The following is a 42,629-nucleotide window of genomic DNA, read 5'->3' as shown; positions in this document are numbered from 1 at the left end:
TCGTGCTGGGACTGCTCCAGGTGGTCCTCGGCGGCTCGGTCGTCCTCGCGGCGGCGACCGCGCTGGGCGACCCGGTCCGCGCGGGTGCGTCGCTCGTCACCGACGCGACGGCGATCGCCGGCGAGCAGTCCGTCGCGGCACTGGTCGCCTCGTCCTCGTCGACGGCATGGCCGGTCGTCGCTCTGCTCTGCGGGGTGTCGACGGCCGTGCTCGGTATCGGCGTGCTGGTCACCGTGCGCCGCTGGCCCGGCACTGCGGCGAAGCGGGCTTCGCGGTTCGAGCCGGCCGACGGCTACGGCCAGGGCGCCTCCCGCGTGCAGACGGAGGACGGCGACATCGATCCGGTCCTCTCGTGGGACGAGCTCTCCCGCGGTGATGATCCGACGTCCGCCCGCTGAGGCGTCGGCGTCCCGCCGCCGCGCCACACCCCGGACCGGGTCCGCTGAGCCCGCACGCTAGACTGCTCTGGTCCCGATGCCCCCCAGGAGGAGACCCATGAGCACCGAGCACGACGACGACAATCACGGCCACTCGCCCGCAGCGTGGACGGCCGTCGTCATCATGCTGGCCGGGTTCACTATCGGCACGATCGCGTTCTGGTTCGACGTGCCGCTGGTGGTCTGGCTCTCGGCCGGATTGGTCGTGGTGGGCCTGCTCGTGGGGATCGGCATGGCCAAGGCGGGCTACGGCGTCGACGGCGCGAAGGCCAACCCGAAGGCGCGCGCCTAGGTGCTCGCCGATCTGACCGCCGGAGCCCTCGCCGACGCAGCCCGCCGCCGCGAGAGCGTCCCGCTCGCGACCGTCGAGCGTCGGGCTCTCGCCCAGTCGCCCGCCCTCAACGGGCTGGCGGCCCTGGCCTCGGCCGAACGGGTCAAGATCATCGCCGAGGTTAAGCGCGCCAGCCCGTCGCGCGGGGCACTCGCCGACATCCCCGTCCCCGCCGAGCTGGCCGGGAAATACGAGCTCGGGGGAGCGAGCGCGATCAGCGTCCTCACCGAGGAGCGCCGCTTCAAGGGGTCCCTCGCCGACCTCGAGGCGGTCAGGGGGCGCGTGGCGATCCCTGTGTTGCGCAAGGACTTCATCGCCGAGCCCTATCAGGTGCTCGAAGCCCGAGCCGCAGGCGCCGACCTGGTCCTGCTCATCGTCGCGGCGCTCGAGCAGCCCCTGCTCGCCGAGCTGCACGCGCTGGTGCTCGAGCTGGGGATGACCCCCCTCGTCGAGACCCACTCGGCCGACGAGCTCGAGCGCGCTGCCGATCTCGGTGCGCGCCTCATCGGCGTCAACGCCCGCGACCTCTCCACCTTCCAGCTCGACCGCGACCTCTTCGGTCGCCTCTCCGAGCGCTTCCCCGGCGACGCGGTGAAGGTGGCGGAGTCGGCCGTCCTCTCGGCCGACGACGTCGCCCACTACCGCCGCTCCGGCGCCGATGTCGTCCTCGTGGGCGAGGCGCTCGTCACCGGGGGCGATCCCGTCTCCACCCTCGCCAGTTTCCTGGCCTCCTGATCACCGTTAGGCGGTACCCCATGGCACTCCGGGACGAACTCGGACCCTACTTCGGCGAGTTCGGCGGGCGCTACGTCCCCGAGTCGCTCGTGGAGGCGCTCGACGAACTGAGCGCCGAGTACGAGCGCACGAAGGCGGACCCGGCGTTCGCGGCCGAGCTCGCTGAGCTGCACCGCAGCTACACCGGACGCCCGTCGATCATCACCGAGGTGCCGCGTTTCGCCGAGCACGCGGGCGGAGCCCGGATCATCCTCAAGCGCGAGGACCTCAACCACACCGGCTCGCACAAGATCAACAACGTGCTCGGCCAGGCGCTCCTCACGAAGCGCATCGGCAAGACCCGGGTGATCGCCGAGACCGGCGCGGGCCAGCACGGTGTCGCCACCGCGACGGCCGCCGCGCTCTTCGGGCTCGACTGCGTCGTCTACATGGGCGAGGTCGACACCGAGCGGCAGGCGCTGAACGTAGCCCGGATGCGCCTGCTCGGTGCCGAGGTCATCCCCGTCACCACCGGTTCGCGAACCCTGAAGGACGCGATCAACGACGCGATGCGCGACTGGGTCACCAATGTCGGCACCACCAACTACATCTTCGGCACCGTCGCGGGCCCGCACCCTTTCCCGGCGCTCGTGCGCGACTTCCAGAAGATCATCGGCGAGGAGGCGCGCGAGCAGGTCCTCGAGCTGACCGGATCGCTGCCCACCGCGGTGACGGCCTGTGTCGGCGGCGGCTCGAACGCGATGGGCATCTTCCACGCGTTCCTCGACGACCCGGAGGTGCGCCTCGTCGGGTTCGAGGCCGGCGGAGACGGGATCGAGACCCCGCGCCACGCCGCGACCATCAGCAAGGGCCGACCCGGCGTCCTGCACGGGGCCCGCAGCTCCTGCTCCAGGACGAGGACGGTCAGACCGTCGAGTCGCACTCGATCTCGGCCGGCCTCGACTACCCGGGGATCGGCCCCGAGCACGCCTGGCTGGCCAGCATCGGCCGCGCCGACTACCGCGCGGTCACCGACTCCGCGGCGATGGACGCGCTGATGCTGCTCAGCCGGACCGAGGGGATCATCCCCGCAATCGAGTCCGCTCACGCTCTGGCCGGCACGCTCGAGCTCGGTCGAGAGCTCGGTCCGGAGGCGACCATCCTGGTGAACCTGTCCGGTCGCGGCGATAAGGACATGACGACGGCCGCCCACTACTTCGGCCTGATGGACCAGGGCGCGGTGCAGTCGTGAGCGGCCGCGGACCGAGCGTCGCCGAGACCGTCCGACGGCGCAACGCCGAGGCGGCGGGAGCGCTGATCGGCTACCTGCCCGTCGGGTTCCCGGACCTGCCCACCAGCATCGACGCCGCGGTGGCGATGGCCGAGAACGGCGTCGACGCGATCGAGCTGGGCCTGCCGTACTCCGATCCGGTGATGGACGGCCCCGTGATCCAGGAGGCGACCCAGGCGGCGATCGCGAACGGCTTCCGTCTGCGCCACGGCTTCGAGGCGGTTCGCGAGATCCGGGCGCGCGTCGACGTGCCGGTTCTGGTGATGACCTACTACAACCCGGTCCTCCAGTACGGCGTCGAGCGTTTCGCGACCGACCTCGCCGAGGCCGGCGGATCCGGACTGATCACTCCCGACCTCATCCCGGACGAGGGCGCCGAGTGGCTCGCCGTCTCGGAGCGGCTCGGGCTCGATCGCGTGTTCCTCGCCGCCCCCTCCTCGACCGATGCGCGCCTGCGCCAGGCCGTCGACTCGAGTCGCGGCTTCGTCTACGCGGTGTCCACCATGGGCATCACCGGCGCCCGTACCGACGTCGACTCGGCCGCGCGCACGCTCGTCGACCGCCTCCGGGCCGCCGGTTCCGAGAGCGCCTGCGTCGGCCTCGGCATCTCGACGGGGGAGCAGGTCGCCGAGATCCTCGCGTACGCCGACGGCGCGATCGTCGGCTCCGCTCTCGTGCGCGCCCTCGCGTCCGGAGCGTCGCCGCCGTCGCCGACACCTCCCGCGGCCTCGCCGAGGGCACGCGCCTGCGCTCCGGGCGCTGACCCCTCCCGCTACAATCGGGATGCCCACCGGGGCAGCGGCCCAGCCGTGCCCGGGGGACCCCCTCCTTCGAAAGGTCGAGTACCGGTGTCCGTACCGCTGAGCATCCCGAGCCCCCCCGAAGCGTGGAGTCAGTACGACCTCACGATCGGCAACTGGACGCTCGCGATCCACACCTACGCGCTGTGCATCCTCGCGGGGATCATCGTGGCGACGATCATGACCAACCAGCGCCTGAAGCGTCGCGGTGCCGAGCCCTGGGTCGTGCTCGACATCATCATCTGGGCCGTCCCGCTCGGCATCGTCGGCGCGCGCGTCTACCACGTGCTCACGCACCCGGGCGACTACTTCTTCGACGGTGCCGACCCGTGGGAGGTCATCCGCATCTGGAACGGTGGCAATGCGATCTTCGGCGGTCTGATCGGAGGCGCTGTCGGCGCGTTCATCGGCTGCCGCTGGACCGGTGTCCGCTTCTGGACCTTCGCCGACGCTCTCGCGCCAGGCCTGCTCGCCGCTCAGGCGCTCGGCCGGATCGGAAACTGGTTCAACCACGAGCTCTTCGGCCTGCCGACGACCCTGCCGTGGGGTCTCGAGATCGAGACCACCAACCCGGCGTTCCCGGTCGGCCTCCCCGCGGGCACGCTCTTCCACCCCACGTTCCTCTACGAGGTCGTCTGGAACGTCGTCGGGATCGCCGTGATCCTGCTGCTCGAACGCCGCCTCAGGCTGCAGTGGGGCACCGTCTTCGCCGCGTACCTGATCTGGTACGGCGTGGGCCGTGTCTGGTTCGAGTCGATCCGGATCGACCCCAGCGAGTTCTTCTGGGGCATCCGCACGAATGTCTGGGCCGCCCTGCTCGCCGTCGTCATCGGACTCGTGCTGGTCGTCATCCAGAAGCGCGAGCACCCGGGAGCCGAACCCTCGGCGTACCGGCCGGGTCGGGAGTGGACGCCGGCTCCCGCTGGGATAGAATTCGAGGACGTCGAGTCAGACTCCGACGGCACCACCACCCCTGCTTCCGGCACCGACGCCGAGAAGCCGACGGTCTCCCGCACCTGACGGAGGTCGCGGAGACTCCGCGATCGCCCGCCTGGTGCCGGACACCCTCACGACCGCCCCACCGCGGCGCAGCCACGAGCGCTGCCGCGGATCAGCGGACGTGCAGGCACCGCCGGCGGCGCGCGACGCTCGCACCGCGGCAGAACCCCGCGGCCCTCCTGATCGGGGAGCCGTCCCTCCTCCACCTCCGCGGGCCAGCGACGTCCCGATCAGCCATCACCCCCGTGAGGACGGTTCCCATGGCCTCCGCCCAGCCCTCGCCCCAGGTCCCCGTCGTGCCTTTCCTCGGCGCGCCGTCGGCCCGGGGGATGTATGACCCGGCCGCAGAGAAGGACGCGTGCGGTCTCGCGATGGTCGCCACCATGCGCGGCACCGCAGGCCACGACATCATCGACTCCGCGCTCAACGCGCTGCGCAACCTCGAGCACCGCGGTGCCGTCGGCTCCGACGCGGGGACCGGCGACGGTGCCGGCATCGTCACGCAGATCCCCGACGAGTTCCTCCGCGCGGTCGCTCCGGCGGAGCTGCCTCCCGTGGGGCAGTACGCGGTCGGCAACGCCTTCCTGCCCGTCGACCTCTTCGCCCGCGAGCGGGTGAAGACGACGATCGCCGAGATCGCCCGCGAGGAGAGCCTCACGGTGCTCGGCTGGCGGTCCGTGCCTGTGCAGCCCGACGAGATCGGCACCCTCGCCCGGGCCGCGATGCCGGCGATCGAGCAGCTCTACGTCACGAGCGAGCTGACGGACGAGAACGGGGTGCCGCTGGCCGCCGTCCGCCTGGACCGCCTGACCTTCCGCCTCCGCAAGCGCGTCGAGCGCGAGCTCGAGGTGTACTTCATGTCGCTGTCGAGCCGCACGCTCGTCTACAAGGGCATGGTGACGACGCTGCAGCTGGAGCCGTTCTACCCCGATCTCTCCGACGAGCGCTTCGCCTCGAAGCTCGCGGTCGTGCACTCGCGCTACTCGACCAACACCTTCCCGTCCTGGCCGCTCGCCCAGCCGTTCCGGATGATCGCCCACAACGGCGAGATCAACACCGTGCAGGGCAACCGCAACTGGATGCGCGCCCGCCAATCGCAGTTGAAGAGCCGTGAGCTGGGCGACCTCGCGCCGCTGCTCCCGATCGTCTCGCCCGGCCGCAGCGACTCCGCGTCGTTCGACGAGACCGTCGAGCTGCTCAACCTGGCCGGCCGCTCGCTCCCGCACGCGGTGATGATGATGGTTCCCGAGGCCTGGGAGAACCAGGGCGGAGCGCTCGACGCCAAGCGCCGCGCGTTCTACGAGTACCACTCGATGCTCATGGAGCCGTGGGACGGTCCTGCTGCGATCGGATTCACCGACGGCGTGCTCGTGGGTGCCACGCTCGACCGCAACGGGCTCCGCCCGGGCCGCTACGTCGTCACCGACGACGGACTCGTCGTCCTCGCGAGCGAGATCGGCGTGCTCGACATCGACCCGGCGAAGGTGGTCCGCAAGGGACGCCTCCAGCCCGGCCGCATGTTCCTGGTCGACACCGAGCAGGGTCGCATCGTCGAGGACGAGGAGATCAAGGGGCAGCTCGCCGAGTCCGGTCCGTTCGAGGAGTGGCTCGAGAACGGCCGCATCAACCTCAAGGACCTGCCGGAGCGCGAGCACATCGTGCACACGCCCGCCTCGGTCAACCGCCGCCAGCGCACCTTCGGCTACACGGAGGAGGAGGTCCGCGTCCTGCTGCTGCCGATGGCCCGCGCGGGCGCAGAGCCGCTCGGCGCCATGGGGTCGGACACCCCGGTGGCGGTGCTCTCCCAGCGCCCCCGCCTCCTGTTCGACTATTTCACCCAGGCGTTCGCGCAGGTCACCAACCCGCCGCTCGACTCGATCCGCGAGGAGGTCGTCACATCGCTCCGCCTCGGTCTCGGCCCGGAGCGCAACCTGCTCTCGGCCGGAGCCGAGCACGCGCGCCAGGTGGTGCTCGACTTCCCGGTGATCGACAACGACGAGCTGGCGAAGATCCAGCACATCGCTCCGCGCCCGCTGAGCCACATCACCACGACGATCCGCGGCCTCTACCGCGTCGACGCGGGCCCCCGCGCGATGCAGGAGCGGATCGACGCGATGTGCGACGAGGCCGACGAGGCGATCGCCGCCGGAGCACAGTTCCTCGTGCTGTCGGACCGCGACTCGACCAAGGACCTCGCGCCCATCCCCTCGCTGCTGATGCTCGCGGCCGTGCACCACCACCTCATCCGCACCGAGAACCGGATGCGCGTGGGGCTCGTGGTGGAGGCCGGCGACGTCCGCGAGGTGCACCACGTCGCCACCCTGATCGGCTACGGCGCCTCCGCGGTGAACCCCTACCTCGCGATGGAGACGTGCGAGCAGTTGGTGCGCAGTGGCATGATCTCGGACCTCTCTCCCGAGAAGGCCGTCAAGAATGTGATCAAGGCACTCGGCAAGGGCGTGCTCAAGATCATGTCGAAGATGGGCATCTCGACCGTGTCGAGCTACGCCGGAGCGCAGACGTTCGAGGCCGTGGGTCTCAGCCAGGAGTTCGTCGACCAGTACTTCACCGGGACGGTCTCGAAGCTCGGCGGCATCGGGATGGACGTCGTCGCCGAGGAGAACGCCGCGCGCCATCGCGCTGCCTACCCGGAGGATGGCGCCGTGGTCGCGCACGAGCGTCTCGCGGTCGGCGGCGAGTACCAGTGGCGCCGCGACGGCGCACCGCACCTGTTCAACCCGGACACGGTGTTCCGTCTGCAGCACTCCACGCGGAACCGTCGTTACGACATCTTCCGTGAGTACACCTCGATGATCGACGACCAGTCCAGCGCGCTGATGACCCTCCGCGGCATGTTCGCGCTCGACACCGCTGGACGCACGCCGATCCCGATCGACGAGGTCGAGCCGGTCGAGGCGATCGTCAAGCGCTTCTCCACGGGAGCGATGAGCTACGGCTCCATCTCGCCCGAGGCCCACGAGACTCTTGCGATCGCGATGAACCGCCTCGGCGCCAAGTCGAACACCGGCGAGGGCGGAGAGGACACGGAGCGGCTGCTCGACCCCGAGCGCCGGTCCGCGATCAAGCAGGTCGCCTCGGGGCGCTTCGGAGTCACGAGCATGTACCTGACCCACGCCGACGACATCCAGATCAAGCTCGCCCAGGGCGCCAAACCCGGCGAGGGCGGTCAGCTGCCGCCGACGAAGGTGTACCCGTGGATCGCCCGCACCCGCCATGCGACTGCGGGAGTCGGACTGATCTCGCCGCCCCCGCACCACGACATCTACTCGATCGAGGACCTCAAGCAGCTGATCTTCGACCTCAAGCGCGCGAACCCCTCGGCCCGCATCCACGCCAAGCTGGTCAGCCAGTCGGGTATCGGAGCGGTCGCCGCGGGCACCGCGAAGGCTCTGGCCGACGTCATCCTCGTCTCGGGTCACGACGGCGGAACGGGCGCGAGCCCCGTCAACTCTCTCAAGCACGCGGGCACGCCGTGGGAGCTCGGGCTGGCCGAGACCCAGCAGACCCTCATGCTCAACGGCATGCGCGACCGCGTGGTCGTGCAGGTCGACGGCCAGATGAAGACCGGCCGCGACGTCGTCATCGGGGCGCTGCTGGGTGCGGAGGAGTTCGGCTTCGCCACCGCTCCGCTGATCGTCGAGGGCTGCATCATGATGCGGGTCTGCCACCTCGACACCTGCCCGGTCGGAGTCGCGACGCAGAACCCGGAGCTGCGCAAGCGCTTCACCGGCAAGCCCGAGTTCGTCGTCAACTTCTTCGAGTTCATCGCCCAGGAGGTGCGCGAGTACCTCGCTCAGCTCGGCTACCGCAGCCTCGACGAGATCGTCGGCCGCCGCGAGCTGCTCGACGTGAACCGCGCCGTCGAGCACTGGAAGGCGAGTGGACTCGACCTGACACCGATCCTCGTCGGCCCCGATTTCTCCGAGGAGGAGCCCCGCCGCAACGCCCGGCAGCAGAAGCACGAGCTCGAGCACCACTTCGACAACGAGCTCATCCGTCTCGCCGCGAACGTCCTCGACCACCGCGGCACCGTCTCCATCGAGCGCGAGATCAAGAACACCGAGCGCGCGGTCGGCACGATGCTCGGCCACGAGGTCACCGTCCGCTATGGCGAGAACGGCCTGCCGGCCGACTCCATCGTCGTCTCGCTGCACGGGTCGGCTGGGCAGTCGTTCGGAGCTTCCTGCCGGCCGGCATCACGCTGCGCCTCGAGGGGGACTCCAACGACTACGTGGGCAAGGGGCTCTCGGGCGGCCAGATCGTGGTGCGGCCCGACCGTCGCAGCACGTTCGACGCCTCCGCGAACGTCATCGCCGGCAATGTCATCGGCTACGGCGCGACGCAGGGCACGATGTTCCTGCGCGGCATGGTCGGCGAGCGCTTCCTGGTCCGTAACTCCGGCGCGACGGCCGTCGTGGAGGGTGTGGGCGACCATGCGCTCGAGTACATGACCGGCGGCCTCGCGGTGATCCTCGGCGAGACGGGGCGCAACCTCGGCGCGGGGATGTCGGGTGGGACCGCTTACATCCACGGCCTGCGTCGTGAGCTCGTCAACCGCGAGGCGCTCGCGTCCGGCGAGCTCACGCTCTCCGAGCTCGGCAGCGCCGACGTGGAGATCCTGCGCGACCTGCTCGAGCGGCACGTGGTCGAGACCGGGTCGCTCCTGGCTCAGGGGATGCTCGACGACATCGACGGAACCGTCTCGCGTTTCGTCAAGGTACTGCCCCGCGACTTCGCTGCGGTGCTCGCGACGCGTGCATCGGCGGCGAAGGAGGGGCTCGATCCTGACGGCGACGTCGTCTGGGGACGGATTCTGGAGGTGACCGGTGGCTGATCCCAAGGGGTTCCTGAAGGTGCAGGACCGGGAGCTGCCCCAGCGGCGTCCCGTGTCCGTTCGCCTGATGGACTGGAAAGAGGTCTACGAGCAGGGCGACTCCGCTGTGCTGCGCCGGCAGGCGGGACGCTGCATGGACTGCGGCATCCCGTTTTGCCACAAGGGCTGCCCGCTCGGGAACCTGATTCCCGAGTGGAACGACCTGATGTGGCGCGGCGAGGGCCGCCAGGCCATCGAGCGCCTGCACGCGACGAACAACTTCCCGGAGTTCACGGGTCGGCTCTGCCCGGCTCCGTGCGAGTCGTCGTGCGTGCTCGGCATCAATCAGCCGGCCGTCACGATCAAGCAGATCGAGGTCTCGATCATCGATCAGGCCTTCGGCAACGATTGGGTCCAGCCGCACCCGCCCGAACGCCTCACCGGGAAGACCGTGGCCGTCGTCGGCTCCGGCCCCGCAGGGCTTGCGGCCGCGCAGCAGTTGACCCGCGCCGGGCACACCGTCGCCGTCTACGAGCGTGACGACCGCATCGGCGGGCTCCTGCGCTACGGCATCCCGGACTTCAAGATGGAGAAGAAGCACCTCGAGTTGCGTCTGAACCAGATGAAGGCGGAGGGGACCCGGTTCCGCGCCGGTGTCGACATCGGCAAGGACATCACCTGGGACGACCTGCGTGCGCGCTACGACGCCGTCGTGATCGCTACGGGCGCCCTGGTGCCGCGCGATCTGCCCATCCCGGGCCGCGACCTCGCGGGGGTGCACTTCGCCATGGAGTACCTCGTGCAGTCCAACCATGCGATCGCGGGCGACCGCGTCTTCGAGCAGATCTCGGCCGAGGGCAAGCACGTCGTTGTCCTGGGCGGAGGCGACACCGGTGCCGACTGCATCGGCACCGCGCACCGCCAGAAGGCCGCCTCGGTCACGAACCTCGCGATCGGTCAGCAGCCCCCCTCGCGCCGTCCCGACAGCCAGCCCTGGCCGATGGATCCGACGGTCTTCGAGGTCTCGAGCGCGCACGAGGAGGGCGGGGAGCGAGTCTTCCTGGCCTCCACGGTGGAGTTCCTCGCGAACGAGGTCGGCGAGGTCCGCGCCGTTCGCGTGGCCGAGACCGAGTATCTCGATGGACGCCGCGTCCCCAAGGCGGGAACCGAGCGCGAGATCCCGGCCGACCTGGTGCTCCTGGCGCTGGGCTTCACCGGACCGGAGTCGGACCACCTCGGCAGCCAGCTCGAGGTGCCCTTCACCGAGCGCGGCAACGTCGCGCGCGGCGAGGCCTTCGAGACGAGCGTTCCCGGCGTGTTCGTGGCCGGCGACGCCGGTCGAGGGCAGTCCCTGATCGTCTGGGCGATCGCGGAGGGCCGCTCCGTGGCCGCCGAGGTCGACCGCTACCTGGAGGGCACCACTCAGCTGCCCGCGCCGGTGCGCCCTGGCGACCGCGGCTTCACGCTCTAGCCACGCGGACGCGGTAGTCTCGCCCCGCCAGCAATCAGCTCACCCTCCCCGCTAACGACGCGCCCCCGAGCGCAGAACAACGGAGCACCCCCTCAATGAGACGAGCGAAAATCGTCGCCACCCTCGGCCCGGCAACGTCGTCGTACGAGACCATTCGTGCGATCATCGACGCCGGTGTGGACGTGGCCCGCATGAACCTCAGCCACGGCAGTTACGACGTCCACGAGGGCGTCTACCGCACGGTGCGCAAGGCGGCGGACGACGCCGGTCGCGCGGTCGCTGTCCTGGTCGACCTGCAGGGTCCCAAGATCCGCCTCGGCAAGTTCGAGGGCGGGCCGTACGCCCTCGCCGAGGGCGACGTCTTCACCATCACCACCGAGGACGTCCTCGGCACCAAGGAGCTGTCGGGCACCACGTTCAAGGGCCTCCCGGACGACGTGAACCCGGGCGACATGCTGCTCATCGACGACGGCAAGGTCGCTGTCCGCGTCACCTCCGTCGAGGGCCAGCGCGTGGTCACCGAGGTCGTCGTGCCCGGCAACGTCTCGAACAACAAGGGCATCAACCTGCCCGGAGTCGCGGTCAACGTCCCCGCCCTCTCGCAGAAGGACGAGGACGACCTCCGCTGGGCGATCCGCCTCGGCGCCGACATCATCGCGCTCTCGTTCGTGCGCAACGCGAGCGACATCACGCGCGTGCACGAGATCATGGCGGAGGAGGGCCGCAAGGCTCCGGTCATCGCCAAGATCGAGAAGCCGCAGGCGGTCGACAACCTGCAGGAGATCATCGACGTCTTCGACGGCATCATGGTCGCCCGCGGCGACCTCGGTGTCGAACTGCCCCTCGAGGCGGTGCCGATCGTGCAGAAGCACGCGGTGGAGCTCGCCCGTCGCTGGGCGAAGCCGGTCATCGTCGCGACGCAGATGCTCGAGTCGATGATCGAGAGCCCGCGCCCCACGCGCGCCGAGGCCTCCGACGTCGCGAACGCCATCCTCGACGGCGCCGATGCCGTGATGCTCTCGGGCGAGACCAGCGTCGGGGCCTGGCCGGTCGTCACCGTCCAGACCATGGCCCGCATCGTCGAGTCCACCGAGGAGCACGGCCTCGAGCGCATCCCTCCGCTCGGCAGCAAGCCTCGCACCCAGGGCGGATCGGTCACGCTGGCCGCCGCCGAGGTCGCCGAGTTCGTCGAGGCCAAATTCCTCTGCGTCTTCACGGAGTCCGGCGATTCCGTGCGCCGCATGACGCGCCTGCGCCACGGCATCCCGATCATCGGTTTCACTCCGGAGCCGGCTGTCCGTCGCCGGATGGCTCTGAACTGGGGAGTGCAATCGTTCGTCACCCCGCGGGTGAACCACACCGACGCGATGTTCGCCCAGGTCGACGCGGTCCTGCTCCGCGAGGGCCTCGCCGAACCCGGCGAGACCGTCGTCGTCGTCTCCGGATCGCCCCCCGGGCGCGCAGGCACCACCAACGACATGCGGGTGCACATCGTCGGCTCTTCGAGCTCAGCCGACAAGGTCGAGAACTGGGACCACTGAGTCCAACACCCCGGAGGGTCCGGTCGCCTCGGCGGCCGGGCCCTCCGTCGTCCGCGGGAGCGCGGTGACGAGCCGGCCCTCCTCAGCCGGATACGGTGGTCGGATGCGACTCGGCGTACTCGACATCGGCTCCAACACGGTCCACCTGCTCCTCGTCGACGCGCATCCCGGAGCCCGCCCGGTGCCCTACCGCTCGCACAAGCGCAGCCTCGCGCTCGTCGCCCACCTGGATACGGCCGGCGACATCACCGAGCAGGGCCAGCGCGAGCTGATCTCGTTCGTCGCCGAGGCCGCCGAGGTCGCCCGCGAGCACCGCGCGGAGGACCTGCTCGCCTTCGCCACCTCCGCGGTCCGGGAGGCCGGGAACGGCGCGGCGGTCCTCGAGCGGGTGCGCGCCGAGACCGGGGTTCACCTGCAGGAGCTCGGCGGGGAGGCGGAGGCGTCGGCCACGTTCCTCGCCGTGCGCCGCTGGTTCGGCTGGGGGCGGGCTCGATACTCGGGCTCGACATCGGCGGGGGTTCGTTCGAGCTGGCGAGGGGGTCGACGAAGTGCCCGAGCTCGCAGTCTCGGTGCCGCTGGGTGCTGGGCGCGTGACCCGCGACCTGCTGGTCGGCGATCCCGCCTCCGCCACCAGCGTCAAGGCAGCTCGCCGTCACGCCCGCGAGCTGCTCGCGGAGCCGGTGCGCGCCTTCCTCTCCCTCGGCCGTCCCGACCTCGTCGCGGGCACCTCCAAGACCTTCCGCTCGCTCGCGCGGATCACAGGTGCTGCACCGAGTGCAGCGGGACCGCTGGTGCGCCGGGAGCTGCACCTGGTCGACCTGCGCCTGTGGTCCTCGCGGCTCGCCGCCATCAGCGCCGCCGACCGGTCGGCCCTACCGGGCGTCTCGGCCCTGCGGGCGCCACAGCTGCTCGCCGGTGCGCTGGTGGCCGAGGCGGCGATGGACGCCCTCGGCGTCGAGACGCTGGTGATCTGCCCGTGGGCGACCCGCGAGGGGCTGATCATCCGGCGCTTCGAACTGCTCGACGCGCAGATCCAGCGCGAGGAGCGTCAGACCAGCGCGATGCTGTAGGAGAGGGAACGCTGCTCGCCGGCGCCCAGGACGAGCTGCCGCGGCTTGTCGACGATGTCGCCGTCCCAGCCCTCCGGCGTCGGCACGCCGCGCCAGGGCTCGAGGCAGACGAAGGGGGCGCCGACCGGCTTCCACACGCCCACCACATCGAAGTCGCCCGTGTCGACCTCGACCGAGCGAGCGGCTCCCTCGGCCTCGAGACGGAGCGAGCGGCGGCGCGACTCGTCGAAGATCATGACGCCCTGCTCGAAGTGCGTGTCGTCGACCCTCAGCGCACCGTTCTCGAGCGGCGCCGGGTGACGCTGCTCCAGCAGCAGGTTCTCCGGCGCGCGACGGAACCCCTCCGGCTCGGGCTGCGCGAAGCGGATGCGGTGCTCGCCGCGTGCCGCCGGCAGCGGCAGCGCGAAGGCCGGGTGGTTGCCCACCGACACTCCGAGCGGGCCCGCGCCGCGGTTCTCGACGGTCTGAGTGATCCGCACGGTCGCACCGGTGACGGCGTACGCGATCAGGAGAGTCCAGTCGAAGGGGAACACCGCACGGGTGTCCTGGTCGCTCCGCAGACGGAAGACGGCCTCGTCGGCCGAGACTCCCGCGAGCTCGAAGACCCGATCGCGAGCGATGCCGTGCTGGCCCATCGGGTAGTCGAGCCCCTCGTGGTGGAGCGTGTCGTTCGGCAGCCGGCCGATGATCGGGAACAGCACCGGGGCGTGGCGGCGCCACTCTGGGCCGGCCTGCCAGAGGTACTCACGGCCCTCGCCGTCCCGGAGGGACGTCATCTCGGCACCGGCTGTCGTCAGCGCGATGCGCAGGCTCTCGCTGCCGACGGTGAGAACGGTGGGCTCGGGGGAGTCGCTGCTGCTCATGCTCCGATTCTGCCCGTCACCCGGATCGCGCGGGCGCTCGGCGAGCGTGTCGGGGGTGCGTGGCACGATGGTGCGATGCCCTCCGAGACGCCCTCTGCTCCGTGGCGTGCCCGCGTCGCCGAGCTCAGCGGCTCCCTCGAGGGCGAGGCCGCTCCGGTGCTGACGCCGATCGGCCTGCAGTTCGAGCTGCGGCGGCTGGTGCGTCGCGCCGACGATCCGTGGCGGGCCCCTGCGAGCGAGCGCATCAGCGCGAAGGGCTATGACCCCGACGAGCGGCGGGAGTACCGGCTCGCGACGCGCCCGGTGGTGCGGGGGAGGGGCGGGGCGTGGAACCGCAGCACGCTCACCTGGAAGTCGCTGAACTTCCAGACCCACCGGCTCGCGCTCGATCCCGAGCATCAGCGCTGGTTCGCCGAATTCGCAGCGCTGCACCGCGCCACCCGGACCGTCCACCTCGGCCAGGATCCGGACTGGATCCACCTCGACGACTACGAGAGCCCGCTGCTCTGGCAGCTGCTCGAGCACGCCCACGCGGCCGCGATCCCCCTCCTTGCACCCGAGAAGGGCACCGTCCGGCTCGCGGGCGACGCCCGCCTCGCGATGACCGTGTCCGAGGAGGAGGGCGCGCTGCACCTGCGGCCCGTCCTGCGGATCGACGGCGCCGAGCATCCGCTCGAGTCCGCTCGCCCGATCGCCCGGCACGGGATCTACGCCGTCACGTCGGACGATCCCTCGTCGCTCGTGCTGGCACCGGCTCCCCTGCCCTTCGGCGACGAGGAGCTGAGGCTGCTCGATCACCCCGGCAGCACGGTGGTGCCCGCGCACGACGTCGTCGAGTTCGTCCGCGAGCACCTTCCGCGCTGCGAAGCCGGGTGGCGCTGCGCGACGAAGGGGTGGCGCCCGCGCTCGACCAGCCCGAGCCGCCCCGACTGGTGTGCACCGTCTCGTTCGAGCCCCGGCGGGACGTGCGGGTCGACTGGCACTGGCGGCGATCCCCCGATCGCGCCGGCGAGATCGACGGCACCGCCGACGCGGCCCACGAGCGCGCCGTCCTGCTCAGGGCGCGCTCTGTGCTCGCCGAGGCCGGGTCCGCGCTCGTCCCGGAGCCGGGGTCGAGCGCCGTCCTGCGGGGAGCCGAGGCCGCGGTGTTCGTGGTCGAGCAGCTGCCGGTGCTCGAGGGTGTCGGCGGAGTGCGGGTGGAGCGCGAGGGCGTGGCTCCCGACTACCGCCTCCTGAACGGACCGCTCACGATGACCGTCACGGCTGTGGACACCGAGAGCGCCGACTGGTTCGACCTCGGGGTGGTCGTCACGATCGGCGACGCGACCGTGCCCTTCCTCCCTCTGTTCCGAGCCCTGTCGTCCGGCGGCGACCGCATCCGCCTCGTCGACCACTCCTACCTCTCGCTCGCCCACCCCGGCCTCGACCGCCTGCGCGAGCTGCTGACCCGCGCCGACGAGCTCGGCGAGTGGGAGACGGGCCCCCGGCTCGGCCGTCACCAGACCGCGCTCTGGAACGAGCTGGAGGAGCTGGCCGACGAGAGCATCGCCTCCGACGCGTGGCGTGATGTTCTCGCGTCCGCGCTGGCGGCGGGCTCGCCGACCGAGGTGGAGCCGCCGGCAGGTCTCCGCACCGGCCTTCGGCCCTATCAGCGCGTGGGGTACGCCTGGCTGGTGCACCGCCTCCGCAGCGGTCTGGGCGGGATCCTCGCCGACGACATGGGCCTGGGCAAGACCCTGCAGGCGCTGGCGATGATGCTCGAGGCGGTCGAGGAGGCGCGTCGCACGGGGGAGCGCCGCGCGCCGTTCCTGGTCGTGGCGCCGACGTCGGTCGTGCCGGGTTGGCGCTCGGAGGCCGAGCGCTTCGCGCCGAGCCTGCGAGTGCACATCGTCCGCAGCTCCCGCGAGGGCTCGCTCGAGGCCGTGCCGGCCGACGCCGACGTGGTGCTCACCAGCTACGCCGTTCTCCGGCTCGGCGGCGAGCGGTGGGCATCGCGGACATGGTCGGCTCTCATCCTCGACGAGGCCCAGTTCGTGAAGAACCCCGCCTCAGAGACGCATCGCGCCGCTCGCGGAGTCGGGGCGCCCGTCACCCTCGCTCTCACCGGCACCCCGCTCGAGAACTCCCTCGACGAACTCTGGGCGGTGGTGGCGCTGGTGGCGCCCGGTCTGCTCCCGCCGCTGCGACGGTTCCGCGAGGAGTACACCCGGCCGATCCTGCACGCGGAGGCGCCGGTCGGCATCGCCTCGCCCGATCTCTCCGAGGGTCGCACCGTCGCCCACACCGAGGGAGCGCGCCGCCGGGTCGAACGTCTGCGCCGACGACTCCGCCCGTTCCTCCTCCGTCGCACCAAGGAGGCGGTGGCGCCGGAGCTGCCGGAGAAGCAGGAGCAGACCGTCGAGGTCGTGCTCGCCCCGAGCCATCGGGTGCTCTACGACGGCTACCTCCAGCGCGAGCGGCGCAAGCTGCTGGGCCTCGTCGACGACCTCGACCGTCAGCGCTTCACCGTGTTCCGCTCGCTCACACTGCTGCGCCTGCTGGCGCTCGACGCCTCCCTCATCGACCCGGCGTACCGGCACGTGCCGTCCGCCAAGCTCGAGGCGCTGGTCGAGCAGCTCGGTGACGTCCTCGCCGAGGGACGGCGAGCGCTCGTCTTCAGCACGTTCACCTCCTACCTCGAGCGGGCGGGGGAGCGGCTGCGGGCGAGCGGGATCCCGTTCGTCCAGCTCGACGGATCGACGCGGGATCGGGTCGGGGTGATCGACGAGTTCCGCTCCGGAGCGGCACCCGTCTTCCTGATCAGCCTCAAGGCCGGCGGCACGGGCCTGACCCTCACCGAGGCCGATCACGTCTTCATCCTCGATCCGTGGTGGAACCCCGCGGCCGAGGCCCAGGCGGTCGACAGGGCCCACCGCATCGGTCAGGAGCGGCGGGTCAACGTGTACCGCCTCATCGCTCAGGACACGATCGAGGAGAAGATCGTTCGGCTCCAGGAGCGCAAGGGCCGGCTGAGCGCGGCGGTCCTCGACGAGGGTGAGCTCTTCGCCCGGACGCTGACCGCAGGCGACCTGCGGGAGCTCCTCGCCGAGTGACGACCCCTCCGACGGATCGCCAGCCGCGACCCAGCCTCCGAGCGCACACTGAGCGGATGAGCCGCCGCCGACCCCGTCCCCGCGCCGACTGGGTCGTCGCCCTCGAGACGGGGGAGGACGCGGGCCTCTTCGGACCGGGGAGTGCGGTGTGGGCAGTCAACGGCGGCCTGCCCACGATGGTCGCAGGGGTGCGCGCTCTGCTGATGCAGACCCTGCACGCCGGTGCGATGGCCGGTGTCCACGACCACTCCCGCTACCGCGAGGATCCGATGGGCCGCCTCGACAACACCGTGCGCTGGGTGCTGACGACGAGCTTCGGCGACACGACCGCCGCGCGTGACGCCGCCGGCTGGGTCACGGGCGTCCATGAGCGGATCGTCGGCTCCTACGACGACGCCGACGGTCACGAGCGCTCCTACTCCGCCCAGGACCCGCGGCTGCTGCTCTGGGTGCACGACGCCTTCACCGAGGCGTTCCTCGGGGCGCACAAGATCTGGGGAGGCGCGATCCCGGGCGGACCGGATGCCTACGTCCGCGAATGGGCGGCCTCGGGACGTCTGCTCGGCGTCGAGCACCCGCCCGAGACCGAGGCGGAGCTGCGGGCCCAGCTGGCCGGCTTCGCGGGCGAGCTGAAGCCCGATGAGCGGGTTCGCGAGGCGGTCGGCTTCCTCCGTGACATCCGGCTGCCCGGCGAGGCGGGCGTGGTCTATCCGTTGCTCTTCGCCGGCGCTGTCGCCTCGCTCACCCCCGAGGTGCGGCGCCTGCTCGGTCTGCGGCGGCCGTGGTGGCCGGCGATCACGGCCACTCGTCTCCTCTTCGTGGTCCTGCGGCGTCACCTCGGTCGCGTCCTGCCGAGCGAGCGGGCGGCCCTCGACCGCATCGCCGGTCTGGAGCAGACGGCCGCTCGCAGCTCCTGAGCGGCCGTTCTCGAACACCTGTCCGGGAAGTGGTATGCTTCCGTCGATGACTTCCGCTCGCCTCGCCTCCATGCACGCGGCGGAGTCCCCCTCGTCACCGGGATCCGCCGATCCGCGTGCCCGCCGCACCCGGCGACGCGTGTTCGACGCAGTCGAGCGCATCGTCATGCAGAGCGACGGGGATCGGGCAGAAGGCATCGCGGTGAGCGACATCGTCCGCGAGGCCGGCATCAGCCGCAGCTCGTTCTACGCGCACTTCGACGACGCGGCGGGAGTCGCCTCCGCCCTGCTCCGCGAGGACCTGGTGGTCGCCGACGTGACCGAGTCCGATTCCGCCGACCGCACGGGCGCCGACGCTCTGCAGCGCGGATACTCCCGTCTGGTCGAGCGCCTGGTCGACCGCCACGCCTTCCACGCCCGACTGCGCGCCCGTTCCTCTGCCCGCGTCGCCTCCGACGACGCCGTGCTCGGCACCGCCCTCGCCCTGCACCGCGAGGTGCTCGGCCGGGTCGACGTCCCCGCCGAGGTCGACACCGACCTCACCGCGACCTTCGCCGCGGGAGGGGTGCTCGCCGTAGCGGGAGCCTGGCTCGCCGGCTCGCTCGACGGCACCGACGAGGAGATCGTCGACCACCTGGTGGCGCTCCTCCCGCCCTGGCTCGCCGAAGCGCCGCTGCGGCCCCTGCTTCCCCACTCCCCCCACGCCCCACGATGAAAGGCACGACATGATGACATTCGAGGTCGGCGAGACCCTGGTCTACCCCCACCACGGAGCGGTGACGATCACGGGACTCGAGAAGCGCTCGGTCAAAGGCGTCGAGAAGACGTTCATGACGATGAACGTGCACACCAGCGAGCTCACCATCACCCTCCCCGTCGAGAACGCCGAGCTCGTCGGCGTGCGCGAGATCATCGACGACGCGGGCGTTCAGGCCGTCTACGACGTCCTGCGCAGCGATGTTGCCGAGGAGGCCAGCAACTGGTCGCGCCGCTTCAAGGCCAATCAGGAGAAGATGGCCAGCGGCAGCGTCTACCGCGTCAGCGAGGTCGTCCGCGACCTATGGCGCCGCGAGCAGGCCGGCGGGGTCTCGGCCGGTGAGAAGCGCATGCTCCTCAAGGCCCGTCAGATCCTCGTGTCCGAGCTCTCGCTCGCTCTCAAGGGCACCGACGAGGAGGCCTCGGCCACGCTCGACGAGGTCCTCGCCTCGGCGATCTGACCTCCCGTGGCGGCAGGTCGGCTCATTCGGGCCGGCACGCCGCGATGATCCTCTCGGCCACCTCCTCCGGAGTCGCCGAGCCGTCGATGCGCACGAGCAGGCCCCGCTCGGTGTAGACCTGCTCGAGCGGGGCGGTCTCACGCTCGTAGACGGCGATCCGGGTGCGGACGACCTCGGGATCGTCGTCGGCCCTGCCCTGGTCCGCCGCGCGGGTGTGCAGGCGTGAGAGGACCACCTCGGGATCGGCGCTCAGCATCACGACACAGGAGAGTTCGGCTCCGCGCTCCCGCAACATCCGCTCGAGCTCGTCCACCTGCGCGAGTGTGCGCGGGTAGCCGTCGAGGATGAAGCCCTCGTGCGCGTCCGGTTCGTCGAGCCGCTCCGCGACCAGGGTGTTCGTCACCTCATCGGGGACGTACTCGCCGGCCTCGACCAGAGAGCGCAGACGCCGGCCCAGCTCCGTGCCGTCGGCCACGTGCGCGCGGAACAGCTCGCCCGTCGAGATCGCCGGCACGCCCAGGTCGCGGGCCAGGATCGTCGCCTGGGTGCCCTTGCCCACGCCGGGCGGGCCCATCATGATGACGCGCATCGCTCGTCCTCCTCGGTGTCGTCAGGTGATCGTAACGGTGCTCGGCGGTGAGGCCGGTGACGGCGGCGCCCGTAGGCTGGTCGGACGAGGCGAGGAGGGACGATGCCCGGAGCCGAGCAGGCCGCCCTCGACCTGGCGTCGCTGCTGAGCGAGGTCTCGGCCGAGCTGTCGGCCCGAGGGGTCGCGGATCAGGCTCTCGCCGAGCTGCGTACCCCGCGCCCCGTCCTCGGTTTCCGGAGGAAGCCCGTGATGGCACCGGTCGCCCGCGCCTGGCGCCTCGGAGTCGTGCTGCTGGGGCACGACGGCGAGCTCGCCGCGACGGGCTCGGTCACTCGGGCCGTCGCTCCGCTGCACGCCAACAACCAGTCGGAGTCGCAGGAGGCGCGCCGCGAGATCCGGCGCGCAGCGTTCGACGGACCGTTCCGCGAGGGCGAGATCGTGAACTACGGTTGGCGTCGCCTCGCGACCGACGCGGCCGCGCTCGAGCGCGGCCAGGAGCCGTTGGTGCTGCGAGGCGGTGACGTGCTCGTGCGCTGGGCAGCGGGTTTAGGCGATCAGGGCCTGATGCCCCTGCGCCGCTACCTCGCCGACCGACTCGACCTGCTCGACGCCGACTAGCTCCGGGTCACTCCTCCTCGTCGACCGGGTGGAACCACGGCGGGTACACGGCGACCCTCGGCGAGGCGTCGACGCTCTCGAACAGTGCCTTGACCCGCTTCCGCGCGCGACCGAGGCGACTCCGACCGTCGCTATGCCGTCGAGCGGGAAGCGCTCGGGGACCAGGGCCTCGGCACTGCGCAGCGCCGGCTCGTCGACGAGCAGTCGCGCGAACGTGCGGACGAGCGCGTCGCCCTCCGTGAATCGGGTGAGCACGTGGGAGGCGTCGCCGTCGCTCAGCACGGGGGCGGAGGCGAGCGATCCCACGAGGACCACGAACTGCGAGGCCGTCGTGCCCTGAGCGCTCGGCGACCAGTGCGGCGCGACGCGCTCTCCGCGCAGATCGGCCCAGAGGGCGGCATCGGGGGAAAGGAAGAAGGGGACGAATCCCGCGACGCTCACGCCGTCCTTGACCTGCACGGCACGGCGGTGCTCGCGAGTGGTCGGTGCACTGACGTCGACGGCGGGACGGGAGTCGAGCAGCTCATCGGCGAGGATGGCGCCGGCGGCGACGATCGCCTCGAGGTTGTCGAGGTGGGTCACGTGGTAGATCCGCTGGGCCGCGATGTCGACCTTCGGCAGGGGCTTCTCACGCGCCGTTCCGCGGGCCGCGGCACGCGCGGTCGCCGCTCGGGACGTGCCGGGCACGCGGGCGGGTGCGCGAGTGGCGCGGCCGACGGGCTCGGGGAGCTTGGCGGGGGAGCAGACGTCGCAGAGCGCGATGTCGAGGCCGTGGATGCATTCGGTGGGCACTCTGGAATCCTTCTGCGGGCGGTCTCGGGGGTCCGGCGCAAGGACGACGTTACGCGACCTCGGCGATCGAGCGGCTCGGCGGCGGCGATCAGCGGGCGCGCGACGCCCGGCCGGGCGTCTCCCGGGAAGCGGGCGCGGGGCTTCGGCCGACGCGTAGCGTGAACAGCATGAAGCGCGTACGGCCCGCCGAGGGCCAGGAATCCGTCTGGGACTATCCGCGACCGCCGAGGGTCGAGACGACCCCCGAGCACGTCGTCGTCCGGCTGGGCGGCGTCGTCGTCGCCGAGACCCGGGCGTCGCTCCGTGTGCTCGAGACGAGTCATCCACCCGTCTACTACCTCCCTCTCGCGTCCTTCGCTGCGGAAGCGCTCGAACCGGCGCCGGGTCGCAGCTACTGCGAGTTCAAGGGGGCGGCGGCGTACCTCACCGTGCGGGGCGGTTCAGGAGCTGTGGCCGAGGGCGCCGGCTGGACCTACCCGGAGCCGGCGCCCGGCTTCGAGGCGCTCCGCGGCACGGTGGCGCTCTACCCGGGGCGGATGGACTCGTGCACGGTCGACGGCGAGAGCGTGCAGCCCCAGCCGGGGGACTTCTACGGCGGCTGGATCACGTCCCGCGTGGTCGGTCCCTTCAAGGGGTCGCCCGGCACGATGGGCTGGTGATCCGAGGGCTGCGCCTCCGACAGCGCCGAGGGTGACACAGCGGGTGACACCGCACCGCCGCGGGTACCGCCGTGGAACCCTGGCCGCACCGCCGGTGGTCGGCGGCGAGGAGGCGGGACAGATGGCGGACGCGGCGAGCATCGCGGGTGAGTGGGGCTTCGCGACCCGGCAGCTGCGCCCGGCGGCGGTCGAGGATCCTGTGCGGCTGGTCGCTGCTTCCGCGCATTTCGGCGATGATGCTCTGCTGGCGATCGCCGCCGGGCCGTCGCGCGACCTCGAGCGCGTGAGCTCCTGACCGCGAAGGCCCGGCTCGGGCTGATCGCCGAGCGGAGCGCGTTCGTGGGCACCGCGGAGGAGGTGTCCGACGTCGTCCAGGAGCTGGGCGAGGACGCGTACAACGACGGGCTCGCCTTCTCTGGAGACTTCGACCTGACCACGCTGCACCAGATGCTGGACGAGCTCGTGCCGATCCTGCGACGGCGGGGCATCCTCCGCCGCGGCTACCCGGGAGGCGGGTTGCGGGGAAGCCTCGCCGAGTTCTCGACGAGCATCGTGCGTGCCGCGTCGACTCCCGAGACCTCGAGCGGCCACTCCGGACGCACGAACGTCTCGGGTGTCACCCGGAAGCGCACCTCCTCGACGCCTGCCCCGTCCGAGCCGACGATGCGGCTCGTCCCGTTGGTCCGGTAGCCCAGCGCCTCCGAGACGCGGATCGAACGGGTGTTCCAGGCGAGGGCGGCGCTCTCGGCGACCTCGGCTCCGAGGTGGTCGAAGGCGAGGAGCAGCACGGCTGCCCGCATCTCGCGGCCGAGCCCGCGTCCTTGCGCCGACCGGGTGAGCCACGACCCCGAGGTCAGGGTGCGGGTGGCCGCGAACGCCTCGGCGACGATGTCCTGGCAGCCGATCACCGTTCCGCTCTCGACGACCGCGAACGCCACGTGCCACGACTCCCTGGTGATCCCCGCCCGCTGTTTCCAGTGGAAGCGTGCGTACTCGGCGGGAAGCAGGTCGGCCGGCGCCTGGGCCCACGTCGAGGGGAATGGCGAGCGGCCGATCTCGTGGATGCCCGCGAGCGCCGCTGCCGCGAGCCCGCCGAGGTCGGCGTCGCGCACCGGGTGAAGCTTGAGGCGAGGGGTGCGCAGTTCCAGTGAGAACAGGGGCCAGGGATCGATGCTCATCCGACGACGGTAGCGAACCGGAGGCGCGCGCCCGGCGACCCGGCGCGCCGGTCCTGTGCCGGTCGTGCCGCTCCTGTGCCGGTGGCGGGACTCGAACCCGCACGCCCTCTCGGACAGAGCATTTTGAGTGCCCCGCGTCTGCCATTCCGCCACACCGGCGCACAACGAGCCAGCTGAGAATACCGTAGGCTTCCGTGCGTGACTGACCAGGAACCCTCGTCGACCGCACCCCGTCGGGTCGTCGTCGCCGAAGACGAATCGCTCATCCGCATGGACATCGTGGAGATCCTCCGCGACAACGGCTTCGAGGTCGTCGGCGAGGCCGGAGACGGCGAGACCGCCGTGGCCCTCGCGACCGAGCTCCGTCCCGACCTGGTGATCATGGACGTCAAGATGCCCCAGCTCGACGGCATCTCCGCGGCCGAGCGCCTCTCGAAGGCGCACATCGCCCCGGTCGTCCTCCTCACCGCCTTCAGCCAGAAGGAGCTCGTCGAGCGGGCGAGCGAGGCGGGTGCCCTCGCCTACGTCGTGAAGCCCTTCACTCCCAGCGACCTGCTGCCGGCGATCGAGATCGCCCTCTCGCGCTACGCCCAGATCCTCACCCTCGAGGCCGAGGTCGCCGACATGGTCGAGCGTTTCGAGACTCGCAAGCTCGTCGACCGCGCCAAAGGCCTGCTCAACGAGAAGATGGGGCTCTCCGAGCCCGAAGCCTTCCGCTGGATCCAGAAGGCGTCGATGGATCGTCGCCTCACGATGCACGACGTCGCGCAGGCGATCATCGAGCAGCTGAGCCCGAAGAAGGCCTAGCGCTCCTCAGGCCTAGCGCTCCTCAGGCCCAGCGCTCGTCGGTCGAGCGCTCACCCTGGCGCGGGGCTCACGGCCCGAGGCGATCACGGCCAGAGGCGGGTGCGCTCCCACGGGGAATCGCCTGCGTCCGTCGTTACCGGGCGGTACTCCAGGCGGGTGTGGTCCTGCTCGGGGGCGCTCGACCCCTGCCAGAACTCGATCCGCTCCGGGACCACCCGGTAGACCGCCCAGTCGCGATCGAGCGTCGCGGGCGAGCATCCGATGGCGACGCTGGTCTGCAGCGTGACGAGTCCGAAGTCCGCGGCGCTGCGCATCGGCTCGCTCTGGCGCCCGACGAGGAGAGCCGTGCGCGCAGGTTCAGAGCGGCGGCGGAAATCGTCGGCGGACTCCTGTGCAGAGGCGCGTTCACTGCGGCCCTCGACGCGGACCTGCCGGCCCTGCACCGGCCAGAAGAAGGTGAGCGCGGCATGCGGGTTCGCCTCCATCGCGCGCCCCTTCGGGCTGGAGGCGTGGGTCGAGAACGCCCAGCCCGCTTCGTCGATCTCGCGCAGCACGAGCACGCGTGCAGAGACGGTGCCGTCGTCGGCGGCGGTGGAGAGCGTCGCGGCGTGGGGGAGGAGCTGCCCCGCGCCCTTCGCCTCCTCGAGCCACAGCCCGAACAGCTCGATCGGGTTGGCCGGAGCCGCCTCCGCGTCGAACGGAGGCAGCTCGGAGGGCAGGGGCGGGAGGCTCTTGAGGAGTTGGCGAAGGCTCACCCGCTCAGTGTCGCCCCTCGGGCTCGGAGAGGACAGTCGCGCGCGGTCGCTTGACAGCGCCACCGAAACCAGTGTTACGGTGAAGAAGGCCGCTCATGAGGGGGTTTTCTCGAATCAATGCACAATTCATACTAATAACGTTGTATTGGTTGTGAACCAGCAGAAAAATTTTGGGTGGCTTTTCTATTTCACATCAATAAGCGTGGGGTACATATGCTGAAAGAAAAACATTGTCTCTTATGCTTGCGGCAGTGACTGTCGCAGGTTCAATTTTCGGTTCCGCCCACGTGGCGGATGCTCAGATATCGCAAAGAAGCAACTCGCAATCGGGCGAAGTGCTTCCCGCGGCAGACGAAGCAATTCGAGCGCTGGATTCTCTTAACCTACTCGCGACCGATTCTCTGCTGTCTGACCGTGCGCTCACGGCCCCTGAGGTAGACAAGCAGGCACGTCTCGGCGGGGAAAAGAATTCCGCCCTGGCTTCTGAGACTCTCAGTGAGAGCGACGGACTCTCAATCTCGACTCCTCAGGGCGAGGTGGGTATGACCCCTGCAAATCTCGGCAAGGGAAGGCGGGTCGACTCCGGCGTCATGCTCTTCCCAGACGAGCACGCAAATGTAGTCATGACTAGCTCTCAAGATGCGTCGGCGGCGGCGGGCTATGTTGTCATCCCGGGAGCAGATTCTCCTACTGAGTATCGGTTCTCTTTTACAGCAAATAATGCCCCTGCCGAACTCGAGTTAACCAGTAGGGGTGGTGTGCTCATCAAGGACGAGGAGGGAAACGTCCTGAATTCGGTCGCGCCGCCGTGGGCTCGAGGCTCTGACGGCGCCGATGTCGAAACCTGGTACGAGGTAGACGGAGACGAACTCGTGCAGCATGTGCAGCACGCCGGTGCTAGTTATCCAGTGGTCGCTGATCCCAGTCTCGAATGTGATGCCGCGTTGTGCACGCTACTGTACAGTCGCTCGGACACTCAGCGTCTAGCAAATGAGTCTAACTTCGCCGCCGCGGTGCTCTCGGCCGCGTGTGGGTCGGCAGCCTGGGCCTGCGGTCTTGCCGCGGGGGTTGCGATCGATGCCGCGAACCGGGCGGATAATGAGGGAAAATGCGTCGGAATCCGCCATTTGCACTACGTGGCTGCCGCATCTTTCCCCGTCGTGGAACCTTGCAGGGAGTAGGAAATGTCGCACACTTCTGCAGTTCGCGAGTCGAGATGGGGTCAACCTCGGACCAGGCTCGGCTTACTTCTCTTCACAGTCTCGCTCGTCATCGTGCTCGCGGTCGGGGCATCTCGATCGGTCATCGAGACGACGGCGCCCGCTGTGGTCCTGATAGGCGGTCTACTGCTCCTCGCGTTCCTACCTCGAGCGATCCCGCCATCCTCGGAAGGGAAGTGGGCATGGTTCCTTGAACGAATCAGCACGGCGTCCGCGGCGCGCGCGTACTACGTCCAGCTGGCGATAGGCGTCGCAGGCATGGTGCTCGCCTTTCAGCTCGGAGTGCCGATGGCGTCCTTCGTCGCGGCGGGAGTCGTCGCAGTCCTCGGAGCGGCCCTCGACATCACCTCCCGTAGCGAGGCCTGACAGGTCGAGGCGGGGCCCCTTCAGCGGGCGTCGCGGAGGATGTTGGTGATCCGGACGGTGGAGAGGCGGCGCCCCTCCTGATCCCGCACGACGATCTCGTGCGTGGTCAGGGTGGTGCCGAGGTGCAGGGCGTCGCAGGTGGCGATCACGAAACCCGAGCGCACGGAGCGGCTGTGGCTCGCGTTCAGCTCGATGCCCATCGCGAGCCGGCCCTTGCCCGCGTGGACGTTCGCCGCGATCGACCCCATCGACTCCGCCAGCACCACGTGAGCACCGCCGTGCAGGATGCCGACCGGCTGCCGATTGCCCTCGACGGGCATCGACGCGACCGAGTGCCGCGGCGTGAGCTCGTGCCAGACGATCCCCATCCGTTCGGCGAGTTCGCCCATGCCGCGGCCGATCCCGGTGACCAGGTCGAGTGAGGGCGGGCGGATCCAGGCGGTCGTGCTGGGGGTCGGCTCGGTCACGTCGCTCCTCGCGCTGGAGCCTCGGAACGGCCCTGACCGGCGGGCGCGAGCGGGCCGATCCGGTGTCGGAGGCGCTGTGTAGTCTGGCCGTGTGTCAGATCCGGAACAGCCTACCCTCCTGCTCGTCGACGGCCATTCCTTGGCGTTCCGGGCCTTCTATGCGCTCCCGGTCGACAGCTTCCAGACCCGCGACGGCCAGCACACGAACGCCATCCACGGCTTCCTGTCGATGCTGATTCTGCTGCTGAAGAACGAGAAGCCCACCCACCTCGGCGTCGCGTTCGACATCTCGCGGTACTCGTTCCGCACCCGCGAGTACCCCGAGTACAAGGGCACCCGCGGCGAGACCCCGCCCGAGTTCAAGGGCCAGGTCCCCCTCCTCGAGGAGGCGCTGCACGCGATGAACATCCGCACCGTCTCGAAGGAGGACTTCGAGGCCGACGACATCCTCGCCACCCTCGCCCGTCAGGGGGCCGAGGCCGGCTTCCGCGTGCTCGTCGTCTCGGGCGACCGCGACACCATCCAGCTGGTCACCCCCGAGGTCACGTTGCTCTACCCCTCCACGCAGGGCGTCTCGCAGCTCACGCGCTACGACCGCGACAAGGTGTTCGAGAAGTACGGCGTCGAACCGCATCAGTACCCCGAGATCGCCGCGCTCGTCGGCGAGACGAGCGACAACCTGCCCGGAGTCGACAAGGTCGGTCCGAAGACTGCGGCGAAGTGGGTGAACCAATACGGCACGGTTGCCGACATCATCGCGCACGCGAACGAGATCAAGGGTGTCGTCGGCGAGAAGCTGCGCGAGCAGAAGGAGAACGCCCTCCGCAACCGCCGGCTCAACCGCCTCATCACCGATGTCGAGCTGCCGCTGGGCCCCGTCGACCTCGCTCGCCGCCCCATCGATCCCGAAGCCGTCCGCGAGATCTTCAGCCGCCTCGAGTTCAAGACCCTGCAGGAGCGGGTGCTCACCATCGCCGCCGAGGAGGGCGTCGACGGCGCAGCCGCCGCTCTCGCCGGCGACGTCGTGACGACGACCGCCCCCGCGGTGCGCACGCTGGTCGACGAGGAGCTCGCGCACTGGCTCGACCGGGTGTCCGCGCAGGGAACGGCGCCCGTCGCCGTGCAGGTGCAGCTGGGGGCGGATGGACTCGAGGGAGTGGGCCTCGCCGTCGAGAGGGAGACCGCCTTCGTGCCCTGGGCGGCCGAGCGGCCTGACTACACCGCACTCGAGGAGTGGCTTGCGGGCCGCGCGCCAAGTACTTCGCCGACGCCAAGCCGCAGATCAAGGCGCTCCGCCGGGCGGGACTGCCGGTCGCGGGCCTGGCCTTCGACACCCGGGTCGCCTCCTGGCTGCTGCAGCCTTCCGGGCACCCGGCGACCCTGGCCGCGCAGGTCGCGCAACACCTCGACGAAACCATGGCTCAGGGAGACCCGGACCAGCTCGTCCCCGCGGTCGAGCCGATGGGTCCGGCCACCGAGGCCTGGTACGCGTACCGGCTCGTGGGCGCGCTCACGGAGCGGCTCGGCGAGGGGATGCTGTCGGTGCTGGTCGACATCGAGCTGCCGATCGTGCAGGTCCTCGCGACGATGGAGCTCACGGGGGTCGCGATCGACGCCGAGGTCCTCGCACGCCTCCGCGGCGAGCTGACGCTCACCGCCGCCGAGCTCGCGAGTCGGGCCTTCGCCGAGATCGGGCATGAGATGAACCTCGGCTCGCCCAAGCAGCTCCAGCAGGTGCTGTTCGGTGAACTCGACATGCCTCGGACCCGCGCGACAAAGACCGGCTACACGACCGACGCCTCCGCCCTCGCCGATCTGCAAGAGTCGCACTCCCAGCCCTACCTCGGCCTGCTGCTCGAGCACCGCGACGCGACGAAGCTCAAGCAGATCATCGAGACGCTCGAGAAGTCGGTCACCGCCGACCGCCGGATCCACACCAGCTACGACCAGACCGGCACGGCCACGGGCCGCATCTCGTCGAACGACCCGAACCTCCAGAACATCCCGGTCCGCAGCGACGTGGGTCGTCGCATCCGCACCGCTTTCGTGCACAGCGCCGAGGCGAGCACTCTGCTCACGGCCGACTACTCGCAGATCGAGATGCGGATCATGGCGCATCTGTCGCGCGATGCCGGATTGATCGAAGCGTTCCAGAGCGGCGAGGACCTGCACCGCTTCGTCGGTGCCCGCATCTTCGGTGTCGAGCCGGGCGACGTCACCTCGGCCATGCGCAACAAGGTCAAGGCGATGTCCTACGGCCTCGCCTACGGTCTGAGCGCGTTCGGCCTCTCGAAGCAGCTCCGGATCTCGAGCGCCGAGGCGAAACAGCTGATGACCGACTACTTCGTCCGCTTCGGCGCCGTCCGCGACTACCTCCGCAGCGTGGTCGAGCAGGCTCGTGAGACCGGCTACACCGAGACCATCTTTGGACGCCGTCGACCCTTCCCCGACCTCCAGAGCACGAACCGCGTCCTCCGCGACAACGCGGAGCGAGCCGCTCTCAACTCGCCCATCCAGGGCTCGGCGGCCGACATCATGAAGCGCGCGATGATCGGCGTGCAGTCCGATCTCCAGCAGCGCGAGCTGGGCTCGCGGATGCTGCTCCAGGTGCACGACGAGCTCATCTTCGACGTTGCTCCCGGCGAGGAGTCGGTTCTCGAGGAGATCGTGCGCGCACGGATGGCGGGCGCCGCCGATCTGAGCGTGCCGCTCGAGGTCCAGGTCGGTCACGGAGCGGACTGGGACGTCGCAGCGCACTGAGCCGGAGGACGTAGGAGCGCCTGGCTAGGCTCTGAGGCATGAGCACCGACATTCCCCGCGAGCCCTCCGCCGTCGATCGCGTCGCCGAGCGCTGGGTCGACACGCTGGTCGATCTCGACCCGACCCTCGGCACCGCGATCGGCCGCTCAGAGGCGAACGGCCGGTTGGGCGACTACTCGCCCGACGGCCTCGAACGGGTCCGCGCCGCGACAGCCGCTGCTCTCGCCGAGCTCGAGCGCACCCAGCCGCTCGACGACGTCGATGTCGTCACCGTCGCCGATCTGGGCGCCGGGCTGCGGCTCTCGCTTGAGGCGCACGACGCCGGCTTGGCACTGCGCGACATCAACGTCATCGCCTCGCCCGCTCAGGAGCTGCGCGACGTCTTCGATCTGATGCCGACCGACGACGTCGCCGACTGGGAGGCGGTCGCCGAGCGCCTCCTCGCTCTGCCTGCCGCTGTGGCGGGCTACGCCGAGACCCTCCGCGAAGGCATCCGCACTGGAGTGGTGCCGGCGCGCCGGCAGGTGGCGCTCGTGGCCGAGCAGGCCGAGAAGATCGCCGCCCCGCGCGGCTTCTTCGCCGAGCTGGCCGCCGAGGCCGCGCCTGCCGCCGGTTCGCTGCCCGCCTCGCTCGCGCAGCGACTCGAGGACGCCGCACGCCGCGCCTCCGCCGCCTACGGCGGGCTCGCGCAGTTCCTCCAGAATGAGCTCGCCCCCGCGGCCACCGAGCAGGACGCCGTCGGCCGGGAGATGTACGCCCTGCACTCCCGTCGGTTCCTCGGTGCCGTCGTCGACCTCGACGAGACGTACGAGTGGGGGATCGAGGAGCTCGCCCGGATGACCGCCGAGCAGGAGGCGATCGCCCGCGAGATCCTGCCTGGCGCTTCCGTGGCCGAGGCCATCGCCCACCTCGACACCGATCCGGCGCGCACGCTGCACGGCGTCGAGGCCCTGCAGCGCTGGATGCAGGAGACGAGTGACCGCTCCGTCCGCGAACTCGCCGGCACGGCGTTCGACATTCCGGAGGAGGTGCGCCGTCTCGAGTGCCGGATCGCACCCACCCACGAGGGCGGCATCTACTACACCGGCCCGAGCGACGACTTCTCCAGGCCCGGCCGGATGTGGTGGTCCGTGCCGACCGGTGTGACCGAGTTCGCGACCTGGCGGGAGCTGACCACGGTCTATCACGAGGGAGTACCCGGCCATCACCTGCAGATCGGGCAGGCCGTCCACAACCGTGCGCGGCTCAACACCTGGCGCCGTCAACTGGCGGGGACCTCGGGCCACGCCGAGGGCTGGGCGCTCTACGCCGAGCGCTTGATGGAACAGTTCGGCTACCTCGACGATCCGGCCGACCGGCTCGGGATGCTCGACGGCCAGCGGATGCGCGCCGCCCGCGTCGTCCTCGACATCGGCGTGCACCTGCAGAAGCCGATGCCCGGCTCCGGAACGGCGTGGACCGCCGAGTCCGCGCTCGAATTCCTCCGCGGGAACGTGAACATGGATGACGCGTTCGTGCGTTTTGAGGTGAACCGCTACCTCGGCTGGCCGGGTCAGGCGCCGTCCTACAAGATCGGTCAGCGGATCTGGGAGCAGCTGCGCGACGAGGCCGAGGCCCGAGAGGGTGCCGCCTTCTCACTCGCCGCGTTCCACAAGCGCGCACTCGATCTCGGCGGAGTCGGCCTCGACACGCTGCGCACGAGCCTCGCCGGCTGAGGACCGACCACCGCCGGAGATTGCCACCCGCCTCCCGGTCCGGCTACGCTGGGGTGTCACATCTGTGGCGTCGCCGTGCCTGCGGCGCGCGAGGAGGGCCGGCCCGCCGGTCGTGCCGATCGTCGCCTCCGGGCCGGAGTCACCCTCCTCACCATCGCAGTGGTCACCACTCCGCTGAGCCGACAGGCCGGCCGGTGCCCGCAGCCCGAGACCCATCCATCCTGGAGCATCCCTTAATGACAACCGCAACGACCGACAAGGCAACCAAGCAGGTCGCGATCAACGACATCGGGTCTGCTGAAGACTTTCTTGCCGCGGTCGAAAAGACACTGAAGTTCTTCAACGACGGAGACCTCATCGAAGGCACCGTCGTGAAGATCGACCGCGACGAGGTCCTCCTCGACGTCGGGTACAAGACCGAGGGTGTCATCCCCTCGCGCGAGCTCTCCATCAAGCACGACGTCGACCCGTCGGAGGTCGTCAACGTGGGCGACAGCGTCGAAGCCCTCGTCCTGCAGAAGGAGGACAAGGAGGGTCGTCTGATCCTCTCGAAGAAGCGCGCCCAGTACGAGCGCGCCTGGGGCGACGTCGAGAAGATCAAGGAGTCCGACGGTGTCGTCACCGGCTCGGTCATCGAGGTTGTCAAGGGGGGTCTCATCGTCGACATCGGCCTGCGCGGCTTCCTCCCGGCCTCGCTCATCGAGCTGCGACGCGTGCGCGACCTCACGCCGTACCTCGGCCAGGAGATCGAGGCGAAGATCCTCGAGCTCGACAAGAACCGCAACAACGTGGTCCTGTCGCGTCGCGCGCTCCTCGAGCAGACGCAGTCCGAGAGCCGCACCACGTTCCTGAACAACCTGCACAAGGGTCAGGTCCGCAAGGGCGTCGTGTCCTCCATCGTCAACTTCGGTGCGTTCGTCGACCTGGGCGGCGTCGACGGTCTCGTGCACGTCTCCGAGCTGTCGTGGAAGCACATCGAGCACGCCTCCGAGGTCGTCGAGGTGGGCCAGGAGGTCACCGTCGAGATCCTCGAGGTCGACCTCGACCGCGAGCGCGTGTCGCTCTCGCTCAAGGCGACCCAGGAGGACCCGTGGCAGGTCTTCGCCCGCACCCACGCGATCGGTCAGGTCGCGCCGGGCAAGGTCACGAAGCTGGTCCCGTTCGGTGCGTTCGTCCGCGTCGCGGACGGCATCGAGGGCCTCGTCCACATCTCCGAGCTGTCAGGCAAGCACGTCGAGCTCGCCGAGCAGGTCGTGTCGGTCGGTGAAGAGGTGTTCGTCAAGGTCATCGACATCGATCTCGATCGTCGCCGTATCTCCCTCTCGCTCAAGCAGGCGAACGAGGGCGTCGACCCGGAGGGCACGGAGTTCGATCCCGCGCTCTACGGCATGGCGACCGAGTACGACGAGCAGGGGAACTACAAGTACCCCGAGGGCTTCGACCCCGAGACCAACGAGTGGCGCGAGGCTTCGAGACCCAGCGCGAGGCCTGGGAGCTCGAGTACGCCTCGGCTCAGGCTCGCTGGGAGGCCCACAAGGCGCAGGTCGCCAAGTCGCAGGAGGAAGCGGCCACCGTCTCCGAGGGCGTCTCGGTCGGTGCCGGGTTCACCGGCGAGTCGACCACCGGAGGCACTCTCGCCGACGACGAGTCGCTCGCCGCACTCCGCGAGAAGCTCTCCTCGAGCAACTGATTGCGAGCACCACGCATCGAACGGCCGGTCCCCTCGGGGCCGGCCGTTCGGCGTCTCCGGAGCAGTGGCTAGGCTGGTCCAGTGCATCTCGTCGCGCTCACCGGAGGCATCGCTTCGGGCAAATCCACCGTCGCCCGTCGACTCGCCGAGCGCGGGGCCGTGGTGGTCGACGCCGACCGGCTCGCCCGAGAGGTCGTCGAGCCGGGTGAGCCCGCACTGGCGGCCATAGCCCAGCGCTTCGGACCCTCCGTGATCCGCTCCGACGGATCTCTCGACCGTGCGGCGCTCGGGGCGATCGTGTTCTCGGATGAGGCTGCTCGAGCCGACCTGAATGCGATCACCCACCCGGCGGTGACTCTCCGCTCGCAGCGCCTGTTCGCGGAGGCGTCCACGGCGGATCCTGACGCCGTCGTGGTCTACGACGTCCCCCTTCTCGCCGAGGGTCGAGGCGCAGGGGAGTTCGACGAGGTCGTCGTGGTGCACGCCCCGCAGGAGGTCCGCGTCGAGCGCCTGGTCGCTCTGCGCGGCATGACGGAGGAGGAGGCGCGCGCCCGGATCTCGTCGCAGGCGAGCGATGAGGAGCGGCTGGCCCTCGCCGACGTCGTGATCGATTCCTCCGGAACCCTCGAGGAGACGCTCGCGCGGACGGACGCGCTCTGGGCGAACCTCGCACGCTGACCCCGTGCGATCCGCAGGGCGTCCGTGCACGGGAGCGCTTGCCTCGCTGTACCCGGTCGACGGGTGACGGGATCCCTGCCGCTCGAGCGGTTCGAGACGTCGGGGGCAGGAGTCCGTTCGCCGGAAGCGCACCAGAGCTCTCGTGTCGGTGGTCGCGGCTACGCTTCGAACCATGGAGCCAACCCGTGCCGTGCACCCGTTCGAGGTCGTCAGCGAGTACAAGCCGAGCGGTGACCAGCCGGCGGCGATCGCCGACCTGAGCGCCCGGATCAACGCCGGAGAGACCGACGTCGTCCTCCTCGGCGCCACCGGAACCGGCAAATCGGCGACCACCGCCTGGCTCGTCGAGGCGGTGCAACGCCCGACGCTCGTGCTGGCCCACAACAAGACGCTCGCCGCTCAGCTCGCCAACGAGTTCCGCGAGCTCTTCCCGAACAACGCTGTCGAGTACTTCGTCTCGTACTACGACTACTACCAGCCTGAGGCCTACGTGCCCCAGACCGACACCTTCATCGAGAAGGACAGCTCGGTCAACGCCGAGGTCGAACGGCTCCGACACTCCACCACCAACTCGCTCCTGAGCCGTCGCGATGTGATCGTCGTGTCCACCGTCTCCTGCATCTACGGCCTCGGTCAGCCCGAGCAGTACCTCGAAGCGATGGTGGCGCTCCAGGTCGGCCAGCGAGTCGATCGCGACCGGTTGATCCGCAAGTTCGTCTCGATGCAGTACGCCCGCAACGACGTCGACTTCGCCCGCGGCACCTTCCGGGTGCGGGGCGACACGATCGAGATCATCCCGATGTACGAGGAGCTCGCGATCCGGATCGAGATGTTCGGCGACGAGATCGAGGCGCTCTACACGCTGCACCCGCTCACCGGCGACATCGTGCGCAAGCTCGACTCCGTGTCCGTGTTCCCCGGCTCGCACTACGTCGCCAGCCAGGACGTCATGCACCGCGCGATCGACACCATCCAGCAGGAGCTCGAGGTGCGGCTGGCCGACCTCGAGAAGCAGAACAAGCTCCTCGAGGCGCAGCGGCTGAGGATGCGCACGACGTTCGACCTCGAGATGATGCAGCAGATCGGCTTCTGCTCCGGCATCGAGAACTATTCGCGGCACATCGACGGCCGTGAATCGGGCGAGGCGCCGCACTGCCTGCTCGACTACTTCCCGGACGACTTCCTCGTCGTCATCGACGAGTCGCACGTCACGGTGCCACAGATCGGCGCGATGTACGAGGGTGACGCCTCTCGGAAGCGCACGCTCGTCGAGCACGGCTTCCGCCTGCCCTCGGCGATGGACAACCGCCCGCTGAAGTGGGAGGAGTTCAAGACCCGTGTCGGGCAGACCGTCTACCTCTCGGCCACGCCCGGCCGCTACGAGATGGGGATCGCCGACGGGATCGTCGAGCAGATCATCCGCCCGACGGGTCTCATCGACCCCGAGATCGTCGTGAAGCCGACCAAGGGCCAGATCGATGATCTCCTCGAGGAGATCACGCGGCGCACCGAGCGCGATGAGCGCGTGCTCGTCACGACGCTGACCAAGCGGATGGCGGAGGAGCTCACCGACTTCCTCACCGAGGCCGGCGTGCGCGTCCGCTACCTCCACTCCGATGTCGACACGCTCCGCCGGGTCGAGCTCCTCTCGGAGTTGCGCGCCGGGGTGTACGACGTCCTCGTCGGCATCAACCTGCTGCGAGAGGGCCTCGACCTGCCAGAGGTCTCGCTCGTCGCGATCCTCGACGCCGACAAGGAGGGCTTCCTCCGCTCGTCCACCTCGCTCATTCAGACGATCGGGCGAGCGGCCCGCAACGTCTCGGGTGAGGTGCACATGTACGCCGACAAGATCACCGACTCGATGCGCCTCGCCATCGACGAGACCGATCGCCGGCGCGAGAAGCAGGTCGCCTACAACCTTGAGCACGGCATCGATCCCACACCGCTGCGCAAGAAGATCGCCGACATCACCGACGCGCTCGCGCGTGAGGGAGCCGACACCGCGAAGCTTCTGGCCGGCCGCGACTCCACGAAGAAGAGCCCGACGCCGAACCTCCGCCGACAGGGCCTCGCGGCCAACGGAGGCAACGATCTCGAGGAGATCATCGCCGACCTCAACGGCCAGATGCTGCAGGCTGCGGGCGAGCTCAAGTTCGAGTTGGCCGCGCGTCTGCGCGACGAGGTCCAGGAGCTCAAGCGCGAGCTGAGGCAGATGGAGAAGGCGGGTCACCTCTCGTGATTCTCCAGACGAGAGGCCTCGGGATCAGCGTCCAGCGAACGTCGCGGGCGATGTCGGTGGCTCCGCTTACACTTTCGGAGTGTCGATCCTGAACGCCGTTACGGACCCCTCCTCCACCCCGTCCCCCTCGCTCCACCGCTTCGTGTCCTCGCTCGACGAGTCCGTCTCGAAGCTGGTGGTGAGCGGCGCCCGAGTACACAATCTGCAGAACGTCGACCTCGAGATTCCGCGTGATTCGATGGTCGTGTTCACCGGTCTGTCGGGCTCGGGCAAGTCGTCCCTCGCCTTCGACACGATCTTCGCGGAGGGCCAGCGCCGGTACGTCGAGTCCCTCTCGGCCTACGCCCGGCAGTTCCTGGGACAGGTGGACCGGCCCGATGTCGATTTCATCGAGGGACTCAGCCCCGCGGTGTCGATCGACCAGAAGTCGACGAACCGCAACCCGCGCTCGACGGTCGGCACGATCACCGAGATCTTCGACTACATGCGGCTGCTCTGGGCGCGCATCGGCGTGCCGCACTGCCCGATCTGCAGCGAGCGGATCTCGGCGCAGACCGTCCAGCAGATCGCCGACCAGCTGATGGAGCTCGAGTCCGGCACCCGGTACCAGATCCTCAGCCCCGTCGTCTCCCAGAAGAAGGGCGAGTTCGTCGACCTCTTCAAGGAGCTGACAGCCGGCGGCTACTCGCGCGCGCTGGTCGACGGGAAGCTCATCCAGCTGAGCGAGCCACCGACCCTCAAGAAGCAGTTCAAGCACGACATCTCGGTCGTCGTCGACCGCCTCGTCGCGGGGCCCGACATCCTCGGCCGCCTGACCGACTCTCTCGAGACCGCCCTGCGCCTCACCGACGGGATCGTGCAGATCAACTTCGTCGACGGCGAGGGCGACGGCGCGTGGACCACCTACTCCGAGAAGCTCTCCTGCCCCAACAACCACCCGATCTCCCTCACCGAGATCGAGCCGCGCACCTTCTCCTTCAACGCGCCGTTCGGAGCGTGTCCCGAGTGCTCCGGTCTCGGGACGCGCATGTCCGTCGACGACGAGCTGCTCCTGGGCGACCCCGATCTCAGCATCGCCGAGGGCGTCATCATCCCGTGGACGACGCAGGGCAAGGGCCTCTTCCAGTACTACGAGAAGCTTCTCGACGGCTTGGCGCGCGATCTCGGGTTCTCACTGTCCACCCCGTGGAAACGCCTCAGCACCGAGGTGCAGCAGGCGGTCCTGCACGGGGACAACTTCGAGGTCAAGGTCAAGTGGAAGAACCGCTACGGCCGAGAGATGAGCTATACCTCGGGTTTCGAGGGCGTCGTCCCCTACATCGAGCGCCAGTTCGTCCAGGCCGAGACCGACGTCCAGCGCACCCGCTGGTCCGAGTTCCTCCGCGAAGTGCCCTGCCCGGTCTGCAAGGGCTCGCGCCTCAAGCCCGAGGTCCTCGCCGTTCTCGTGCACGGTGCCAGCATCGCCGACGTCGCCGACCTAAGCCTCGGTGACGCCCAGGAGTTCATGAGCCGACTCGAGCTGACCGACCGCGAGGCCCACATCGCCGCTCAGGTCCTCCGCGAGATCCGCGCCCGCATCGACTTCCTCATCGAGGTCGGCCTCAACTACCTCAACCTCTCTCGCGCCGCGGCCTCCCTGTCGGGCGGTGAGGCACAGCGCATCCGCCTCGCGACCCAGATCGGCTCAGGCCTGACGGGCGTGCTCTACGTCCTCGACGAGCCCAGCATCGGCCTGCATCAACGAGACAACCGTCGACTGATCGACACCCTGATCAAGCTGCGCGATCTCGGCAACACGCTGATCGTGGTCGAGCACGACGAGGACACCATCCGCACCGCCGACTGGATCGTCGACATCGGCCCGGGAGCCGGAGTCAACGGCGGCACGGTCGTCCACTCAGGCTCCTACGAGTCCCTGCTCGAGAACACGCACTCCCTGACGGGGGACTACGTCTCGGGCCGGAGGGCGATAGAGGTTCCGAAGAAGCGTCGCAAGATCGACCGCAGGCGCATGATCAAGGTCGTCGGCGCGAACGCCAACAACCTTCGCAAGGTCGATGCCGAGTTCCCGTTGGGCACCTTCGTCGCGGTCACCGGCGTGTCGGGTTCGGGCAAGAGCACGCTCGTCAATGACATCCTCTACCGGGTGCTGGCCAACCAGCTCAACGGTGCGCGCAAGGTGCCGGGCAAGCACACCCGCGTCACCGGGCTCGAGAACCTCGACAAGGTCGTGCACGTCGACCAGAACCCGATCGGCCGCACTCCGCGCTCGAACCCCGCCACCTACACGGGCGTCTTCGATCGCATCCGCAATCTCTTCGCCGAGACGACGGAGGCGAAGGCGCGCGGCTACCTCCCTGGCCGGTTCAGCTTTAACGTGAAGGGTGGTCGCTGCGAGGCCTGCTCGGGAGACGGCACGATCAAGATCGAGATGAACTTCCTGCCCGACGTCTACGTCTCGTGCGAGGTTTGCGGCGGAGCGCGCTACAACCGGGACACGCTGTCCGTCCACTACAAGGGCAAGAGCATCGCGGAGGTCCTTGACATGCCGATCGCCGAGGCCGCAGGGTTCTTCGAGCCGATCACCGCGATCCACCGCTTCCTCAAGACCCTCGTCGATGTCGGCCTCGGCTACGTCCGCTTGGGACAGAGCGCGACCACGCTCTCCGGAGGCGAGGCGCAGCGGGTCAAGCTCGCCACCGAGCTGCAGCGTCGCTCCAACGGCCGCAGCGTCTACGTGCTCGACGAGCCGACGACGGGCCTGCACTTCGAGGACGTCCGGAAGCTCCTTCTCGTGCTCAACGGCTTGGTCGACAAGGGCAACACCGTGATCACCATCGAGCACAACCTCGACGTGATCAAGTCGGCGGACTGGCTGATCGACATGGGCCCCGAGGGTGGCGCGGGCGGCGGCCAGGTGGTCGCGGTCGGCACACCCGAGCATGTGGCCAAGGTCGAGGGGAGCCACACGGGCATGTTCCTGGCCGAGATCCTCGGCTGAGCGTGGCGACGGACGAGCGCGAGGAATGACCCAGACAGTCGACTTCCGGCCGAAGCCGGGCGAGATCCCTACACTCCCCGGGGTGTACCGCTTCAGGGACTCCCGGGGCAGGGTGCTCTATGTGGGCAAGGCCAAGAACCTCCGCGCCCGCCTGAGCAACTACTTCGCTCCGCTGCCGAGCTTGCACGAGCGCACCCGGAGGATGGTCACGTCCGCCTCGGGCGTCGAGTGGACCGTCGTCGGCACCGACGTGGAAGCGCTCCAGCTCGAGTTCACCTGGATCAACGAGTTCGATCCTCCCTTCAACGTCAAGTTCCGAGACGACAAGTCGTATCCCTATATGGCGGTGACCCTGGGGGACGAGGCACCGCGGGTGATGGTCACCCGCAACGCCAAGATCCGTAAGGCCCGCTACTTCGGGCCCTACCCCAAGATCTGGGCCATCCACGAGACCATCGACCTGATGATCAAGGCCTTCCCCATACGGACCTGCAACGACTCGAACTACAAGCGCGCGATGCAGAGCGGCAAGCCCTGCTTCGCCTCCCAGATCGGTCGTTGCGGCGGGCCGTGCTCGCACCGCGTCACCTTCGCCGAGCATCGCGAGATGGTCGACCGCTTCGTCGCCTTCATGGGCAGTCACGACCGGCGGATGATCGGCGAGCTCGAGAAGGAGATGCGCGAGGCAGCGGCCGACTTCCAGTACGAGCGGGCCGCGAAGCTGCGCGATCAGGCATCCGCCCTCGACGCCGTTCTCGCCAAGAGCGCGGTCGTGCTGAAGGACAACGTCGACGTCGATCTCTACGCCATCGTCCACGACGAGCTCGCCGCCTCGGTGCAGCAGTTCCGCGTCCGCGGTGGTCGGATCCGTGGCGAGCGGGGCTGGGTGGTCGACAAGGAGCTCGACATGAGCACCGCCGAGCTGGTCGACACGGCACTCCAAGCTGCTTACGAGACCGGTGACATCCCACCCCGAGAGGTCGTCGTCCCCGAGCTCCCGGACGACACGGACGCCCTCGAGCAGTGGCTGAGCGGGCTCCGCGGCACGAACGTGCGCCTGCGCGCCGCTCAACGCGGTGACAAGGCCGCCCTGCTCGAGACGGCGACCCAGAACGCCCGGCACTCGCTCATGCTCTACAAGACCCGCCGTTCGGCCGACTTCACCGCCCGCACCCAGGCGCTGGAGGACATCCGCGACGCCCTCGGGATGGAAGAGGCGCCTCTGAGGATGGAGTGCTACGACGTCTCGCACCTCAGCGGCACGAACATCGTCGCGTCGATGGTGGTCTTCGAGGACGGCCTCCCTCGCAAGGACCAGTACCGCCGCTTCTCGATCGCGGAGTCGTCCGACGACACGGAGTCGCTCCACCAGGTGCTGACCCGCAGGCTGGCCTACCTGCGCGAGCCGGCCGAGCCCGCGGGCATCGATCCGGAGACGGGCGAGGCGAAGCGGCGCCGGTTCTCCTACCCGCCGCAGCTGCTGATCGTCGACGGCGGTCAGCCCCAGGTGGCCGCGGCCCAGCGCGCGCTCGACGAGTCAGGAGTGTCCGGGATCACCCTGTGCGGTATCGCCAAGCGGCTCGAGGAGATCTGGCTGCCCGACTCCGACTTCCCCGTGATCCTGCCCCGCAACAGCGACGCACTGTTCCTCTTCCAACGGATCCGCGACGAGGCGCATCGATTCGCCATCACGCATCAGAGGCAGCGCCGCAAGCGCGACATCTCCTCTCAGCTGGCGGAGGTCTCCGGACTCGGTGCCGCGCGGGTGCGCGATCTGCTCAAGCACTTCGGCTCGGTCACGCGTCTACGCGAGGCGAGCGACGCCGAGATCGCGGAGGTCAAGGGCATCGGTTCGACCCTGGCCGCGGCGATCCACGCGCACCTTCATCCGGACGGGGCGCCCGTCCGGGGCACGCCCTAGGCTGGAGGCCCGCCCTCCGGGGGAGGCGGCCGGTGCCCCGCACCGATCACACGAGCAGACACGAGCACGGAGAGCGCATGAGCACGGAGAGCGAGCAGCAGGACGTGCTGATCGTCACGGGGATGTCCGGTGCCGGCCGATCGACGGCCGCGAACGCGCTGGAGGACCTCGGCTGGTACGTCGTCGACAATCTGCCGCCGCAGATGCTGCGGCCGCTCGTCGACCTCGCTCAGCGCGCGGGGGACACCCTCCCGAAGATCGCCGCCGTCGTCGATGTGCGTGGACGCGACTTCTTCGCTGACCTCGGTGAGATCGTCCGGGAGCTCCGTGCAGGGGTCGACCTTCGGGTGGTGTTCCTCGAGGCGACCGACGCAGCTCTCGTCCGACGCTTCGAGCAGGTGCGTCGGCCGCATCCGCTCCAGGGTCGGGGGACACTGCTCGACGGCATCTCGGCCGAGCGGGCCAGACTCGCCCAGTTGCGAGAGTCGGCCGACATCGTGATCGACACCTCCGACCTCAACATCCACCAGCTCGCCACGAGCATCACCGAGCGGTTCGCGGAGGCCGGCCGGGCCGGGCTCCAGATCACGGTGATGAGCTTCGGCTTCAAGTACGGGCTGCCGACCGACGCCGACATGGTCGCGGACGCGCGGTTCCTGCCGAACCCCTACTGGATCCCGGAGCTGCGCCCGCACACGGGTCTCGATGAAGAGGTGAGAGACTACGTGCTGGCCCAGCAGGGCGCCGAGGAGTTCATCGACTCCTACTCTCGTGCTCTGCGCCCCGTGCTCGACGGCTACCAGCGCGAGAACAAGCGCCACGCGACCATCGCCGTCGGCTGCACGGGAGGCAAGCACCGCTCCGTCGCGGTGGCCGGCCGCATTGCGGCCCGGCTGGCCGAGCTCCCGGGTGTCGTCGTCAACGTGGCGCATCGCGACCTCGGCCGAGAATGATCACCGCGCGCTCCGCCGCGCACCCGACGTAAGGAAGACTCCGTGGCCCTCACCGCAGACGTCAAGGGCGAACTGGTCGCGATCGTCTCGCGCAAGAACACCGTCCGTGCCGCCGAGCTGGCGACCATCCTCCGCTTCTCCGGAGGACTGCACATCATCTCGCATCGCCTCGCAGTCGAGGTCGAGCTCGATTCGGCTCCCCTGGCGACCCGTGTCCGACGTGACCTCGCCGAGCTCTACGGCGTGCGGAGCGAGGGAAGCATCGTCTCGGCCGGCGGATCCCGGCGGACCACGAGCTGGCTCGTCCGCGTCGTCGAGGGCGGCGATACGCTCGCGCGCCAGACGGGCCTGCTCGACCAGCGCGGCCGGCCCGTCCGAGGCCTCCCCAACCGGCTGACCACGGGCTCCCGCGAGGAACTGGCCGCCGTCTGGCGTGGCGCGTTCCTGGCGCAGGGCTCGCTGACCGATCCCGGCCGCTCCGCAGCGCTCGAGGTCGTCTGCCCCGGCAACGAGGCGGCGATGGCCATCGTGGGCGCAGCGGGGCGTCTCGGCATTCAAGCGAAGTCGCGTGAGGTGCGCGGCGTGCACCGCGTGGCGTCCGCGACGGCGAGAGCATCAGCGCGATGCTGACGCTGATGGGAGCG

The 42,629-nt window shown here is 69.7% G+C and carries 29 protein-coding genes, 1 tRNA gene and 7 pseudogenes; 30 read left to right on the top strand and 7 right to left on the bottom strand.

Translation table 11 applies throughout. The features are described 5' to 3' along the window. From ACH61_RS02020 to ACH61_RS15970, 10 genes and pseudogenes are all read left to right on the top strand, one after another. Positions 1-398: Trp biosynthesis-associated membrane protein (locus tag ACH61_RS02020; RefSeq protein WP_161489618.1), on the top strand; the 398-nt coding region annotated here is incomplete at its 5' end. A 97-nt stretch (positions 399-495) separates the two neighbouring features. Beyond that, positions 496-729, top strand: a complete 234-nt coding sequence (locus ACH61_RS02015) for a DUF6704 family protein (RefSeq protein ID WP_068207933.1) — start codon at positions 496-498, stop codon at positions 727-729. Beyond that, positions 730-1,503 (top strand): indole-3-glycerol phosphate synthase TrpC, encoded by a 774-nt coding sequence (trpC, locus tag ACH61_RS02010; RefSeq protein ID WP_068207931.1) that lies wholly within the window; start codon positions 730-732, stop codon positions 1,501-1,503. It abuts the gene before it with no gap. 20 nt (positions 1,504-1,523) lie between these two features. Further along, a pseudogene (gene trpB, locus ACH61_RS02005) lies at positions 1,524-2,734 on the top strand (tryptophan synthase subunit beta). Continuing rightward, positions 2,731-3,536, top strand: a pseudogene (trpA, locus tag ACH61_RS15975) (tryptophan synthase subunit alpha). Before trpB ends, trpA begins: the two co-directional pseudogenes overlap by 4 nt. 97 nt (positions 3,537-3,633) lie before the next feature. Then, positions 3,634-4,593, top strand: a complete 960-nt coding sequence (gene lgt / locus ACH61_RS02000) for a prolipoprotein diacylglyceryl transferase (RefSeq protein ID WP_082844939.1) — start codon at positions 3,634-3,636, stop codon at positions 4,591-4,593. 239 nt (positions 4,594-4,832) lie between these two features. Next, positions 4,833-9,427: pseudogene (gene gltB / locus ACH61_RS01995) on the top strand (glutamate synthase large subunit). Then, entirely contained in the window at positions 9,420-10,877 is a 1,458-nt protein-coding gene (locus ACH61_RS01990; protein ID WP_068207929.1) for a glutamate synthase subunit beta, read from the top strand. The pseudogene gltB and the gene ACH61_RS01990 overlap by 8 nt, the downstream one beginning before the upstream one ends. Before the next feature lie 95 nt (positions 10,878-10,972). Further along, a complete protein-coding gene (gene pyk, locus ACH61_RS01985; protein WP_068207926.1) occupies positions 10,973-12,418 on the top strand; it encodes a pyruvate kinase in 1,446 nt (481 codons plus the stop codon). Positions 12,419-12,521: 103 nt separating this feature from the next. Beyond that, a pseudogene (locus ACH61_RS15970) lies at positions 12,522-13,488 on the top strand (Ppx/GppA family phosphatase). Here ACH61_RS15970 and ACH61_RS01970 read toward each other — a convergent pair. Beyond that, entirely contained in the window at positions 13,467-14,351 is an 885-nt protein-coding gene (locus ACH61_RS01970; RefSeq protein ID WP_068207953.1) for an aldose 1-epimerase family protein, read from the bottom strand. The pseudogene ACH61_RS15970 and the gene ACH61_RS01970 overlap by 22 nt on opposite strands. A gap of 75 nt (positions 14,352-14,426) precedes the next feature. Between ACH61_RS01970 and ACH61_RS17200 the strand changes: the two genes are divergently transcribed. The 5 genes from ACH61_RS17200 to ACH61_RS01950 are packed head-to-tail and all read left to right on the top strand — an operon-like array spanning position 14,427 to position 19,577. Next, positions 14,427-15,587, top strand: coding sequence for a hypothetical protein (locus tag ACH61_RS17200; protein WP_161489617.1), 1,161 nt, complete (start codon positions 14,427-14,429; stop codon positions 15,585-15,587). Continuing rightward, positions 15,503-17,443: a DEAD/DEAH box helicase gene (locus ACH61_RS01965; RefSeq protein WP_161489616.1), complete on the top strand. Its 1,941-nt coding sequence runs from the start codon at positions 15,503-15,505 to the stop codon at positions 17,441-17,443. Before ACH61_RS17200 ends, ACH61_RS01965 begins: the two co-directional genes overlap by 85 nt. A 56-nt stretch (positions 17,444-17,499) precedes the next feature. Beyond that, a complete protein-coding gene (locus ACH61_RS01960; protein WP_068207916.1) occupies positions 17,500-18,360 on the top strand; it encodes an oxygenase MpaB family protein in 861 nt (286 codons plus the stop codon). Between the two features lie 46 nt (positions 18,361-18,406). Beyond that, positions 18,407-19,075, top strand: a complete 669-nt coding sequence (locus ACH61_RS01955; protein ID WP_161489615.1) for a TetR/AcrR family transcriptional regulator — start codon at positions 18,407-18,409, stop codon at positions 19,073-19,075. Positions 19,076-19,088: 13 nt separating this feature from the next. Then, positions 19,089-19,577, top strand: a complete 489-nt coding sequence (locus tag ACH61_RS01950; RefSeq protein ID WP_068207950.1) for a CarD family transcriptional regulator — start codon at positions 19,089-19,091, stop codon at positions 19,575-19,577. Between the two features lie 22 nt (positions 19,578-19,599). On the opposite strand, the gene ACH61_RS01945 is transcribed toward ACH61_RS01950, so the two are convergent. After that, positions 19,600-20,166 carry an adenylate kinase gene (locus ACH61_RS01945; RefSeq protein ID WP_068207910.1) on the bottom strand — a complete coding sequence of 189 codons (567 nt, stop codon included), beginning with the start codon at positions 20,164-20,166 and terminating at the stop codon, positions 19,600-19,602. Positions 20,167-20,268: 102 nt separating this feature from the next. Here ACH61_RS01945 and ACH61_RS01940 point away from each other — a divergent pair, with 102 nt between their 5' ends. Further along, the gene (locus ACH61_RS01940; protein WP_068207908.1) at positions 20,269-20,784 is read left to right on the top strand and encodes a hypothetical protein; all 516 of its coding nucleotides are present in this window, start codon (positions 20,269-20,271) and stop codon (positions 20,782-20,784) included. Here the strand turns inward: ACH61_RS01940 and ACH61_RS01935 are convergent. Then, positions 20,713-21,576, bottom strand: a complete 864-nt coding sequence (locus ACH61_RS01935) for a DarT ssDNA thymidine ADP-ribosyltransferase family protein (RefSeq protein ID WP_068207907.1) — start codon at positions 21,574-21,576, stop codon at positions 20,713-20,715. The genes ACH61_RS01940 and ACH61_RS01935 overlap by 72 nt on opposite strands. 167 nt (positions 21,577-21,743) lie before the next feature. On the opposite strand from ACH61_RS01935, the gene ACH61_RS01930 reads away from it, so the two are divergent. Together ACH61_RS01930 and ACH61_RS01925 are read left to right on the top strand one after the other, a co-directional pair. Beyond that, positions 21,744-22,235: a DUF427 domain-containing protein gene (locus ACH61_RS01930; protein WP_068207944.1), complete on the top strand. Its 492-nt coding sequence runs from the start codon at positions 21,744-21,746 to the stop codon at positions 22,233-22,235. A 43-nt stretch (positions 22,236-22,278) separates the two neighbouring features. Further along, positions 22,279-22,530, top strand: coding sequence for a hypothetical protein (locus ACH61_RS01925; protein ID WP_132504355.1), 252 nt, complete (start codon positions 22,279-22,281; stop codon positions 22,528-22,530). A 205-nt stretch (positions 22,531-22,735) separates the two neighbouring features. Here ACH61_RS01925 and ACH61_RS01920 read toward each other — a convergent pair whose 3' ends face one another. Together ACH61_RS01920 and ACH61_RS01915 are read right to left on the bottom strand one after the other, a co-directional pair. Continuing rightward, positions 22,736-23,413 (bottom strand): GNAT family N-acetyltransferase, encoded by a 678-nt coding sequence (locus ACH61_RS01920; protein WP_068207902.1) that lies wholly within the window; start codon positions 23,411-23,413, stop codon positions 22,736-22,738. Between the two features lie 76 nt (positions 23,414-23,489). Beyond that, positions 23,490-23,572 (bottom strand) — tRNA-Leu (locus ACH61_RS01915). Between the two features lie 39 nt (positions 23,573-23,611). Here ACH61_RS01915 and ACH61_RS01910 point away from each other — a divergent pair. Continuing rightward, positions 23,612-24,220: an ANTAR domain-containing response regulator gene (locus ACH61_RS01910; protein WP_068207899.1), complete on the top strand. Its 609-nt coding sequence runs from the start codon at positions 23,612-23,614 to the stop codon at positions 24,218-24,220. Positions 24,221-24,303: 83 nt separating this feature from the next. Here the strand turns inward: ACH61_RS01910 and ACH61_RS01905 are convergent, their stop codons facing one another. Then, positions 24,304-24,975, bottom strand: coding sequence for a pyridoxine/pyridoxamine 5'-phosphate oxidase (locus ACH61_RS01905; RefSeq protein WP_158286068.1), 672 nt, complete (start codon positions 24,973-24,975; stop codon positions 24,304-24,306). Positions 24,976-25,226: 251 nt separating this feature from the next. On the opposite strand from ACH61_RS01905, the gene ACH61_RS16670 reads away from it, so the two are divergent. Both ACH61_RS16670 and ACH61_RS16665 read left to right on the top strand, forming a co-directional pair. Beyond that, entirely contained in the window at positions 25,227-26,156 is a 930-nt protein-coding gene (locus tag ACH61_RS16670; protein WP_132504353.1) for a hypothetical protein, read from the top strand. Positions 26,157-26,249: 93 nt separating this feature from the next. Then, positions 26,250-26,561 carry a hypothetical protein gene (locus ACH61_RS16665; RefSeq protein WP_153038775.1) on the top strand — a complete coding sequence of 104 codons (312 nt, stop codon included), beginning with the start codon at positions 26,250-26,252 and terminating at the stop codon, positions 26,559-26,561. Positions 26,562-26,581: 20 nt separating this feature from the next. Here the strand turns inward: ACH61_RS16665 and ACH61_RS01900 are convergent, their stop codons facing one another. Next, positions 26,582-27,028, bottom strand: a complete 447-nt coding sequence (locus ACH61_RS01900; RefSeq protein WP_413784017.1) for a PaaI family thioesterase — start codon at positions 27,026-27,028, stop codon at positions 26,582-26,584. A gap of 91 nt (positions 27,029-27,119) precedes the next feature. Between ACH61_RS01900 and polA the strand changes: the two are divergent. The 9 genes and pseudogenes from polA to whiA form a co-directional block, all read left to right on the top strand. Further along, a pseudogene (polA, locus tag ACH61_RS01895) lies at positions 27,120-29,788 on the top strand (DNA polymerase I). Positions 29,789-29,826: 38 nt separating this feature from the next. Then, a complete protein-coding gene (locus ACH61_RS01890) occupies positions 29,827-31,503 on the top strand; it encodes a DUF885 domain-containing protein (RefSeq protein WP_068207896.1) in 1,677 nt (558 codons plus the stop codon). Between the two features lie 236 nt (positions 31,504-31,739). Continuing rightward, positions 31,740-33,193 (top strand): annotated as a pseudogene (rpsA, locus tag ACH61_RS01885) (30S ribosomal protein S1). 81 nt (positions 33,194-33,274) lie between these two features. Further along, a complete protein-coding gene (coaE, locus tag ACH61_RS01880; RefSeq protein ID WP_068207893.1) occupies positions 33,275-33,871 on the top strand; it encodes a dephospho-CoA kinase in 597 nt (198 codons plus the stop codon). Positions 33,872-34,043: 172 nt separating this feature from the next. Next, positions 34,044-36,110: an excinuclease ABC subunit UvrB gene (gene uvrB, locus ACH61_RS01875; protein ID WP_068207890.1), complete on the top strand. Its 2,067-nt coding sequence runs from the start codon at positions 34,044-34,046 to the stop codon at positions 36,108-36,110. A 142-nt stretch (positions 36,111-36,252) separates the two neighbouring features. After that, positions 36,253-39,111 (top strand): excinuclease ABC subunit UvrA, encoded by a 2,859-nt coding sequence (gene uvrA / locus ACH61_RS01870; protein ID WP_068207937.1) that lies wholly within the window; start codon positions 36,253-36,255, stop codon positions 39,109-39,111. 25 nt (positions 39,112-39,136) lie between these two features. Next, positions 39,137-41,032: an excinuclease ABC subunit UvrC gene (uvrC, locus tag ACH61_RS01865; RefSeq protein WP_068207887.1), complete on the top strand. Its 1,896-nt coding sequence runs from the start codon at positions 39,137-39,139 to the stop codon at positions 41,030-41,032. A 77-nt stretch (positions 41,033-41,109) separates the two neighbouring features. Then, positions 41,110-41,985: an RNase adapter RapZ gene (rapZ, locus tag ACH61_RS01860; RefSeq protein WP_068207884.1), complete on the top strand. Its 876-nt coding sequence runs from the start codon at positions 41,110-41,112 to the stop codon at positions 41,983-41,985. 42 nt (positions 41,986-42,027) lie between these two features. Then, positions 42,028-42,629 (top strand): annotated as a pseudogene (whiA, locus tag ACH61_RS01855) (DNA-binding protein WhiA); the annotation flags it as partial.

Source organism: Rathayibacter tanaceti (genome assembly GCF_001634385.1).
GTDB classification, from domain to species: domain Bacteria; phylum Actinomycetota; class Actinomycetes; order Actinomycetales; family Microbacteriaceae; genus Rathayibacter; species Rathayibacter tanaceti.
The sequence above is the reverse complement of the archived record's forward strand: the minus strand, read 5'-3'. Positions and strand labels throughout refer to the sequence as shown.

What these genes read in the sequence shown, in the direction of transcription:
- ACH61_RS02015 (WP_068207933.1), top strand. Translation starts at nt 496, where the DNA reads ATGAGCACCGAGCACGACGACGACAATCACGGCCACTCGCCCGCAGCG.
- pyk (WP_068207926.1), top strand. Translation starts at nt 10,973, where the DNA reads ATGAGACGAGCGAAAATCGTCGCCACCCTCGGCCCGGCAACGTCGTCG.
- ACH61_RS01970 (WP_068207953.1), bottom strand. Translation starts at nt 14,351, where the DNA reads ATGAGCAGCAGCGACTCCCCCGAGCCCACCGTTCTCACCGTCGGCAGC.
- ACH61_RS17200 (WP_161489617.1), top strand. Translation starts at nt 14,427, where the DNA reads ATGCCCTCCGAGACGCCCTCTGCTCCGTGGCGTGCCCGCGTCGCCGAG.
- ACH61_RS01960 (WP_068207916.1), top strand. Translation starts at nt 17,500, where the DNA reads ATGAGCCGCCGCCGACCCCGTCCCCGCGCCGACTGGGTCGTCGCCCTC.
- ACH61_RS01955 (WP_161489615.1), top strand. Translation starts at nt 18,407, where the DNA reads ATGACTTCCGCTCGCCTCGCCTCCATGCACGCGGCGGAGTCCCCCTCG.
- ACH61_RS01950 (WP_068207950.1), top strand. Translation starts at nt 19,089, where the DNA reads ATGACATTCGAGGTCGGCGAGACCCTGGTCTACCCCCACCACGGAGCG.
- ACH61_RS01945 (WP_068207910.1), bottom strand. Translation starts at nt 20,166, where the DNA reads ATGCGCGTCATCATGATGGGCCCGCCCGGCGTGGGCAAGGGCACCCAG.
- ACH61_RS01940 (WP_068207908.1), top strand. Translation starts at nt 20,269, where the DNA reads ATGCCCGGAGCCGAGCAGGCCGCCCTCGACCTGGCGTCGCTGCTGAGC.
- ACH61_RS01930 (WP_068207944.1), top strand. Translation starts at nt 21,744, where the DNA reads ATGAAGCGCGTACGGCCCGCCGAGGGCCAGGAATCCGTCTGGGACTAT.
- ACH61_RS01920 (WP_068207902.1), bottom strand. Translation starts at nt 23,413, where the DNA reads ATGAGCATCGATCCCTGGCCCCTGTTCTCACTGGAACTGCGCACCCCT.
- ACH61_RS01890 (WP_068207896.1), top strand. Translation starts at nt 29,827, where the DNA reads ATGAGCACCGACATTCCCCGCGAGCCCTCCGCCGTCGATCGCGTCGCC.
- uvrB (WP_068207890.1), top strand. Translation starts at nt 34,044, where the DNA reads ATGGAGCCAACCCGTGCCGTGCACCCGTTCGAGGTCGTCAGCGAGTAC.
- uvrC (WP_068207887.1), top strand. Translation starts at nt 39,137, where the DNA reads ATGACCCAGACAGTCGACTTCCGGCCGAAGCCGGGCGAGATCCCTACA.
- rapZ (WP_068207884.1), top strand. Translation starts at nt 41,110, where the DNA reads ATGAGCACGGAGAGCGAGCAGCAGGACGTGCTGATCGTCACGGGGATG.